At 65.4% G+C, this 51,572-nt stretch carries 47 protein-coding genes, 1 tRNA gene and 1 pseudogene; 27 read left to right on the top strand and 22 right to left on the bottom strand.

Annotated elements, in window-relative coordinates; translation table 11 throughout:
* The 6 genes and pseudogenes from RM190_RS21175 to RM190_RS21200 all read left to right on the top strand — a co-directional run.
* A pseudogene (locus tag RM190_RS21175) lies at window positions 1–121 on the top strand (UTP--glucose-1-phosphate uridylyltransferase); the annotation flags it as partial.
* Window positions 122–123: 2 nt separating this feature from the next.
* Window positions 124–1,122, top strand: a complete 999-nt coding sequence (galE, locus tag RM190_RS21180) for a UDP-glucose 4-epimerase GalE (RefSeq protein WP_311761472.1) — start codon at window positions 124–126, stop codon at window positions 1,120–1,122.
* Window positions 1,112–2,368 carry a glycosyltransferase family 4 protein gene (locus RM190_RS21185; protein WP_311761473.1) on the top strand — a complete coding sequence of 419 codons (1,257 nt, stop codon included), beginning with the start codon at window positions 1,112–1,114 and terminating at the stop codon, window positions 2,366–2,368. Before galE ends, RM190_RS21185 begins: the two co-directional genes overlap by 11 nt.
* Before the next feature lie 14 nt (window positions 2,369–2,382).
* Complete coding sequence (locus tag RM190_RS21190; RefSeq protein WP_390908807.1) at window positions 2,383–3,408, top strand: glycosyltransferase family 2 protein; 1,026 nt, start codon at window positions 2,383–2,385, stop codon at window positions 3,406–3,408.
* The gene (locus RM190_RS21195) at window positions 3,405–5,120 is read left to right on the top strand and encodes a DUF5927 domain-containing protein (RefSeq protein WP_311761474.1); all 1,716 of its coding nucleotides are present in this window, start codon (window positions 3,405–3,407) and stop codon (window positions 5,118–5,120) included. Before RM190_RS21190 ends, RM190_RS21195 begins: the two co-directional genes overlap by 4 nt.
* Window position 5,121: 1 nt before the next feature.
* Window positions 5,122–6,519, top strand: a complete 1,398-nt coding sequence (locus RM190_RS21200) for a sulfotransferase family 2 domain-containing protein (protein ID WP_311761475.1) — start codon at window positions 5,122–5,124, stop codon at window positions 6,517–6,519.
* A gap of 21 nt (window positions 6,520–6,540) precedes the next feature.
* Here the strand turns inward: RM190_RS21200 and RM190_RS21205 are convergent, their stop codons facing one another.
* The 5 genes from RM190_RS21205 to RM190_RS21225 all read right to left on the bottom strand — a co-directional run bounded on the left by RM190_RS21205 (window position 6,541) and on the right by RM190_RS21225 (window position 10,691).
* The gene (locus RM190_RS21205) at window positions 6,541–7,482 is read right to left on the bottom strand and encodes a DMT family transporter (protein ID WP_311761476.1); all 942 of its coding nucleotides are present in this window, start codon (window positions 7,480–7,482) and stop codon (window positions 6,541–6,543) included.
* Window positions 7,479–8,522, bottom strand: coding sequence for a tRNA epoxyqueuosine(34) reductase QueG (queG, locus tag RM190_RS21210; RefSeq protein WP_311761477.1), 1,044 nt, complete (start codon window positions 8,520–8,522; stop codon window positions 7,479–7,481). The genes RM190_RS21205 and queG overlap by 4 nt, the downstream gene beginning before the upstream one ends.
* The gene (fzlA, locus tag RM190_RS21215) at window positions 8,503–9,192 is read right to left on the bottom strand and encodes an FtsZ-binding protein FzlA (RefSeq protein ID WP_311761478.1); all 690 of its coding nucleotides are present in this window, start codon (window positions 9,190–9,192) and stop codon (window positions 8,503–8,505) included. Before fzlA ends, queG begins: the two co-directional genes overlap by 20 nt.
* 76 nt (window positions 9,193–9,268) lie before the next feature.
* On the bottom strand, window positions 9,269–10,042 hold the full coding sequence (gene mtgA, locus RM190_RS21220) for a monofunctional biosynthetic peptidoglycan transglycosylase (RefSeq protein WP_311761479.1): 774 nt from the start codon (window positions 10,040–10,042) through the stop codon (window positions 9,269–9,271).
* 52 nt (window positions 10,043–10,094) lie between these two features.
* Window positions 10,095–10,691 (bottom strand): DUF1269 domain-containing protein, encoded by a 597-nt coding sequence (locus RM190_RS21225; RefSeq protein WP_311761480.1) that lies wholly within the window; start codon window positions 10,689–10,691, stop codon window positions 10,095–10,097.
* 166 nt (window positions 10,692–10,857) lie between these two features.
* Between RM190_RS21225 and RM190_RS21230 the strand changes: the two genes are divergently transcribed.
* Complete coding sequence (locus tag RM190_RS21230) at window positions 10,858–11,217, top strand: antibiotic biosynthesis monooxygenase (protein WP_311761481.1); 360 nt, start codon at window positions 10,858–10,860, stop codon at window positions 11,215–11,217.
* 39 nt (window positions 11,218–11,256) lie between these two features.
* Window positions 11,257–12,309: a glycosyltransferase family 61 protein gene (locus RM190_RS21235; RefSeq protein WP_311761482.1), complete on the top strand. Its 1,053-nt coding sequence runs from the start codon at window positions 11,257–11,259 to the stop codon at window positions 12,307–12,309.
* A 4-nt stretch (window positions 12,310–12,313) separates the two neighbouring features.
* On the opposite strand, the gene betC is transcribed toward RM190_RS21235, so the two are convergent.
* Complete coding sequence (betC, locus tag RM190_RS21240) at window positions 12,314–13,810, bottom strand: choline-sulfatase (RefSeq protein WP_311761483.1); 1,497 nt, start codon at window positions 13,808–13,810, stop codon at window positions 12,314–12,316.
* Window positions 13,811–14,752 carry a choline ABC transporter substrate-binding protein gene (choX, locus tag RM190_RS21245; RefSeq protein ID WP_311761484.1) on the bottom strand — a complete coding sequence of 314 codons (942 nt, stop codon included), beginning with the start codon at window positions 14,750–14,752 and terminating at the stop codon, window positions 13,811–13,813. It lies immediately after the preceding gene.
* Between the two features lie 331 nt (window positions 14,753–15,083).
* On the opposite strand from choX, the gene RM190_RS21250 reads away from it, so the two are divergent.
* The 3 genes from RM190_RS21250 to RM190_RS21260 are packed head-to-tail and all read left to right on the top strand — an operon-like array spanning window position 15,084 to window position 19,925.
* Window positions 15,084–15,851, top strand: coding sequence for an outer membrane protein (locus RM190_RS21250; RefSeq protein WP_311761485.1), 768 nt, complete (start codon window positions 15,084–15,086; stop codon window positions 15,849–15,851).
* The gene (locus RM190_RS21255; RefSeq protein WP_311761486.1) at window positions 15,851–16,996 is read left to right on the top strand and encodes a TIGR03032 family protein; all 1,146 of its coding nucleotides are present in this window, start codon (window positions 15,851–15,853) and stop codon (window positions 16,994–16,996) included. The genes RM190_RS21250 and RM190_RS21255 overlap by 1 nt, the downstream gene beginning before the upstream one ends.
* A gap of 1 nt (window position 16,997) precedes the next feature.
* Entirely contained in the window at window positions 16,998–19,925 is a 2,928-nt protein-coding gene (locus RM190_RS21260) for an FG-GAP-like repeat-containing protein (protein WP_311761487.1), read from the top strand.
* Window positions 19,926–20,144: 219 nt separating this feature from the next.
* Here the strand turns inward: RM190_RS21260 and RM190_RS21265 are convergent.
* Window positions 20,145–20,220, bottom strand: a tRNA-Lys gene (locus tag RM190_RS21265).
* Window positions 20,221–20,317: 97 nt separating this feature from the next.
* On the opposite strand from RM190_RS21265, the gene dapF reads away from it, so the two are divergent.
* The 7 genes from dapF (at window position 20,318) to RM190_RS21300 (ending at window position 27,368) form a co-directional block, all read left to right on the top strand.
* Complete coding sequence (dapF, locus tag RM190_RS21270) at window positions 20,318–21,145, top strand: diaminopimelate epimerase (RefSeq protein WP_311761488.1); 828 nt, start codon at window positions 20,318–20,320, stop codon at window positions 21,143–21,145.
* A gap of 8 nt (window positions 21,146–21,153) precedes the next feature.
* The gene (gene mtaB, locus RM190_RS21275; protein WP_311761518.1) at window positions 21,154–22,407 is read left to right on the top strand and encodes a tRNA (N(6)-L-threonylcarbamoyladenosine(37)-C(2))-methylthiotransferase MtaB; all 1,254 of its coding nucleotides are present in this window, start codon (window positions 21,154–21,156) and stop codon (window positions 22,405–22,407) included.
* Window positions 22,408–22,537: 130 nt separating this feature from the next.
* Window positions 22,538–23,455 carry a histone deacetylase family protein gene (locus tag RM190_RS21280; protein WP_311761489.1) on the top strand — a complete coding sequence of 306 codons (918 nt, stop codon included), beginning with the start codon at window positions 22,538–22,540 and terminating at the stop codon, window positions 23,453–23,455.
* Window positions 23,452–23,688, top strand: coding sequence for an exodeoxyribonuclease VII small subunit (locus tag RM190_RS21285; protein ID WP_311761490.1), 237 nt, complete (start codon window positions 23,452–23,454; stop codon window positions 23,686–23,688). Before RM190_RS21280 ends, RM190_RS21285 begins: the two co-directional genes overlap by 4 nt.
* Window positions 23,688–24,551, top strand: coding sequence for a polyprenyl synthetase family protein (locus RM190_RS21290; protein WP_311761491.1), 864 nt, complete (start codon window positions 23,688–23,690; stop codon window positions 24,549–24,551). Before RM190_RS21285 ends, RM190_RS21290 begins: the two co-directional genes overlap by 1 nt.
* Window positions 24,552–24,596: 45 nt before the next feature.
* A complete protein-coding gene (gene dxs, locus RM190_RS21295; RefSeq protein WP_311761492.1) occupies window positions 24,597–26,522 on the top strand; it encodes a 1-deoxy-D-xylulose-5-phosphate synthase in 1,926 nt (641 codons plus the stop codon).
* A gap of 9 nt (window positions 26,523–26,531) precedes the next feature.
* A complete protein-coding gene (locus tag RM190_RS21300; RefSeq protein WP_311761493.1) occupies window positions 26,532–27,368 on the top strand; it encodes a COG3650 family protein in 837 nt (278 codons plus the stop codon).
* 22 nt (window positions 27,369–27,390) lie between these two features.
* Here RM190_RS21300 and RM190_RS21305 read toward each other — a convergent pair whose 3' ends face one another.
* Together RM190_RS21305 and RM190_RS21310 are read right to left on the bottom strand one after the other, a co-directional pair.
* Window positions 27,391–28,245: an SDR family oxidoreductase gene (locus RM190_RS21305; RefSeq protein WP_311761494.1), complete on the bottom strand. Its 855-nt coding sequence runs from the start codon at window positions 28,243–28,245 to the stop codon at window positions 27,391–27,393.
* Window positions 28,242–29,228, bottom strand: a complete 987-nt coding sequence (locus tag RM190_RS21310) for an LLM class flavin-dependent oxidoreductase (RefSeq protein WP_311761495.1) — start codon at window positions 29,226–29,228, stop codon at window positions 28,242–28,244. The genes RM190_RS21305 and RM190_RS21310 overlap by 4 nt, the downstream gene beginning before the upstream one ends.
* Window positions 29,229–29,327: 99 nt before the next feature.
* Between RM190_RS21310 and RM190_RS21315 the strand changes: the two genes are divergently transcribed.
* From RM190_RS21315 to RM190_RS21325, 3 genes are all read left to right on the top strand, one after another.
* Entirely contained in the window at window positions 29,328–30,809 is a 1,482-nt protein-coding gene (locus RM190_RS21315) for an AMP nucleosidase (RefSeq protein WP_311761496.1), read from the top strand.
* Window positions 30,810–30,960: 151 nt separating this feature from the next.
* Window positions 30,961–31,260 carry an HU family DNA-binding protein gene (locus tag RM190_RS21320; RefSeq protein WP_311761497.1) on the top strand — a complete coding sequence of 100 codons (300 nt, stop codon included), beginning with the start codon at window positions 30,961–30,963 and terminating at the stop codon, window positions 31,258–31,260.
* A 148-nt stretch (window positions 31,261–31,408) separates the two neighbouring features.
* The gene (locus tag RM190_RS21325) at window positions 31,409–32,329 is read left to right on the top strand and encodes a DMT family transporter (protein WP_311761498.1); all 921 of its coding nucleotides are present in this window, start codon (window positions 31,409–31,411) and stop codon (window positions 32,327–32,329) included.
* On the opposite strand, the gene RM190_RS21330 is transcribed toward RM190_RS21325, so the two are convergent.
* A complete protein-coding gene (locus tag RM190_RS21330) occupies window positions 32,284–32,877 on the bottom strand; it encodes a glutathione S-transferase family protein (RefSeq protein ID WP_311761499.1) in 594 nt (197 codons plus the stop codon). The genes RM190_RS21325 and RM190_RS21330 overlap by 46 nt on opposite strands.
* Window positions 32,878–32,937: 60 nt before the next feature.
* Between RM190_RS21330 and RM190_RS21335 the strand changes: the two genes are divergently transcribed.
* On the top strand, window positions 32,938–33,639 hold the full coding sequence (locus RM190_RS21335) for a helix-turn-helix transcriptional regulator (protein ID WP_311761500.1): 702 nt from the start codon (window positions 32,938–32,940) through the stop codon (window positions 33,637–33,639).
* Here RM190_RS21335 and RM190_RS21340 read toward each other — a convergent pair.
* The gene (locus RM190_RS21340) at window positions 33,617–35,020 is read right to left on the bottom strand and encodes an aminotransferase class V-fold PLP-dependent enzyme (RefSeq protein ID WP_311761501.1); all 1,404 of its coding nucleotides are present in this window, start codon (window positions 35,018–35,020) and stop codon (window positions 33,617–33,619) included. The genes RM190_RS21335 and RM190_RS21340 overlap by 23 nt on opposite strands.
* Window positions 35,021–35,110: 90 nt before the next feature.
* Here RM190_RS21340 and RM190_RS21345 point away from each other — a divergent pair, with 90 nt between their 5' ends.
* The 5 genes from RM190_RS21345 to pdeM are packed head-to-tail and all read left to right on the top strand — an operon-like array spanning window position 35,111 to window position 41,239.
* Entirely contained in the window at window positions 35,111–35,587 is a 477-nt protein-coding gene (locus tag RM190_RS21345; protein WP_311761502.1) for an Lrp/AsnC family transcriptional regulator, read from the top strand.
* Window positions 35,588–35,617: 30 nt separating this feature from the next.
* Window positions 35,618–36,610 (top strand): ligase-associated DNA damage response exonuclease, encoded by a 993-nt coding sequence (locus tag RM190_RS21350; RefSeq protein ID WP_311761503.1) that lies wholly within the window; start codon window positions 35,618–35,620, stop codon window positions 36,608–36,610.
* Window positions 36,607–38,154, top strand: a complete 1,548-nt coding sequence (locus RM190_RS21355) for a cisplatin damage response ATP-dependent DNA ligase (protein ID WP_311761504.1) — start codon at window positions 36,607–36,609, stop codon at window positions 38,152–38,154. Before RM190_RS21350 ends, RM190_RS21355 begins: the two co-directional genes overlap by 4 nt.
* Window positions 38,151–40,553 carry a ligase-associated DNA damage response DEXH box helicase gene (locus RM190_RS21360; protein WP_311761505.1) on the top strand — a complete coding sequence of 801 codons (2,403 nt, stop codon included), beginning with the start codon at window positions 38,151–38,153 and terminating at the stop codon, window positions 40,551–40,553. The genes RM190_RS21355 and RM190_RS21360 overlap by 4 nt, the downstream gene beginning before the upstream one ends.
* Complete coding sequence (gene pdeM / locus RM190_RS21365) at window positions 40,550–41,239, top strand: ligase-associated DNA damage response endonuclease PdeM (RefSeq protein WP_311761506.1); 690 nt, start codon at window positions 40,550–40,552, stop codon at window positions 41,237–41,239. Before RM190_RS21360 ends, pdeM begins: the two co-directional genes overlap by 4 nt.
* 50 nt (window positions 41,240–41,289) lie before the next feature.
* Here the strand turns inward: pdeM and RM190_RS21370 are convergent, their stop codons facing one another.
* From RM190_RS21370 to RM190_RS21415, 10 genes are all read right to left on the bottom strand, one after another.
* A complete protein-coding gene (locus RM190_RS21370; RefSeq protein WP_311761507.1) occupies window positions 41,290–41,994 on the bottom strand; it encodes an outer membrane protein in 705 nt (234 codons plus the stop codon).
* 196 nt (window positions 41,995–42,190) lie between these two features.
* The gene (gene gyrB / locus RM190_RS21375; protein WP_311761508.1) at window positions 42,191–44,629 is read right to left on the bottom strand and encodes a DNA topoisomerase (ATP-hydrolyzing) subunit B; all 2,439 of its coding nucleotides are present in this window, start codon (window positions 44,627–44,629) and stop codon (window positions 42,191–42,193) included.
* 93 nt (window positions 44,630–44,722) lie between these two features.
* Window positions 44,723–45,058, bottom strand: a complete 336-nt coding sequence (locus tag RM190_RS21380; RefSeq protein ID WP_311761509.1) for a DUF1491 family protein — start codon at window positions 45,056–45,058, stop codon at window positions 44,723–44,725.
* Window positions 45,051–45,962: a GTPase Era gene (gene era / locus RM190_RS21385; protein WP_311761510.1), complete on the bottom strand. Its 912-nt coding sequence runs from the start codon at window positions 45,960–45,962 to the stop codon at window positions 45,051–45,053. The genes RM190_RS21380 and era overlap by 8 nt, the downstream gene beginning before the upstream one ends.
* Complete coding sequence (gene rnc, locus RM190_RS21390; protein WP_311761511.1) at window positions 45,959–46,648, bottom strand: ribonuclease III; 690 nt, start codon at window positions 46,646–46,648, stop codon at window positions 45,959–45,961. Before rnc ends, era begins: the two co-directional genes overlap by 4 nt.
* Before the next feature lie 42 nt (window positions 46,649–46,690).
* Complete coding sequence (gene lepB / locus RM190_RS21395; protein ID WP_311761512.1) at window positions 46,691–47,482, bottom strand: signal peptidase I; 792 nt, start codon at window positions 47,480–47,482, stop codon at window positions 46,691–46,693.
* A 58-nt stretch (window positions 47,483–47,540) separates the two neighbouring features.
* The gene (gene acpS, locus RM190_RS21400) at window positions 47,541–47,975 is read right to left on the bottom strand and encodes a holo-ACP synthase (RefSeq protein ID WP_311761513.1); all 435 of its coding nucleotides are present in this window, start codon (window positions 47,973–47,975) and stop codon (window positions 47,541–47,543) included.
* Complete coding sequence (locus tag RM190_RS21405; RefSeq protein ID WP_311761514.1) at window positions 47,972–48,706, bottom strand: pyridoxine 5'-phosphate synthase; 735 nt, start codon at window positions 48,704–48,706, stop codon at window positions 47,972–47,974. The genes acpS and RM190_RS21405 overlap by 4 nt, the downstream gene beginning before the upstream one ends.
* A gap of 28 nt (window positions 48,707–48,734) precedes the next feature.
* Complete coding sequence (locus tag RM190_RS21410; protein WP_311761515.1) at window positions 48,735–49,562, bottom strand: 4-(cytidine 5'-diphospho)-2-C-methyl-D-erythritol kinase; 828 nt, start codon at window positions 49,560–49,562, stop codon at window positions 48,735–48,737.
* 1 nt (window position 49,563) lies between these two features.
* Window positions 49,564–51,417, bottom strand: coding sequence for a tetratricopeptide repeat protein (locus RM190_RS21415; RefSeq protein WP_311761516.1), 1,854 nt, complete (start codon window positions 51,415–51,417; stop codon window positions 49,564–49,566).
* Between the last annotated feature and the right edge of the window lie 155 nt (window positions 51,418–51,572).

The raw sequence follows: 51,572 nt of genomic DNA on the forward strand, positions 1-51,572 counted from the left end.
CGGCTCGAAAGCGGGCTTCCTGCAGGCCACCGTCGCATTCGGACTGGCCAGGGACGAGCTGAAGGACGAATTCAGCGACTATCTCGCAGACATCATGTCCATGCGGAAGGCCGCTGAATAACGATGACGGACAAGGTTCTTGTGACGGGCGGCGCGGGCTATATCGGTTCGCACGCCTGCAAGGCGCTGCGTGACGCGGGATTCATCCCGGTCACTTACGACAATCTTTGCACCGGCTGGCGCGATGCCGTGAAATTCGGCCCCTTCGAACAGGGCGACCTGATGGATCGTGCGCGCCTGGACGAGGTGTTCGCGATCCACAAGCCCGTTGCGGTCATGCATTTCGCCGCCCTGAGCCAGGTCGGCGAGGCAATGCGCGAACCGGGGAAATACTGGCGCGGCAATGTCTCGGCATCGCTGAACCTGATCGAGGCGACGCTGGCTGCCGGGGTCGGGAATTTCGTCTTTTCCTCGACCTGCGCGACCTATGGCGATCATGATGGCGTCGTGCTGGACGAGATGACGGCCCAGGCACCGCTGAACGCCTATGGCGCCAGCAAGCGCGCGATCGAGGATATGCTGAAGGATTTCGGCGCCGCCGACGGCCTTCGCTCGGTCATCTTCCGCTATTTCAACGTGGCGGGTGCAGATCCCGATGGCGAGGTGGGCGAGTTCCACCAGCCCGAGACGCACCTGATCCCGCTGATCCTTGACGCGATCGACGGCAAGCGCGACGCCCTGACCATTCACGGTACCGATTATCCCACCCAGGACGGCACCTGCATCCGTGACTATGTCCATGTCATGGATCTTGTGGATGCGCATGTGCTGGGGCTGCGCCACTTGCTGGCGGGCAATGTTCCGCGCGGCGCGCAGGACGTCTTCTGCCTTGGCACCGGCAACGGGTTCTCGGTGCGCGAGGTGATCGACAATTCGCGCCACGTCACCAATCGCCCGATCCCGATGGTCGAAGGACCGCGGCGGGGCGGCGACGCGGTCAAGCTGGTCTCGGGCAGTGGCAAGGCCATGTCAGTGCTGGGCTGGGACCCGGTGCGGTCGACCCTGCCGCAGATGATCGGCGACGCGTGGCGCTGGCACCAGCACGGCGGATATGAGCGCTGATCCGGCGATCCTGCTGGATGTCTCGCGCCTGATCTCACGGCTGGGGAAGGGTCCGGCGACCGGTATCGACCGTGTCGAGGCCGAGTGGCTGGCCCATCTTGGCCAAAGCGCGCCGCCCTGCCTGCTGTTGGCCCGTGTCCGACGCGGGCAGTTGCTTCTGCCGTGCGAGGCCGGGCGCAAGATCCTTGACTGGCTTTCGGGCCGGGTCGAGGATTTGCCCGACCCCGTGCTGATCGACCGGCTTCGCGGACGCCAGGACCTGAGCGCGCGCGCCGAAGCGGCGCTACGGCGGATGGCACTGCATGCGGCAGGGCCGGCGGGGCGAGGCATCGCGGCCCGCGCCGCTGCCTTGCTGGGCGGGGACGCAATCTACCTGAATGTCGGGCACAGCAACCTGTCGGCGCCGCTTCTGGCCGGGCTCGGCGCGCTGCGCCGGGTCGTGCTTGTCCACGACACGATCCCGCTGGACCATCCCGAATTCACCCGCGCCGGACAATCCGCGAAGTTCCGCGAGCGTCTTGCCGCGGTTCTGGGCCATGCCGACCAGATCCTGGCCATTTCGGGCGCGACGCGGGATGCGATTTTGGGCTGGCGCGACCGGATGGGCGTTCCGGCAGGAGCGGATATCTTTGTCGCGCCAATCGGGACGCGGCTTGCCGTCCCCGCGCCCCTGTCTGCGCAGATTGCGCCGGACCGGCCGTATTTCGTCACCCTTGGCACGATCGAGCCGCGCAAGAACCATGCGCTGCTTCTGGATTGCTGGGAGACGATGGCCCGCCGCCTGCCGGCCGAGGCGATGCCCGGCCTTGTCATCATTGGTCGGCGTGGCTGGGAAAATCATGTGACCTTCGCGCGCTTGGACCGCTGTCCGGCGAATGGGGTGGTGCGCGAGTTCTCGAATCTGGACGACGGGGCCGTAGCGGGGCTGCTGGACGGCTGCCATGCCCTGCTGATGCCAAGCCGGGCCGAGGGCTTCGGTCTGCCCTATACCGAGGCCGCGGCGCGCGGCATCCCGGTGCTCAGCGCGCCACTGCCGGTCGCGCGCGAATTGCTGGGCGACTATGCCCGCTATCTTTCCCCCGACGATGCCGGACAATGGGCCGACGCCGTGATCGAGATCGCCGCACGGCCCGTCTTGCGGCACCCGGCGCTGGCCGTGCCGCAATGGGATGCACATTTTGCCGCTGTGGAAGGGCTCATGCGCGAAGGATTGCACCCACGGTCGGCGGCGGCTATGCCGGGCTAAAAGCGAAGATTCCCGTGAAGCGACTGTTCAGGATCACCCGGCGAAAGTTGCGACTCCGTGTCCGTCGGCAATATTTGCTGGGGCGCGCGATCCGGCGGCGGCATCGCCTGCACCCGATTGCGGTGCGGACCCGGCGCATTCGGCGCGGCGATATCCTATTGTTCATGTCGATCCGCAACGAAAAGGTGCGGCTGCCCTATTTCCTGGAATATTACCGGCGCATGGGGGTCCAGCATTTCCTGGTCGTCGATAATGGCTCGGATGATGGCGGGCTGGAATATCTGAGCGAGCAGATGGATGTTTCCGTCTGGCTGACCCATTCCAGTTACAAGGATTCCCGTTTCGGGATGGATTGGATCAACTGGCTGCTGTTCCGCCACGGTGTCGGGCATTGGTGTCTGACCGTCGATCCCGACGAATTCCTGATCTATCCGCATCACGATACCCGGCCGCTGAAGGCCCTGACGGATTGGCTGGACGCCTCTGCGATCAAATCCTTTTCGTCGATGCTGCTGGACATGTATCCCAAGGGTCCGCTTCATGCCCGCACCTATGCGGAGGGTGAGGATCCGTTCCAGATCGCAAGCTGGTTCGATCCGGCGAATTACACGATCCGCAAGAATGGCGAATACGGCAACCTGTGGATCCAGGGCGGGCCGCGCAGCCGCGCATTCTTCCATGACAATCCCGCCCAGGGACCGGCGCTGAACAAGATCCCGCTGGTGCGCTGGGAACGGTCATATGTCTATGTCAGCTCGACCCACATGCTGCTGCCGCGTTCGCTGAACGTGGTCTATGACGAGGATGGTGGCGAAAAGGCCTCGGGCTGCCTGCTTCATGCAAAGTTCCTGTCCACCTTTGCCCAGAAATCCGCTGAAGAGCTTGAGCGGCGGCAGCATTACTCGGACAGCCAGGAATACATGGCCTATCACTCGGGCCTTCAGGACGAGCAGGATTTCTGGTGCGAGGAATCGCGCCGATATGAAGACTGGCGCCAACTGGAGGATCTGGGACTGATCTCCAAGGGGAACTGGGCATGACGGCCCCCGAACATGAACCGCCCGTTCCATTGCGCGGCGGCAAGGTCCGGCTGGGCATCGTCATGCTGTGCCACAACGAATTGCCGTTGGCCGCCCGCATGGCCGAGGTCTGGGCGGCTGGTGGGGCGGTCGTGGCAATCCATATCGACGCCAAGGTTTCGGCCATGGAGGTCGCCACCATGAAGGCCGACCTCGACCGGTTCGAGGACGTGGTGTTTTCCCGTCGCCATCCCTGCGAATGGGGCAGCTTCAGCCTGGTCCGCGCCACCCAGGATGCAGCAGCGCTGTTGCTGGACCGGTTCGAGGACGTGAGCCATGTGATGGTCGTGTCGGGATCGTGCCTGCCGCTCCGGCCGGTTGCGGACCTGATCGCCTTCCTGTCGCGCCATCCCAATCGTGATTTCATCGAAAGCGTGACCGCCGAGGATGTCGGCTGGACCGTCGGCGGGCTGAACGAGGAACGCTTTACCCTGCGCTTCCCCTTTGCCTATCGCCGTCGGCGCAAGCTATTCGACCGCTATGTCGAGCTGCAGCGCCGCCTGAAGTTCAAGCGCCGCATCCCCGAAGGACTGGTCCCGCATCTTGGGTCGCAATGGTGGTGCCTGACGCGGGTGACGCTGCACGCGATTCTTGCCGATCGCCGCCGTCCCGAATTCGACCGATATTTCAACCGCGTCTGGATCCCGGACGAAAGCTATTTCCAGACGCTGGCGCGGCTGCATTCGAACCGGATCGAAAGCCGCTCGCTGACGCTTGCCAAGTTCGACGACCAGGGCAAGCCATATATGTTCTACAACGACCACCGCCAGATTCTCGAGGAATCGCGCTGCTTCGTCGCGCGCAAGATCTGGCCGCGGGCGACGGCGCTTTACACCTATTTCCCGCGCCCGGTGCATGGCGAACCTTCGGCGGCAGAGCCCCAGCCCGAGCGGCTTGACCGCATCATCGGACAGGCCGTCAGCCGGCGCCGCCTGGGCAGGCCGGGACTGTACATGCAGAGCCGCTTTCCCATGAAGGACCGTGAGAACGGCAAGACCTCGGCCCCCTATGCGGTGATGCAGGGGTTTTCGGACCTGTTCCCCGGTTTCGAACCCTGGCTTGCCGAACGGGTCGATGCCGATGTCCACGGCCATCTTCTGTCGCAAGACGGGGTCGAATTTTCCAACCGCTCGCGAATTGGTCCGGGGGGGCTCAGCGACAGCGCGGCGCTGCGCGATCTGGACCCGCGTGGCTTTGTCGCCAACCTGATCCGCATGTCCCAGCGGATGCAGGTGATCCAGTACAGCCCGCGTGACCAGCAGAACCTGAACTGGTTCATGGCGACCGATCCAAATGCACAGTTCTATGTCATCACCGGGGCCTGGGCGGTGCCGCTGCTGCATTCTGGCATGCCCTTCGACGACATCCGGCGCATTGCCGCCGTGCTTCAGCGGATCGAGCTTGAGCAGATGGGTGTGCTGAACTCGGTCTGGCTGAAGGCGCGCACCCGGATCTGGGACCTAGGCGATTTCTGTTCGCGCCCGGCAGGAGTGCTGCGCAGCGTCCTGCGCGAATTGGGGGGTGATCCGGACATGTCCGCGAACCTTCCCGAGATGCGGGAACTGGCCGGAATGGGCCGCTTTCTGCAGCGATTGCGCAATGCGGGTCTGCGTCCGCAACTGATGGGCGAATTCCCCGTCGTCGAACCGGTCCCGAGCAAGGAAAGCATGTGACATGACCCAGACCTTTCAGCGCTTCGTCATCTTCGCCGAAATGCGGACAGGGTCGAACCTGCTTGAGGCGACGCTGAACGCACTGAAGCGCGTCACCTGCTTCGGAGAGGCCTTCAACCCCTACATGATGGGCTGGCCCGACAAGGATGAACTGAAGGGCATCACCAAGGCCGAGCGGGACGAGGATCCGCATCGCCTGCTGGCCGCGATCTTCGACAAGCCGAACCACCTGCCGGGCTTTCGCTATTTCCACGACCACGATCCGCGGGTCTTCGATGCGATCATGGACGACCGGGCCTGCGCCAAGATCATCCTGACCCGCAACCCGGTCGACAGTTACGTCTCGACCGCGCTGGCCCGCGCCACGAACCAGTGGAAGCTGAACGAGACCGAGACCCCGATCCCTGCCGCCGCCCGGTTCGAGCCCGAGGAGTTCCGGCAGGTCGCGTCGGAGGTCGAGGAGTTTCAGCTGCGCATCCAGCATCGCCTGCAGGTGACCGGTCAATCGGCCTTCTGGCTGGGATACGAGGATCTGCGCGATACCGGGGTCATGACCGGACTTTTGCACTGGATGGGGCGGACAGACCTGGAAAAGGTCGCACCCGCCAGCGACCAGGTGCCGCAAAATCCTCGTGAACTGTCCGAAAAGGTTTCGAATTTTCAGGAAATGCAGACCGCGCTGTCGGAGCTGGATCCCTTCATGCTGCGCCGGATTCCGAATTTCGAACCGCGCCGCGGTCCGGCGGTGCCTTCGTTCCTGGCAGCCGAGGCAGGCAAGGGGCTGGTCTTCATGCCGATCAAGGGCGGGCCGGGTGACAGGATCAGCGCATGGTTGCGCCACATCGGCGAAGTGACGGGCGACCTGAACCAGAACAGCCTGCGCCAGTGGAAGCGTGACCATATCGGGCATCGCAGTTTTACCGTCCTGCGCCATCCGCTGCGGCGCGCCTGGTCCGCGTTCGAGGCACTTCTGCAAGGCGGAAATGCCGAGCTGCGCGACCTGATGCGGCAGGTCCATCGCGTGGCCCTGCCGCGAGAAGTGGACCTTCCGGACCTGACCGACAGCCGACGGGCCGAGCTGTTCGAAACCTTCCTGGACTTCCTGCGTCGCAACGTGAACGGCCAGACCTCGTTGCCGACGCATCCGGGCTGGGCGAGCCAGGCCGAGGTTCTGTCGGGCTTTTCGCGATTCGGCGCGCCGGACATGGTGCTGCGCGAATCCGATCTGGAGCGTGAGATTGGATGGCTGGCCAGCAGCGTGGGCATCCGGCAGGCCCCCTCGCTGCCGCAGGCGACCGAGCGCTTCCCGGAATTCCTGAACGACCAGAAGCTGCGCGGCGCGGCAAAGCGCGCCTATCTGCGTGACTACGTCGCCTATGGTTTCGGCGGTCAGCCCTGACGGCGCGCGGCCAAGCGGTGATCAGCCCTGCGGGGTCATTGCCTTGCGTTGGCGGTTGCGTTCCAGCCCAAGGTGACGTTCGCGCCAGATGATCAGGATGCCCGCGGTGATGACCAGCGCCGCGCCCGCCAGCATTACAAGGGTCGGAGCCTCGCCAAAGACGAACCAGCCGATCAGCAGCGCCAGCAGCATCGAGGCATATTCGAACGGTGCAATCAGCGAGGCATCGGCATAGCGATAGGCCGAGGTCAGAAGGATCTGCCCCAGCCCGCCCAGCAATCCGATCGTGATCAGCAGCGCCGCCGTGCGCAGATCCGGCATTACCCAGCCAAAGGGCAATGTCAGCAGGCTGAGCAGCGTCGACGTGACCGAAAACCAGAAGACGATGGCCGAGGTCCGCTCTTCCTGCACCATCTTGCGCACGAAGATCATCGCAAGCGCGGTGCAGGACGCTCCCGCCAGCGTGACGACCGTGCCCAGGCTTTCGCGCAGGTCCATTTCGGCCCCGGTGGTCAGGCGCGGGGACAGCACAATCACCACGCCCAGAAGCCCCATCACCACCATGCTGATGCGGAACAGATGGACCTCTTCGCCCAGAAACATCGCGGCGAAGATGACGGTCAGCAGCGGCGCGGCATAGCCGATCGCGGTGACTTCGGGAAAGGGCAGCAGCGACAGCGCCCAGAACCCCAGTCCCATCGCCATCGTGCCGATCACGCCACGATAGAAATGTCCCATCGGGCGATAGGTCTGCAGCCCGACGCCCAACTCTCCGCGCCAGAGCAGCCAGACGAGAATCACCGGGATTGCGAAAAAGGATCGGAAAAAGACCTGCTGACCGGGCGGCACGCCAAGGCCGCTGGCCGAGGTCGCCTTGATGATCGACGCCATGACGGTGAACACCATCACGCTGACGCATTTGAGCAGGATACCGCGCAGAGGACTTGGAGGCGTAGGAATCATGTCAGTCTTTGGCAGGCCCATTGCGCCGCGTCTGCCACGGCGGGGTCGGGATCATGCGCCAAGGCTTCCGCGACTGGACGCAGATGTGCAAGCCCCGAATTGCCGATTGCGTAAAGCACATTCCTGACCATGCGATTTCTGCCGATCCGCTTGATCGGACTGCCGGAAAATCTTTCGCGGAAGGCGGCGTCATCCAGCGCCGCCAGCTCGGCCAGGGCAGGGGCGCCGTGTGGGCCGTGATAGCGCAGCTCGGTCGCGGCCTGGGCGAACTTGTTCCAGGGGCAGGCGGCAAGGCAGTCGTCGCAACCATAGATCCGGTTGCCCAGCAGCGGGCGCAATTCTGGATCGACCGGTCCCTTGTGTTCGATCGTCAGATAGGAAATGCAGCGCCGCGCATCCAGTTGATAGGGGGCTGGAAAGGCCCCGGTCGGACAGACGTCAAGGCAGGCCCGGCACGATCCGCAATGCGACACCTCTGCGGCATCTTTCGGCAGGTCCAGGGTGGTGAAGATCGAGCCAAGAAAGAACCAGCTTCCCAGCTCACGCGAAAGCAGGTTGGTGTGCTTGCCTTGCCAGCCCAGCCCGGCCGCCTGCGCCAGCGGTTTTTCCATGACCGGGGCAGTGTCGACGAACACCTTGATCTCGCAACCGGTCAGGTTGACCAGCCAACCGCCCAGTCGCTTCAGCCGCTTCTTGACCAGATCGTGGTAATCCTTGCCCTGGGCATAGACGCTGACTGCGCCCCGGTCGGGATGGGCCAGAACCTCGGTCGGGTCGTGTTCAGGGGTGTAAAGCTCGGCCAGCATGATGACCGAGCGCGCCTGTGGCCACAGGGCATCGGGCGCTGCGCGCCAATTGGTGCGTTCGGCCATCCATTCCATCTGGCCGTGGCGTTCGTCGGCAAGGAACTCGGCCAGGCGGTCGGGCAGGCGGGGATCGGCGTCGGGTGCGCAAATGCCAAGGGCCGAGAAACCCTCGGCCCGCGCCTGCTCCTCTAGCCGGGAACGGATATCGACAGGATCAGAAATCCAGGAGCGCATAATGCGGCGCCGGGTGAACGCCCGGCAGATGGTCGGCCAGAAGGCTGCGGAAGGCCGGGCGCGACTTGATCTTGGCATACCATTCCTGCACCTCCGAGGAATGGGTCCAGTCCACGTCCGAAATATAGTCGAGGCAGGACAGATGCGCGGCGGCGGCGAAATCGGCCAGCGTCATCACGTCGCCCGCCAGCCAGCGCCGATGCTCCAGCAGGGATTTCATATAATCCATGTGATAGCGGATCGCAGACAGCCCCGCCTTGACGGTGCGCGAGTCGGGATAGCCAAGCCGCATCACCTTTTTCCAGACCCGTTCGTTCATCACGGGACGGGTGCATTCGGCGCTGAACTTGTCGTCGAACCACGAACACAGGCGGCGCACCTCGAACCGGTCGATCGCCGAATGCGGCATCAGCGCGGGAGAGGGGTATTTTTCGTCGAGATACTCGCAGATCGCCTGGCTTTCGGCCAGAAGCCGCCCGTCCATCCGCAGCACCGGAAGCTTGCCTGCCGGGTTGCGGCGCAGGATTTCGGACCCCGGTTCCCAATATCGGTCCTCGACCAATTCGACCTCGATCCGTTTTTCGGCCAGCACCAGTCGGACCTTGCGGCAGAAGGGCGACAGGGCAATGTGGTAAAGCCGGATCGTGGAATTGCTGGAAGAAGTATTCATCTGGGGAAAGCACCGGGGGAATTTCGCGGACAGCCTGTGATACGCTTCGCCCGTCGCGGTTTCAACAAGGTTGGATTCAGCGCGGCAGGATCAGGCAGGAATCGCGCCCGTCGCTGCGGATCGTGGCCGCGCCATCGGCGATTGCCCGCGCGCGTGCCGACCCTGTCTTGGGCTTGCGCGTCTTCGGCGCCGGCAGGATCGAGGCCAGGGCCGCCGCCTGCCGCGACGACAGCTTGTCGGGCGTGGTTCCGAAGTGATGCTTGGCGGCGGCCGAGATCCCGAAGACGCCCGGTCCAAATTCGGCCAGGTTCAGATAAACCTCGACGATGCGGCGCTTGGACCAGAGTGCCTCGATCATCGGGGTGTAGACCGTCTCAAGCACCTTGCGCGGCCAGCTTCGCCCCTGCCACAGGAAGACGTTCTTCGCCGTCTGCTGGGAAATGGTCGAGGCACCGCGGCTGGATCCCGAATGGATCACGCGTCGGATCTCGATCATGTCGAAGCCCCAATGGTTGCAGAAATTGGCATCCTCGGCCGCGACCACGGCCCGCACCATGTCCGGAGAGATGTCCGACAGCCTTGTCCATTCGCGCGGCGTGCCGGGATACTGCCGGGTTTCGGTCAGGATGGTCCAGCTGGTCGGAGGGTTGATGAACGAGAACAGGAAGACCAGCACGAACATCAGCGCCAGCAGCCTGACCCCGATCCAGCGGATCCAGCCGCCCAGCCACATCAGCCCCCGGCGCAGGAAACGCCAGCGCCCGGCCGGGCGCGGACGTCGCGCCTTGGGCTTGGCCGGTGCTTCAACCGGCTGCGGGGGGTCTGTGATGCTTTCGCGGCGGCGGGGCATGGGCGCGTCCTGTCACGCCAATGCCCATTGCGTCAAGCATTTGGATCGCCGCTCAGGGGGTCTCGGGCGCGGCGGTCGACCCCGGTTGCGCCGCAGGCTGCGTCGCGGGCACGCTGGCGGGCGCATCCGCCTGCGGAATACCCATCGCGGTGCCCAGCTTGCCCCCGGCAAAGGCCTCGCGCAGTTTCTGCTCCTGTTCGTCCGGCAGCGAGGACTGCAAGACGCGTCCGCGCAGCTGGAAGCCCTCAAGCCGCGCCAGCACCTTGTCAGCGGTCATCTTGCGCACAAGGATGAACACGGCCGAGCCATTCGGCGGGATCGAGCGTCCGATCTCGCGCATGAAGTCGTCGTTGATCCCGATATCCGTCAGCCGCCCCGCGATCGCCCCCGAGGCCGCGCCCACGGCCGCGCCGATAAGCGGATTCAGGAACAAAAGCCCGACCAGAGTGCCCCAGAACCCGCCGCCCACGGCCCCGGCCGCGGTCAGGTTCACCGGCTGGTGCAGCTGGATATCGTCTGCCGTCGGACGGGTGACGACCACTGCGTCCTCAAGCTGGATCAGGTATTCCTTTTGCATCTTCACCAGTTCGCTGCGCAGCTCGAACCCGGTGGCTTCGTCGTCGAAGGCAATCACAAGCAGATCGGACATGGACGGGATCCTTGTTGATGGAAGTGCGGGAGTTTCGCGGCCCCGCGGCGGGGGAACGCCCAAAGGCGCCAAGCTGTTCCCCAAGATGCAAGTTGCCGCGTCGGAAAGGGAATTTCGTTCCCCTGGGTGCATCCGGGCTTGTCACCGGCCCGCTCGATGGTGCCAAATGGCACCCGAACCATCCATCCCGTCACTTGGCCCAGAGGTGCAGATGCTGATCCAGCTTGTCCAGATCGAGGTCCATCCGGGCAAGCGCGACGCCTTTGTCGAAGCCTTCCGCCTGAACTGGGAAGGCGCGCGGACCGAACCCGGCTGCATCCGCTTCGACCTGCTTTGCGATCCCGAGGATGAGAACAGCTTTTCCGTCTATGAGTTGTTCGAGGACGAGGCCGCGCTGGACGCGCACCGGGCCACGGACCACTATCGCCGCTGCGTCGCGCTGATCGACCCGCTGATGGCGGGGCGGCGCAGCAAGCGGTTCTTCGCCCCCGTTCTTGTCGAAGGGCGCGCCGCCGACCGCCCCTAGCGTTCCAATCTCTCCTCGCCGCAAGAGAACTGCCCCGACATGCCGAACCCCCTTCGTCCCTATCGCTCTCGCCTGCGCAGGCTGCTTGGCCAGCCCGATCCGGATTTCCTGGCCGGTGCGCTGGAAAGCTGGGAAGAAGCACCGGGAGGCGTCGTGCATATCCGACCCGCCCTGTCCTTGCCGGGTCAGGTCGAGCGGATCAGGTCCAGCGTCTTCGCGACGCTGGCGGATACGGTCAACGCCCTGACGCTGGAAGGCGACGTGCGCGAGGGGCCAACCCTGGGCTGGCGCTTCCGCAATGTCGATCTTGTCGACGGCGTACTTTACCGCGACGGGGCCGAGCTGCACCTGCGCAGCCGCCGCAACCGGCTGGGGCTGGCCTTCCGGCCCCGGCAGACGGCCAGCGGCGCGCTGTATGAAAGCTGGAACACGAATCGCTGGTTCGGAAGCTGGCTGATGGATGCGCTGGTGGCATGGCCGCTGGCCGAACGGACCGGAGAGCCACTGACCACGGCGCCGCCTCCGCCCGTTGGCGGCCATGCCGCGCGCTATGAGGAGCTGTTGGGCGTCGATCCGATGCGTATGCCCGCTGCTGTGCATTTCGACGACCTGATCGTATTTTCGGACCTGGCCAACAACCCCGACAAATGGCGCCGCCAGCATGAGCTGCGGTCGAAGCTGCTGGCCGGTCGCAACCCCGAACCGGTTCCCGGCGTCTTCCTGATCCGCGGCACCGGGGGCGACCTGCGCCTGCTGAAGAACGAGCGCGAACTGGCCGAGCGGCTGGCGACCGAACGGGGCTTCCGTATCCTTGATCCCCTGTCCGCAAGCGTGGACGAGCTGATCGAAGCCTGCGGCGCCGCGCGCGCCATCGTCGGCGTCGAAGGCAGTCAGCTTGTCCACGGGATGATCGTTGCGCCGCCCGATGCAGCGATCCTGCCCATCCAGCCCCCCGACCGGGTCGCCGCCACGCTGAAGCAGCTGAGCGACCGGCTGGGGCAGCGTTACGGCCTGCTGGTGGCCGAGGGCAATGACACCGTCTTCACCCTCGACTGGCGCGATCTGGCCGCGACGCTGGACCTTTTCGACTGAACGGTCACTCCCCGCGCGGGAAGCGCTTGGATTCCTCAAGAACGTTCAGGTCCATGTGATTGCGCATGTAGCGCTCGGCCGCGGGCTGGACGGGCTGATGGTCCCATGACTGATAGCCGCCGTTCCGCAAGGCCTCATAGACGACCCAGCGGCGGGCCTGGCTTTGCCGGACCTCGTCGTCATAGGCGGGCAGATCCCAGCGCTGCGCCGCCATGTCCCGCATCCGCTGAAGCACCAAGGCTGCGGCAGGATCGGTCGCGCGGTTCACGCGCTCACCGGGGTCATCGGCCAGATTGAACAGCAGTTCGGGGTCGGCAAGGCAGGCGATGTATTTCCAGTCACCGTCCCGCAGCGCGACCAGGGGCGTGATCGATCCCTCGGCCGCATATTCCATGGCGACCGGACCCCGTTGTTCCGCGCCATGCGCCAATGAGCTGCCGTCGGTCCAGGGCATGACCTGATCCATAGGAATGCCCGCGAGGTCGCAGATCGTGGGCAGGACATCGATGGTCGAAACCGGAGTCGCGATCCGTCCCGGCGTCATTTCGGTCGAGGCGATCATCAGCGGCACCCGCGCCGACGGTTCGTGGAAGCTCATCTTGAACCACATGCCGCGTTCGCCCAGCATTTCACCGTGATCGGACAGGAACACCACGACGGCCTCCTGCCGGCTGCGCTCCAGCACGTCCAGGATCTCGCCCAGCTTGTCGTCGACATAGCTGATATTCGCGAAATAGCCCTGCCGCGCGTGGCGGATGTGGTCGCGCGTCACGTCTAGCCCGCGCCAGTCGCAGGCGTCCATCAACCGGCGCGAGTGCGGGTCCATGTCGTCATACGGGACGGCTTCGGGCGGCTCCAGTTCGGGGATGCCCTCGTAAAGATCCCAGTATTTCTTCCGCGCCACGAAGGGGTCGTGGGGGTGGGTAAAGCTGACGGTCAGGCACCAGGGCCGCTCGTCCCCCCCGCGAGAGAGATCATAAAGCTTGCGGCAGGCGTGATAGGCGACCTCGTCGTCATATTCATATTGGTTGGTGATCTCGGCCACGCCCGCGCCGGTGACCGAGCCAAGGTTGTGATACCACCAGTCGATCCGCTCGCCCGGCTTGCGGTAATCCGGGGTCCAGCCGAAATCGGCGGGATAGATATCGGTGGTCAGCCGTTCCTCGAAGCCGTGCAGTTGGTCGGGGCCGACGAAATGCATCTTGCCCGACAGACAGGTCTGATATCCCGCGCGGCGCAGGTGATGCGCATAGGTCGGGATGTCCGAGGCGAACTCGGCCGCATTGTCATAGACCCGCGTCCGGCGCGGCAACTGGCCTGACATGAAACTGGCCCGCGCGGGCGAACAAAGTGGGCTTGCCGTATAGGCGTTGGAAAAGCGCGTCGACCTTTCGGCCAGCTTGCGCAGGTTCGGCACGTGCAGGAAGTCTGCCGGGCCGTCGGGGAATAGCACCCCCGACAGCTGGTCGACCATGACGATCAGGATATTCGGTCGCGTCACTTATTTCACCGAGGCCATGACCGCTTCTGCGCCGGGCTTGCCGTCCAGCGTCGTCACGCCGTCCAGCCATTTCGCCACCGCCTCGGGGTTGTCCGCGATCCAGGCCTTGGCCGCATCGGCGGGATCGGCTCCGTCGTCCAGGATCTTGCCCATCAACACGTTTTCCTGGTCGACGGTAAAGGTCAGCTGCTTGAACAGCTTCGCTGCGTTGGGGCAGCCCGACACCCAGTCCTTGCGGGCGACAGTGTGGACGGTTGCGCCACCGTAATCCGGTCCGAATTCCACGTCGCCGCCCGACAGGTAGGTGATCTTCAGGTTCACGTTCATCGGATGGGGCGCCCATGCCAGGAAGACCGAGGGCTTGCCCGCGGCGTCATTGCGCGCGACCTGCGCCAGCATCGCCTGCTCGCCGGATTCGACCAGTTCCCAATCGCCCAGGCCGAACTTGTCATCCTCGATCATCTTGGCGATGGACTGGTTCGCGGGCGCGCCCGGTTCGATCCCATAGATCTTGCCCCCGAAGGCATCCTTTTGCGCGTCGAGATCGGCGAAATCCTTGATGCCCAACGATCCGGCCGCATCGGTCACGGCCAGTGTGAACTTGGCACCGGTCAGGTTCTGGACCAGTTCCTCGGTCTTGCCCGAGGCTTCCAGATCATCGCGGAACTTCTGCTGCGCGGGCATCCAGTTGCCCAGGAAGACATCGGTCTCGGCGTTCTTCAGCGCCTCGTAGCCGATCGGGACCGACAGGGTCTTGATGTCGGGCTTGTAGCCCAACCCCTCAAGCACGGCGCGCGCCACGCCGTTGGTTGCGGTGATGTCGGTCCAGCCGGGATCGGACAGGCGCACGGTGCCGCAGGTTCCGGCATCGTCGGCGATTGCGGGCAGGGCACAGACCAGCGCCAGGACCGCGGCGCCGCTGAAGGGAAGGATTCGGGACATGCTGTCGCCTCTCATCTTGTCAGGGCGGAGGGCCGCCGGGGAATGACAATGAACCCATAGCCGGACCTCATGCGCAAGAACAGAGCGGGGCGTCGGGTGGGAAGGCCCCCTGATTCCGGGTCCTTTCCAGCCGGACGAAACCGGACGTGCGCCCCGCCGGCGGGGTGGTGGCCCGTCACGATTCGTCCCCAGTCGACCGGCCAGGAAGCGGGTTGACGCCTTGATGCATGTTCGGCGCGAAGGGGGTTCAATAATTTCAGCCGAAAGTTGTCCATTTGGATAGCATTTTGGGCGAAGCAGTTAACCATCTACACGCCATAGTTGCGCTAGCTTGCGCCGAAGCGACTGTCCACTTTCGGCGAGGCCTATCCTGCGCAACTTCATTTGTACCGCCCTTGGGGCGACCGCCTTTCTTGCCTGTCTTCTGCCCGCCGCCGCCGCGGACTGGTCGGGTTGTTATGGCGGGGTCAGTCTTGGAGTCGCGCGGGCCAAATCCGACATCACCGACAAGCCGTTCCGCGAGGGGCCGTTTGCCGGGGCAGGCGTGGGTTGGAACGGTGCGCCCCATACCGTCTCTGCGGATGGAACCAGCGCGGCGCTGGGCGGGACACTGGGCTGCGACCGGCAGTTCCAGAACGGCGGCGACGGCGCCTTTATCCTTGGCGCGGCGATGGACCTGAGCGCGCTGAATGCGGGCGGCGATGTGTCGTTTCCGGGGGCCGGGGCCGATACAACCGTCGATTTCAAGGTGAAGAACACCGCAAGCCTGCGCCTGCGCGCCGGCTATGCCCAGGATGACAAGCTGTTCTATGTCACCGGTGGCTATGCGCGCGGGGATATCGATGCCGGCGCGCGGGACCATGCGCCCCCGGCCATGATGGAGGTCTCGGGCGGGGGTGGCAGGTCGGGATGGGTCCTCGGCGCGGGCGTCGAATGGCGCATCGCCGAAAACCGCAGCCTGGATTTCAGCCTGCTGCATTACGACTTCGGCAGCGTGAGCGCGACCGGCGCGGCCGAGGATCCGGCGGGCGCATTCCCGCGCTTCGAGAATGAGGTCACTGCCGACGTGCTGCGCGTCGGCATGAACTGGCATTTCTGATGGCCGTGACCGCGGCATTGCCCGACGCTCCGGCAGGGGGCGTCGATGCGGCAAATCCCGAGCCGCTTGTCACCTGTTCGGCCGACTTCTCGCACTGGCTTGAAACGCAGGACATCGCGCTTGCGCTGACCACCTATCAGGCGGGGCGGCTGTTCTTCGTCGGGCGGAAACCCGATGGCGGCATCCGCGCGCATGAGCGGCTGATCGAAAACTGCCAGGGTCTGTGGACCGACGGGCAAAGCCTTTGGACCAGCAGCGCCTTCATGCTCTGGCGGTTCGAGAATGTCCTGCAGCCGGGCCAAGCGATGCAGGGGGGCGCCGATCGCAGATTCGCCCCGGTCGAGGGACGCGTAACCGGGAAGATCGACCTGCATGACATCGCAATGACCCAGATCGACGGCGCGCCGCGCCCGATCTTCGTCAACACGCTTTGCAATTGCCTTGCCACGATCAGCGACCGCGATTCCTTTCGCCCGCTGTGGATGCCCCGGTTCATCAGTGCGCTGGTGGCCGAGGATCGCTGCCATCTCAACGGGCTGGCGATGGACGGGACGCGCCCTGCCTATGTCACTGCTGTCGGGACCTCTGATGTCGCCGACGGTTGGCGTGACCAGCGGCAGGCAGGGGGCGTGGTGATCGATGTCGCCAGCGGCGAGATTGCGGCGGCGGGTCTGTCCATGCCGCATTCGCCGCGGCTTTATCGTGGCAGGCTTTGGCTGCTGAATTCGGGCACGGGGGAATTCGGGCAGATAGATCTGCGGGATGGCAGTTTTACGCCCCTGTGTTTCTGCCCCGGCTTCGCGCGGGGCCTGGCCTTCAGCGGCAACCATGCAGTGATCGGCCTGTCGCTGCCGCGTCATGGCGGCAGCTTTTCCGGGCTGGAGCTTGACCAGCGACTTGCCCGGAAATCCGCGACGCCACGCTGCGGGCTTCTGGTTGTCGACCTGACCTCGGGCCGGGTCGAGCATTGGCTGCGCTTCGGTCACACCATTACCGAGCTGTACGACACGGCCGTCCTGCCACGGACACGCATGGCCGAGGCCATAGGTTTCCGCAACGACGACATCAGGCGGGAAATCCGCCCCGAGATCCGGTCCGGGACCGACCGGATCATGGCCACCCCACATCCGCGCGAAGGAGTCTGACATGGCCATCTTCCGGACCATGACCACCAATCCGACCGGCACGAACCCGGTCAGCAACGCGGTCGCCGACGTGAATGGTGACGGCAACCTGGACCTGCTCGTCGCGAACTACATCAGCGACAATGTCTCGGTGCTGCTGGGCGATGGAACCGGGGCATTTGCCCAAACCGGCCTCATGCCTGCCACCAATGGCCCGCGATCAGTTGTCACCGGCGATCTGGATGGCGACGGCGATATCGATTTCCTTGCCACGAATCTTCCGGGCAATGGCGTCACTATTGCGATGAACGACGGCACCGGCGGCTTCGTTACGTCTTACACCGCTGTTGGAACGGGTCCCCGCGGCATAGCCGTCGGGGATCTCGACGGTGACGGGGATCTTGATTTCGTCACCGCAAACTATTCGTCGAACAATCTGTCGGTCATGTTGAATGACGGCCATGGCAGCTTTGCGGCGGCACAAGGTTCTCCGCTGACGACGGGCGGTAGCCTCCCGGTCCAGATGGCGTTGGGGGATTTCAACGGGGACGGACGCCTTGATCTGGCGGTCACCAACAATTCCAACAACTCGATCGGGATCCTGTTCAACAACGGCGACGGAACCTTTGCCGCCCCGGTTACGGCGGCGACGGGGGCGGGGCCCAGGGGCATCACCGTGGGCGACGTGGACGGCGATGGCAGGGCGGACCTGATCGCAGTCAACTTCAGCGGCAACTCGGTGTCGGTCCTGCGCAACGATGGCACGGGCGGATTTGCGGCACCTGTCAATTTTGCGACCGGAAACAACCCCTATGACGTCAAGCTTGGCGATCTGGACGGGGACGGCGATCTGGACATGGTGGTGTCCAATTCTGGCTCCTCCTCGATCAGCATTCTTTTCAACGATGGCGCAGGCAACTTCACGCCTGCCAGCGGCCTGCCGCTTCCTGTCGGAATCTCTCCAGGCGGGTTGTCGCTTGCGGACTTCGATGGCGACGGCGACCTTGATATCGCGACATCGAACTTCGGTTCGAATACCAGCACCATTCTGCTGAACACCATGGCGACCTATTCGGTCACCGCGGCCTCGGCAAATGAAGGTACGGCCACCGGTTCGGGCGGTTATCTTGAGTTCACCATCACCCGCACAGCCACCTCGGAAGCCGAGAGCATGTCCTTTTCCCTTGGCGGCAGCGCGGCCGCAGGTTCCGACTATGTCGCGCCGGCAGCGATGGTCAGCTTCGCGGTAGGACAACAATCGGCCATCGTCCGCGTCGCCATTGTTCCAGATTCGCAATTCGAGGCAGATGAAAGCCTGACGCTGACCCTGACCCATGCCGATGGAGAGGGCAGGATCTCGGCCACAGAGGGCGCGGCAACCGCGATCATCGTGAATGATGACGTGGTAAACCGCGCCCCATCAGGTGCCGACCACACACTCTCTTTGAACGAGGACGGCAGCCGCGCGTTGGTGGTTTCGGATTTCGGCTTCAGCGATCCGGACGGACACGCGCTGTCGGCGGTCAGGATCACCGGCCTGCCGGGGGCAGGGCAATTGACGCTGGATGGCGTCGCCGTCACGGCAGGGCAGATGGTCGCCGTCGCCGATATCGCCGCGGGTGATCTGGTGTTTCGGCCCGCGGCGAATGGCAACGGGGCGCCCTATGCCTCGCTGACCTTTCAGGTGCAGGACAATGGCGGCACGGCGGGTGGCGGCGTCGACCTTGATCCGACGCCGAACCGGCTGACCTTCAATGTCGCGGCGGTGAACGATGCCCCTGTCCTGACCGGAGACCTGCACGCGACCGTCCGCGAAGGCGGGCGCTATGTCCTGACCGCTGCCGATATCGGCTTCAGCGATCCCGACGACAGCGGCGCGGGCGTGGTGTTCCGTGTCTCGGCCCCGGTTCATGGCGCGCTGCTGGTGAATGGCGCGGCCGCGGCCAGCTTTACTGCCGCTGATATTGCCGCGGGCCGGGTCAGCTTTCTGCATGACGGGTCCGAGAGCAACTCCGCCTCGTTTCGGGTGCTGGTCGAGGATGGAAACGAGGACGGCTCGGTCCCGATAGCGCGCAGCTTCGGGTTCAACGTGACGCCCGTGAATGACGCGCCGGTGCTGCATGTTTCGCCCCTGGTTGGCAACCTGGCCGAGGATGCGTCGACCGCGGCGGGCATCAGGGTTGCGACGCTGTCCGTCACCGACCCGGATGGCGGGCCGAACCACCTGTCGCTGACCGGAGCGGATGCGGGTCTGTTCGAGATCCGCAATGGCGGGGTCTGGCTGCGTGCCGGGGCCGCACTGGATTTCGAGACCAATCCCGCTTTGGACGTGACGGTCCTGCTGAACGATCCGACCATCGGCACCGGCCCCGAGGGACGCCATGGGCTGCGCATCGCGGTGACGGATGTGGTCGAGGGGCTGACCGGCACCGCCGGGAATGACCGGCTGGTTGGCGGTTCGGGCAACGAGACGCTGTCTGGTCGCGGCGGGAACGATGTCCTGCTGGGGGGCGGGGGCAATGACGTGCTGATCGGCGGAGCGGGCGTCGACACGATGCGCGGCGGCGCGGGCCATGACAGCTTCGTCTTCACCTCGGTCCAGGATTCCGCGCCGGGCTATTCCGGCTACATCAACAACGGCCCGCTGAACCCGCTGTCGGGTACGGGTCATCGTGACCTGATCCTGGATTTCACCCATGGGCAGGACAAAATCGACCTGTCGCGGATCGATGCGAATCCGGCGCTGGCCGGGGACCAGGCCTTTGTCTGGCGCGGCGGTGGCAATTTTTCGGCCACGACGGCAGATGTGGTCTTTCGCCAGTTCGATGTCACGGGCACGGACCATGACCGGACCATCGTCTATGGCGATCTGAACCACGACGGGCGGGCCGATTTCCAGATCGAACTTGCGGGGCTGGTGAACCTGAATCGGGACGATTTCATCCTGTGACGGGTCGGGTTTCGGGGCCGGTTTCCGGCCCCGCCGCGCCAGCTTCGGGACAAGCGACATAAGCGGCGCATTGGTCGCGAATGCCCGAGTGAGATCATCGAAGACGCAAAAGCGTCCAGCGCTGAACGGCTGGCCCGAAGGCCGAATTATAATGTCTGGACAAACGTTTGGCTGACATTATCATCAGCCGTTGTGCCAATCTTCCGGGGGAAGATATAGTGGTGAGCCCAACAGGATTCGAACCTGTGACCCACTGATTAAAAGTCAGTTGCTCTACCAACTGAGCTATGGGCCCACTGCACGGGGGGCTAACTAGTGTTGGGCGCTGGTGGGGTCAAGCGGAAAAATCACGACCTCTGGAAAAAACTTTCCCGCAAGCGTATGTGACCCGCATGGAACAGCAGCAAAACCCCGGCCAAGGCCTGTCCTTGCCCTTCATGAAAATGCATGGGCTGGGCAATGATTTCGTTGTCCTCGACGGTCGCTCGACCGGCGAGCTGCCCGCGCCTGCGGTTGTCGCAGCCATGGCGGACCGACATTTCGGTGTCGGATTCGACCAGTTGGCGGTCATCCTGCCGGGGGAAAATGCCGATGCCAGGCTGGTCTTCTATAACGCCGACGGCTCGGTTTCGGCGGCCTGCGGGAATGCCACGCGCTGCGTCGCGCGCTATCTGCTGGACGAATCGGGGGCCTCGGCGCTGCGGCTGGCGACCGATCACGCGGTGCTTGCGGCCGAGGATGCGGGGAATGGCCTGACCCGCGTGAACATGGGGCCGCCGGTCCTGGACTGGCAGAGCATTCCGCTGGCTGCGGATATAGACACGCTGCATCTGCCGATTGATGGCGATCCGGTCGCGACCGGCATGGGCAACCCGCACATGACCTTCTTTGTCGAGGATGTGGCCACGGTCGATCTTGAACGCTTCGGTCCCGAACACGAACACCACCCGCTTTACCCCCAACGCACGAATGTCGAGGTTGTGCAGGTCGTCTCGCCGGACGAGATCATCCTGCGCATCTGGGAGCGGGGAACAGGTATTACGCTCGCCTCGGGTTCGTGCTCTTGCGCCGCTGTCGTCGCAGCGGCGCGGCGCGGTCTGACCGGCCGTCGCGTCCGGGTGAGCGTGCCCGGCGGGGTTCTGGAAATCGACTGGCGCGAGGATGGGGTCTGGATGACCGGCCCGACCGCCCATGTCTTTGACGGGGTGTGGCGGGGATGAAAGATCAGGTGAACCCTCCGGTCTTTGCGACGCTTGGCTGTCGGCTGAATGCCTATGAGACCGAGGCCATGCGCGAGATGGCCGATGCGGCGGGGCTGACGGGCGCGGTGATCGTGAACACCTGCGCCGTGACGGCCGAGGCCGTGCGCAAGGCCCGGCAAGAGATTCGCCGCCTTGCCCGCGAAAACCCCGGCGCGCCCGTGATCGTCACCGGTTGTGCCGCCCAGACCGAGCCCGAGACCTTCGCCGCCATGGCCGAGGTCACGCGCGTCATCGGCAACCATGAAAAGATGCAGCCCGCGACCTGGGCCGGAATGCGTGCGCCCGACCTGATCGGCGAGACCGAAAAGGTGCAGGTCGACGACATCATGTCGGTCAAGGAAACCGCCGGGCACCTGATCGACGGTTTCGGCCGGCACCGTGCCTATGTGCAGGTCCAGAATGGCTGCGATCATCGCTGCACCTTCTGCATCATCCCTTATGGCCGGGGCAATTCGCGCTCGGTTCCTGCCGGAGTTGTGGTCGACCAGATCAAGCGCCTGCGCGACCGCGGCTTCAACGAGGTCGTTCTGACTGGGGTCGACCTGACCAGCTGGGGTGCGGACCTGCCGGGTCAGCCGAGGCTGGGCGATCTGGTCATGCGCATCCTGCGTCTGGTCCCCGACCTGCCGCGCCTGCGCATCAGCTCGATCGATTCAATCGAGGCGGACGAGAATCTGATGCTGGCGATCGCGACCGAGCCGCGCCTGATGCCGCATCTGCATCTGTCCTTGCAGGCGGGCGATGACATGATCCTGAAGCGGATGAAGCGCCGGCACCTGCGCGATGACGCGATCCGCTTCTGCGAGGATGCCCGCAAGCTGCGTCCCGGCATCGTCTTTGGCGCCGACATCATCGCCGGTTTCCCGACCGAGACCGAGGCGATGTTCGAAAACAGCCTGAAGCTGGTCGATGATTGCGGACTGACCTTCCTGCATGTCTTTCCCTATTCCGCGCGCAAGGGCACGCCCGCCGCACGTATGCCGCGCGTCGCCGGGCCTGCGATCAAGGACCGCGCCGCCCGCTTGCGCGCCAAGGGCGATGCCGCGCTGGAAAGCCATCTGGCCGCGCAGATCGGCCAGACCCGGCTGGTTCTGACCGAAGGCCCTCGCCTTGCCCGGACCGAACATTTCACCGAGGTCGCCTTTGATCGCGACATGCCCGAAGGCTCGCTGATCGAGGTTGCTGTCCTTGGGCACGATGGCCACCGCCTGCTGGCCTGACTTCTGCGGGGCAGGGGCGGGCCGGTTGGTGCGCCCGCGTTAGGCAGTTGACTGTGCCGCGGCCCGTCGATTTCGACAGGTCGCGGAACTATCGCTTGCCGGTGCGGGTGTGCTGCATAATCGTGAAGCCATGACGCTTCTTTACACCCATCCGTCAGGATTTCGGCATGTTACGCCGCCAAGTCACCCCGAGCAGGTGGCGCGGCTTGATGCGGTAATCCGCGCCTTGGCCGATCTGGAGCTGGACCGGCGCGAGGCACCGGACGCCGAGGACGAAGACATCCTGCGCTGCCATCCCCTTGGTTATCTTGCGGCAGTGGCTCGCAAGGTGCCCGAGGAAGGCTGGTCGATGCTGGACGCGGATACCTATCTTTCGCCGGGCAGCCTTGCGGCCGCGCGCCACGCGGTGGGCGGGGTCTGCGCCGCAGTGGATGCGGTACTGGCTGGAGAGGATGCGACGGCCTTCGTCGCAATGCGCCCACCCGGCCACCATGCCGAACGCGCCCGCGCAATGGGCTTCTGCATCTTCAATTCGATCGCGATCGGGGCCGTGCGGGCGCTGGACCACCATGGGCTGGACCGGGTCGCGGTGCTGGATTTCGATGTTCATCACGGCAACGGCACGCAGGATCTGCTGTGGAACGAACCGCGCAGCCTGTTTGCCTCGTCGCATCAGTTTCCGCTTTATCCCGGCACTGGCGCCCCTGCGGAACGTGGCGCACATGGCCAGATCCTGAACCTGCCCTTGCAGGCGGGCTCGGATGGGGGTCCGGCGCGCGCGGCCTGGCGGCAGATTTGCGACCGCGTGGTCGAATGGCAGCCGCAGCTTGTGCTGGTCTCGGCCGGGTTCGATGCCCATGAGGCGGACCCCCTGGCATCGCTGGCCTGGGGAGACGGTGATTTCACGGCAATAACCCGCTTGATCCTCGACGCGGCGGCGACCTGTTCGGCGCCGGTGGTATCGGTCCTCGAAGGCGGTTATGATCTTGCCGCTTTGGGCCGCACCGCGCGCGCCCATGTCGAGGTTCTGAAGGAGACGCCGGCATGACCGAGATCGAAAACCTGTCCTTCGAGGAGGCGATGCGCGAGCTTGAGGCGACGGTCGGCAAGCTTGAACACGGCGACGCCGCGCTTGAAGAATCCATCGCGCTTTACGAACGCGGCGCCCTGCTGCGCAAGCATTGCGAGGAAGTCCTGCGCCGCGCCGAGGAGCGGGTCGAAAAGATCACGCTTGCCGCCAGCGGCCAGCCGACCGGAACGGTTCCCGTCGAGGGGCTGTGATGCAGGACCGTCTTGAGGATGTGAAGGCGCAGGTTCAGGCCGCGCTGGACGAGGCCATGGCCGGTTTCCCGCCGGGCGAACTGACCGACGCAATGCGTTATGCCTGTATCGGCGGCAAGCGGCTGCGCGCCTTTCTGGTGATGGAATCGGCGCGCCTGTTCGGCCTGACCGACAGAGAGGCTCTGCCCGTCGCCGCGGCGGTCGAGGCGCTGCACGCCTATAGCCTGGTCCATGACGACCTGCCCGCGATGGATGACGACGACCTGCGTCGCGGCCTGCCGACCTGCCATGTGCAATGGTCCGAGGCCACGGCGATTCTTGCCGGGGACGCGCTGCAGACTCTGGCCTTCGGTCTGTTGAGCCTGCACCAGATCGGCACGGCCGAGGTCCGGGTGGCGCTGATCCGCGCGTTTTCCGAGGCGGTCGGGGCCCGCGGCATGGTCTGGGGTCAGGCCTTGGACATCGCGGCCGAAACCGCGCTCGAACCCCTCGACATCGTTGCGATCAAGCGCCTGCAAAGTGCCAAGACCGGCGCGCTCATCGTCTTTTCGGCGACCTCGGGCGCGATCATGGCGGGTGAAGATACCGGCCCGCTGACCGAATATGCCCGCAATATCGGCTTGGCCTTCCAGATCCAGGACGACATTCTGGACGTCATCGGCGACGAGGCCGAGACCGGCAAGCGGCTGAACAAGGACGGCGCGGCGAACAAGGCGACCTTCGTGTCGCTTCTGGGGCTGGACGGCGCGCGCGACAAGGCGCGCAAGCTGGTGCGCAACGCCGAATCCGCGCTGGAACCTTATAGCGAGGCCGCAGGAAACCTGCGCGACCTTGCAAGGTTTATCATCGAACGCGATGCCTGAGCGTCAGGCCGAACGACCGAAATTCCCGATCGAAAGGGTCAGCGCATGAGCCAGACCGACCACACCGACCGCCCTGCCACCCCGGTTCTTGACCGCGTGAACCTGCCCTCGGACCTGAAGTCGCTGAGCGACCGCGAGCTGATCCAGCTTGCCTCGGAGCTTCGTGCCGAGACGATCAGCGCGGTTTCGGTCACCGGCGGCCATCTGGGCGCGGGCCTGGGCGTGGTCGAGCTGACAGTGGCGCTGCATGCCGTCTTCGACACCCCGCGCGACAAGATCATCTGGGACGTCGGCCACCAGTGCTATCCCCACAAGATCCTGACCGGCCGGCGTGACCGAATCCGCAGCCTGCGGACCGAAGGCGGGCTGTCCGGCTTTACCAAGCGGTCCGAAAGCCCCTTTGATCCGTTCGGCGCGGGGCACAGCTCGACCTCGATCAGTGCGGCGCTGGGTTTTGCCATGGCGCGTGAACTGGGCGGTGATCCGGGCGACGCGATCGCGGTGATCGGCGACGGCGCGATGACCGCGGGCATGGCGTTCGAGGCGATGAACAATGCGGGCGACCTTGGCAAACGGCTGTTCGTGGTCCTGAACGACAACGAAATGTCGATTGCGCCGCCGACCGGGGCGCTCTCGCGCTATCTGACGCGGCTTTACGCGGAAAACCCGTTCCAGGATCTGAAGGCGGTGGCCAAGGGCGCGGTCGGATTCCTGCCTCCGCCCCTGCAAGAGGGCGCGCGCCGGGCCAAGGAAATGCTGAAGGGTATGACCATCGGGGGCACCCTGTTCGAGGAACTGGGCTTTTCCTATGTCGGCCCCGTCGATGGGCACGATCTTGACCAGTTGCTGCCGCTGTTCCGCACGCTGAAGGCGCGCGCCACTGGTCCGGTCCTGATCCATGCGGTGACGAAGAAGGGCAAGGGCTATGCCCCCGCCGAACGCGCCGCGGACCGCGGCCACGCGACGGCGAAATTCGACGTCGCGACGGGCACGCAGGCCAAGGCCAAGTCGAATGCCCCCAGCTATACCTCGGTCTTTGCGCGGGCGCTGACCGATCAGGCCAGCCGCGACGACAAGATCGTCGCCGTGACCGCCGCGATGCCGGACGGGACCGGGCTGAATCTTTTCGCCGAACGCTTCCCGCGTCGCTGCTTTGACGTGGGGATCGCGGAACAGCATGCCGTGACCTTCAGCGCCGGGCTGGCCGCGGGGGGGATGAAGCCTTTCTGCGCGCTTTACTCGACCTTCCTGCAGCGCGGCTATGACCAGGTCGTGCATGATGTCGCGATCCAGCGCCTTCCGGTCCGCTTCGCCATCGACCGCGCGGGGCTGGTCGGTGCGGACGGCGCGACCCATGCCGGTGCCTATGACATCGCTTTTCTTGCCAACCTGCCCGGCATGGTCGTCATGGCCGCCGCGGACGAGGCCGAGCTGGTCCACATGGTCGCGACCGCCGCTGCCCATGACGAGGGGCCCATCGCCTTCCGCTATCCCCGCGGCGAGGGCATGGGGGTCGAGATGCCGGAACGCGGCGAGCCGCTGGAGATCGGCAAGGGCCGCATCATCGCCGAGGGCAAGCGTGTCGCCATCCTGTCCTTCGGCACCCGCCTGGCCGAGGTCATGCGCGCGCGCGAGGAATTGCTGGCTTCGGGCATCTCGCCCACGGTGATCGACGCGCGCTTTGCCAAGCCTCTGGATCGCGACCTGATCCTGGCGACGGCGCGCTCGCACGAGGCGCTGATCACCATCGAAGAAGGGGCCGTCGGCGGCTTTGGCAGTCTGGTCGCGCAACTTCTTGCCGATGAAGGTATTTTTGACGGAGGGTTGCGCTTCCGTCAGATGGTCTTGCCGGATAGTTTCATCGACCATGCCAGCCCAGAAGCGATGTATCGCGAAGCCCGCATGTCTGCACCGGATATCCGGGCGAAGGTGCTTGAAGTTCTGGGCGTGGCAATGGTGAAACGCGCTTGAGAGGTTCCGATGCTGCGTATCCTTCTGACTGGATTGGTCCTGTCCCTGCCGGTGGCGGCATTGGCGCAGGCACCCGCATCGCAAGAGCCCCCGGCCGCGGATAAGCCAGCCGCGGACAAGCCGGCCGCCGACGCGGCCGAGCCCGCGGCTGCGAAGCCTGCCGCCGCCGCGGAACCCGCGCCTGCCGACCCTGCCGCCGCGGGTCAACCTGCCGCTGCCGATGCGGCGAAACCGGCTGCCGAACCGGCCCCGGCCAAGGCCGAACAGGCACCCGCCAAGCCAAAGGGCTATCTGCCCAACCTTTACGACGTGACCGTGGTCGAGACCTGGGACACGCTGAACGTGCGCGAAACCCCGGACGGCCAGGCCAAGGTCATCGCGACGCTTCCCGCCACCGCCACGGGGGTCGAGCTGATTGCGCGCGATGCCTCGGGGAAATGGGGGCGTGTCAATGTCGGCGAGCAGTCCGGATGGGTGGCGCTGCGCTTCCTTGCCCCGCAGAAGGGGGTGTGGCAGCCCGAATCCCTGCCGCAAAGCCTGGTCTGCAGCGGCACCGAGCCGTTCTGGTCCCTGAAGACCACGAAATCGGGCATGATCTTTTCCGAACCGGACAAGAAGGACCGCGAGCTTGGCCTGCGCAAGGTCATGGATCGCGGTATCGAGAACGAGCCGACGCGCGGGTTGATCGCGGGCGACGATGCGGGTCGGGTCACAGCTTTTGTCCGACCCGACCAGTGCAGCGACGGCATGTCGGATCGGGGCTATGCGCTGGCCGTCTCGGTCATTCTTGACGGGCAGGACATGCCGTCGCGGATGCTGAACGGCTGCTGCTCGATCGGGCGCTAGGCCGGGACGGGGATCGGCGGGGTCAGTCCCCGCCTTCCGCCAGCAGCGCGGCCAACCCGCTGCGGTAATCGGGATATTTCAAAATCACCCCCAACTCTCGCTTGATCCGTTCGTTCGAGACCCGCTTGCTTTCGGCATAGAAGGAGCGCGCCATCGGCGTCATTTCGGCGCTGGCGAAATCCTCGGCCGGTGGCGGCGCCAGGCCCAGAAGCGTTGCGGCATGGGCGATGACGTCTTCTGGCGGGGCAGGGTCGTCGTCGCACAGGTTATAGATCGCGCCGGGACGCGGCGCCTTGATCGAGGCTAGCAGGGCCTGGGCGATGTCCTCGGCATGGATGCGGGAAAAGACCTGGCCGGGCTTCACGATCCGGCGCGCAGTTCCGGCCCGCAGCTTTGCGAATGGGCCACGTCCCGGACCATAGATCCCCGCCAGCCGGAAAATGTGCAGGGGCAGCGCATGGGCGGCCGCAAGCGCCTGCCATGCCTGTTCGGCGGTGACGCGGTCGTGCCCACGCCGCGTCGTGGGTGACAGGGGCGTTTCTTCGTCGATCCAGTCGCCGCCATGGTCGCCATAAACTCCGGTCGTCGACAGATAACCGATCCAGCGCGCGCGCGTGCGCGCAATATCGGGTCCGAAAGCCGCCAGCGCCGGATCATGCCCCTCCTGCGGGCCGGCCGAGACAAGGATCGCGTCGGCGCGTGCGATCTCGTCCCGGACGGCATCTTCATCCCCCGGCCACAGCAGGGGAGTGGCGCCGCTGGCCAGCACCCGTTCGGGCTGGCTGCGGGTGGTACCGGTGATCTGCCAGCCTTCTGCCTTCAGCAAGGCGGCAAGAAAACCAGCGGAATAGCCGTGGCCGAGGACCAGCAGCCTCACGCGCGGCCCCTCATGATCTCGGCCGCGATTGCGAACGAGCGGTGGCGCGCCTGCTGGTCGAAGATGTTCCCGACCAGGATCAGCTCGTCGGGGCGATAGCGGGCGACCAGTTCGTCCAGCCGCGCGGCGACCGTCTGGGGGGAACCCACTGCACTGACCGACAGCGCCTGTTCCACCGAGGGCAGGATGCCCGGCGGTACCGCGTCGCGGATGTCATCGACCGGCGCGGGCAAAAGCCCCGGAGAGCCAAGCCGCAGCCGCGCGAAGCTGATCATCTGGCTGGTCCGCAGCCGCTGCGCCTCGGCATCGGTATCGGCGGCGATCACATTGACCGCCAGCATGAAGCGCGGGGTTTCGCCGAAGGGCGTCTGCTGGAACCGCTCGCGATAGACCGTCACGGCCTCGTCCAGGTCGCCCGGCGCAAAATGGCTGGCAAAGGCATAGGGCAGACCCAGCGCCGCGGCGAGGCTGGCGCCGTAAAGCGACGAACCCAGGATCCAGACCGGGACATTCGTGCCCTGTCCCGGATGCGCCGCGACCGTATTGCCGGGGACCGCAGGGCCGAAATAACGCAGCAGCTCGACCACATCGTTCGGGAAATCCTCGTTGCGGGACATGCCGCGGCGCAAGGCGTGCATGACCGCCCCGTCGCCCCCCGGCGCGCGGCCAAGGCCAAGGTCGATCCGGTCGCCATGGATGGTCGCCAGCGTCCCGAACTGTTCCGCGATTGCCAGCGGCGCATGGTTCGGCAGCATGACCCCGCCCGCGCCGACGCGAATCCGGCGCGTCTGACCGGCGACATGGTTGATCAAAACCGAGGTCGCGGCGCTGGCGATCCCCGGCATGTTGTGATGTTCGGCCAGCCAGAAACGGTGATAGCCCCAGTCCTCGGCGGCCTGCGCCAATGCGACGGAATTGGCGATGGCCTGACGGGCATCGGCGCCCTCGGCGACCACGGCAAGATCAAGTATGGAAAACTGCATGCGGCACTCCTTTGTCTCAGCAGATAGGGTGCCCGGTCGCCGCTTGCCAGTCCGCGGCGGCGCTGGCACAGTCCGCTGAAAAGCAGGAGCGCCTCCCAGATGACCGACAACCGCCAGTTGCCCGTCGAAGCCCCCGAGAAGGCCGAGCGGGTCCATTTCGACGATCCGTCGGCCGCGGTGGACCGCCTGATCGAACTGTACGAGCGGGCGTCGAAATTCCTGCTCGACCGCTTCATCCGTACGCTTGAGGGCCAGCGGCCGACGGCTCGCTATCGTGCTTTCTATCCCGAGCTGCGGATGATCGTGCTCAGCCACACCAAGACGGATTCGCGCCTGTCCTTTGGCCATGTCGCGGTGCCGGGCAGCTATGCGACCACGGTCACGCGGCCGGACCTGTTCCGCGGCTACCTGACCGAGCAGATTGCCCTGCTGATGAAGAACCACGCGATCTCGGTCACGGTCGGCGACAGCGATACCCCGATGCCGGTGCATTTCGCGGTGGCGACGCAAAGCGATCTGAACGTCCCTCAGGAAGGCGTGCTGTCATTCTCGCTGCGCGACGTCTTCGACGTGCCCGACCTGAACACCATGAACGACGACATCGTCAACGGCACCTCGGGACCCAATCCCGACGGCAGCCAGCCGCTTGCGCCCTTTACCGCGCAGCGCGTCGACTACTCGCTGGCGCGGCTGTCGCATTACACCGCGACCCTGCCGGAGCATTTCCAGAACTTCGTCCTGTTCACCAACTACCAGTTCTATGTCGACGAGTTCGAGGCCTTTGCCCGCCGGGCTCTGGGCGACCCCGAGTCGGGCTATACCGAATTCGTCGCCCCGGGAAACCAGATCCTGGAACGACCCGAGGACCTACTGGTCACGGGCGCCAAGACACCGCAGATGCCCGCCTATCACCTGAAGCGCCCGGACGGCGACGGGATCACGCTGGTCAATATCGGTGTCGGGCCCTCGAACGCGAAGACGGCCACCGACCATATCGCGGTGCTGCGCCCCCATGCCTGGCTGATGGTCGGCCATTGCGCGGGTCTGCGGAACTCGCAATCCCTGGGCGATTTCGTGCTGGCCCATGCCTATCTGCGCGAAGATCACGTCCTGGACGACGACCTGCCGGTCTGGGTTCCGATTCCCGCGCTGGCCGAGGTCCAGGTCGCCCTGCAAGAGGCCGTGGCCGAGGTCACGCAGCTGGACGGGTATGAGCTGAAGGGGATCATGCGAACGGGGACGGTCGCCACCATCGACAACCGGAACTGGGAATTGCGCGACCAGTCCGGCCCGGTCCAGCGGCTGTCGCAGTCGCGTGCCGTGGCGCTGGACATGGAAAGCGCGACCATCGCCGCGAACGGTTTCCGCTTCCGGGTGCCCTATGGCACGCTGCTGTGCGTTTCGGACAAGCCGCTGCACGGAGAGTTGAAGCTGCCGGGCATGGCGACGGATTTCTACCGCACGCAGGTGGCAAGCCATCTGCTGATCGGAATCCGCGCGATGGAGAAGCTGCGGGCGACGCCGCTGGAGCGGATCCATTCCCGCAAGTTGAGGTCGTTTAACGAGACGGCCTTCCTTTAGAGCGCGCCGGATGCGCAGGTTTCGCAGCGTTTGCTGGCTGGAAAGGGCAAAAATGGCTTGCACCTTCCTCAAAAAGCTTGTGTAGCGCCCTTCATGCCGCCAAGGTGGCGTCCGAAAATTTCCCGAACGGGAAACAACGAGGAGACAGACTATGGCTATGGCCGCTTCTAAACCGATGACCAAAACCCAGCTGGTGGCCACGCTCGCCGAAGAAATGGGCAGCGACAAGAAAACCGCTGCTGCGGCGCTGGACGCGCTGTCGGCTGTCGTGTCGAAAACCGTCGCTGACGGTGGCGCGCTGACCCTGCCGGGCATCGGCAAAGTTGCTTGCCGCGCGCGCCCCGAGCGTCAGGTCCGCAACCCGCAGACCCAGGAAATGATGACGAAGCCCGCCGACAAGGTGGTCAAGGTCACCATCGCGAAGGCGCTGAAGGACAGCGTGAACGCCTGATCTTCAGGCCGTGACGCAAGCGAAGGACCGCGCAGCAATGCGCGGTCCTTCCTTTTTGTGGCGCCGGTATGGTAGTTCCCCGCTTTTGTCTTGCGCCCGCGCATTCATCTGCTAGCTCATGCGGGCGGTTCGACGGAAAGGCTGGCGCATGGATTTCAAGGCCATCGCGATGGGGTTCGGCTTTGCGCTGATGTGGGCTTCGGCCTTTACCACGACGCGGATGATCGTGACCGCCGCCCCGCCTTTGACCGCGCTGGTCATCCGCTTTGCCCTGTCCGCCGTGGTGGCGCTTCCGTTGGCCATTGCGATGGGGCAGAACCTTCGGCTCAGCCGCGCGGAATGGCGCACGGTCATAATCTTCGGCATCTGCCAGAACACGCTATACCTGGGCCTGAACTGGATCGCGATGCAGCATGTCGAGGCATCGGCGGCGGCCATCATCGCCTCGATGATGCCGCTGATCGTCGCCTTCTTCGGCTGGCTGATCTATGGCGAAAGGCTGCGGCCCGCCGCAGTGGTTGGCCTTGTCGCCGGGGCCGCCGGGGTGACGCTGATCATGGGCGTGCGCCTGCAGCACGGACTGGATATTCCGGGCACGATCCTTTGCCTGCTGGCGGTCGTCGCGTTGACGGTCGCGACCCTTGCCGCGCGCGGTGCGGGCGGCAGCCGCAACATGATGACCATCGTGGCCATGCAGATGGCCGTCGGCGCGCTGACGCTGGCGATCCCCGCCGCGATCCTGGAATGGGGCCGCCCCGTGCAGTGGAGCGGCCAGCTTGTCTGGGCCTTCATCTATACCGTGCTGGCACCGGGCATCGGCGCGACCTGGATCTGGTTCCTGCTGGTCGCCCGCGTGGGTGCGGTGCGGGCGGCCACGTTCCATTTCCTGTCACCGATCTTTGGTGTCGGCATCGCGGCGCTGCTGCTGGGCGAACGGTTCGGCGCCTCGGACGTGATCGGGGCCCTTGTCGTCGCAGCGGGCATCCTGATGGTGCAGCTGGCGCGCCTGCCGACTGCGCCGGCTCAGCCGTCGAAGGCCGCCGCCAGCGCCTGGGACGGGCGCGACTGAATCCGCCCCGCCCATTCGGTGATCGCCGGGGTGCTGGGCATGACGTCCCCGAAGAAGATGAAGGGGCTGGCGACCAGCAGATCCGCGGCCGAGAACTTGTCGCCCAGCAGCCAGGGCTGGCGGGTCAGGGTCTTGTCCAGCTGCTCCAGCGCCGTCGGGTAATTGCGGAACGTCGCCTGCAGGGCAGGGTGCGACAGGCCCGCGAATTGCAGCACCGCAACCGGTTCAAGCACGCCCTGATACCAGAACAGCCAGCTGAGATACTCGCCACGCTTCGGATCGCCTGGCAGCGGCGCCAGACCCGCCTCAGGGAAAAGATCGGTCAGGTATACGATGATCGCCCCGCGTTCGCGCAGGTGATCGTCCCCGTTGACCAGATAGGGGACCTTGCCCTCGGGGTGGGGGTTGGCGGGGTCGCGGCCGCCCGATCCGTCCTGGCGCGGGATCGTCACGGTGCGCACGCGGATCCTGTCCATCACGTCCAGCTCGTACAACAGGCTGATGATGGTGTTCGAGCGGCTTTGCGGGGCGTGATAAAGGGTCAGCATCTTGGCCTCCTGTTCTGACGGGTTCAGGATGCAACTGCCCTGCTGACAAAAGGTGACAGCATGTCCCGCACCGATCGACTGATGCGCCTGATGGATGCGATCCGCCGGTTGCCCGCACCGGTCACGGCCCTGCGTCTGGCCGAGGAAACCGGCGTATCGCAGCGCCAGCTTTACCGCGACATCGCCACGCTGCGCGCGGGCGGCGCGCTGATCGATGGCGAGGCGGGCCTGGGCTATTCCCTGACCGAAGATCCGGCGCTGCCGCCGCAAAGCTTCTCGCGCCTTGAGATCGAGGCGCTGATGCTGGCCGTGTCCGGGTTGTCGTCGCTGGGCGATGAAGCATTGTCGCGGGCGGGTCAGGACGCGCTGGCACGGATCATCGCGACGTTGCCGCAATCGCAGGGCCGTCACGCCATGCACGCGACGATGCGGCTGTTCCGAGAGCCACGCCCTCGGCCCGGTCCCAGCATCGACATGGAAATCCTCAGACAGGCGCTATGGGATGAACAAAGCCTGGTCATCGACTATCTCGACCTGAACGACCTCAGTTCGACGCGCGAGATCTGGCCGCTGGGCCTGTCCTTCAGCGACAATCACATGATGCTGCTGGCGCATTGCCGGCTGCGGGATGACTATCGCGTCTTTCACGTCCCGCGCATTCGCAGGATGGACCGGGGCGGCACCAGTTTCCGCCCCCGCCGGGTCGCGCTGCTGCGCGAATGGGTCGCTGCACGACGGGCTACTCTGCCGCAACCGGGGTGAAGATCGCGGTTGCGGGATCGCAGCGATACAGCGCCAGGTAATCCGTTGCGTGATCGGCGACATTGCAGACCGCGTCCAGGATCGCCGTTACCTCGGCCTCATCCGCTGCCCAGCACAGGTTCAGGCGGACGAATCCCGGCTTCTCGATCTCGTCCCCCGACAGGATTGCGGCGCGCAGGCGGTCGGATTCGGGCTGATCGATCCCCAGAAGCGCGTGGACATAGGGACCGGCGCAGGCGCATCCACCGCGCGCCTGCACTCCGTGCAGGTCCGACAGCATCCGCGTTGCCAGTTGCTGGTGGACATGACCGCCTTGCCCGTCGCGGATGCGGAAGCTGAAGAAGGGCAGGCGCGGGGCGTCCAGATTCCCCAGAAGCTCGATGCGGGCGTGATTGCGAAGCCGGGTCAGTCCGCGCGCCAGCCAGCGGGCATTGCGCTTGGCGATGCGCTGCTGTCCTGCCGCCTGTTTCGTCAGAAAGACCAGCGCGGCACGGATGTCGCCGGTGACGTTCGGGGTCCCGGCTTCTTCCCGCGCCTCGATCGACGACGAATAGTCGTGGCCCTGGGGCGAGACGAAACGGACGGTGCCGCCACCCGGCAGGGTCGGGCGCGTTTCGGCCACCGAATTTCGGCGCAAGATCATGACGCCGGATGCCCCCGGTCCGCCGATGAACTTGTGAGGTGAGGTTACGACCGCGTCCATCCCCAGCGCCATGTCGATGGCGAGATAGGGGCCAGCGCCGGCGTAATCCCATGCCACGCGCGCGCCCGCCTTTTTCAGCAAAGCCGTTACTGCGGCCACGTCGGTCAGCGTTCCGGTGACGTTCGATGCCGCGGAAAAGCTGCCGATCACCGGCCCCTTCGCGCGCGCCAGTTCGTCGCGGAGCGCGTCAAGGTCGGGACCGCCGGTGGGCGCTTCGGGAATGGTGATGACCCTTGCCCCGCTCTCGCGCCAGGGCAGGATGTTCGAATGATGTTCATAGGGGCCAAGCAGGACTGTCGCCTGCGGACCCACCTGCCACAGATGGACAAGCCTGTTGATGCCCTGTGTCGCGCCCGAGCCGGTAAAGATGACTGCGTGATCGTCCGAAGCATTGACGCATTCCGCGATGGCCGTACGTGCCGCCCGGCGCAGGCGGGTCATCGTGCCGCCGCAATGGCTGGCCTCGGTATGGCTGTTCGCATACCAGGGCAGCACGGTTTCGATCATCCACTCTTCCAACGGACGCAGCGCGCGGCCCGAGGCGATGTAATCGGCATAGATCAGTTTGCGCGGTCCGAACGGACCCTGAAAGACGGCATCGCGGCCGATCAGGCCGTCATGGATCGTCTGCAGGGGGTCTTCTCCCAGCCGGGCAAGGTAGCTGTCAAAGGGGGGCATCTGTTCCTCGTATTCCTATGCCCAGAATGACCCGTATCTTGCGATGAAACATCCGCTATAAACGATAGCATCTGCGAGAATGGTGGTCATATGAACGATCAGGCGAAGAATTTCGATGAAATCGACAACAAGCTGCTTGCGCTGCTGCAGCGTGACGCGAGCCTCTCGCAGCGCGAATTGGCCGAGCGGGTCGGCCTGTCCCAGAACGCGTGCTGGCGGCGCCTGACCCGGTTGACCGAGGCAGGGGTTCTTCAGGGCAGCCGCGCCCGCATCGACCCGGTCGCTCTGGGCCTGCAACTGACCGTCTTCATCGTCATCCGCACCCGCCATCACGATGACGCCTGGGCCCGCCGTTTCCGCGCCCGGATCGAGGCTCAGCCCGAAATCGTCGATTTCCACCGCATCGGCGGCGAATGGGACTATCTCGCCAAGGCGGTGACTACGGGGATGGCCGGCTATGACGCGCTGTACAAGCGATTGATCGTGGACATGGATCTTGAGCGCGTGACCGGCGTTTTCTCGATGGAAACCATTTTCGAGGGTCGTCCCCTGGTTTCTACGGGTTGATTTTCACGAAATGTTCTACACCTTGGAGACATGCGCGCTGAAGACCTGCTCTTTCCCACCAAGGCCGGGCTGTACTGCCCCGAAGGTGATTTCCACATCGACCCGCTGCAGCCGGTTCCGCGCGCGCTGATCACCCATGCCCACAGCGACCATGCCCGTATGGGTCACGGCGCGGTCATGGCCACGCGTGAGACGCTGGACATCATGCGCCTGCGCATGGGCGAAGGCTTTGCCGGAACGACCGAGATTGCCGGGGCCGAGACGCGTATCGGCGGTGTCAGCGTGGGTTTTCATCCTGCCGGTCACGTGCTCGGTTCCTCGCAGATCTCGGTCACGGCGGTAAACGGGCCGCGGATCGTGGTTTCGGGCGACTATTCCCGCCATCCGAACCCGACCTGTGCGCCCTTCGTTCCGGTCGCCTGCGATGTCTTCGTGACCGAGGCGACCTTTGGCCTGCCGGTCTTCAACTTCCCCGATCCCGCAACCGAGATCGCCCGGCTTCTTGCCAGCATGGCCGAATTTCCCGATCGTCCGCACCTGATCGGCGCCTATGCCTTGGGAAAGGCGCAACATCTTATCGCTCTGGTGCGCGCTGCGGGCCATGATGCGCCGATTGCCATCCACGGCGCGCTGAAGACGCTTTGCGATTACTATCAGGACTGCGGTGTCCCGCTTGGCGAGTTGATCCCCGCCACTGCGGATCAGGTGCCCGCCCAACTTGTGATCGCGCCGCCCTCGGCCTTTGCTAGCCCCTGGGTGCAGCGATTTCGCGACCCGGTGATCGGCTTTGCCTCGGGCTGGATGGCGGTTCGTGCGCGGGCGCGCCAGCGCGGGGCCGAACTGCCGCTGGTCATCAGCGATCACGTCGACTGGCTGGCGCTGACAGGGACGCTGACCGAACTGTCCCCGTCCGAGGTCTGGGTCACGCACGGGACCGAAGACGGGGTGATCCGCTGGTGCGAGCTGGCCCAGATCGCCGCGCGGCCCCTGCGGCTGGTCGGGTATGAGGACGAGGCGGAATGAAAGCCTTTGCCGCTTTGCTGGAACGCCTGGCCTTTACCCCGGCACGCAATGCCAAGCTGCTGCTTTTGCAGCACTACCTGCAGCGGACACCCGATCCGGACCGGGGTTGGGCCTTGGCCGCCCTGACCGGAGACCTACAATTGCGGACAGTCACGCCGTCGCTTCTGCGTGGCCTTGCGGCCGAGCGGGTCGATGGGCAGCTGCTGGCGCTCAGCTATGATTTTGTGGGCGATCTGGCCGAAACCATCGCGCTGATCTGGCCCGGCGGGGCCGAGGACGACCCCTCGTTGTCTCAGGCGGTGGCGCTGCTTCAGGGAACCGGGAAGGCCGCGTTGCCAGCCGCGATCGCGGCAATGCTGGACCGGCTTGGCCCGTCCGAGCGGCTGGCCTTCCTGAAGCTCGCGACCGGCAACCTGCGGGTCGGATTGTCGGCGCGCATGGCCCGGATGGCGCTGGCCGCGATGGGTGGCCCCACTGTTACCGAGATGGAAGAGGTCTGGCACGGGCTGACGCCGCCCTATGCCGCGCTTTTCGGCTGGATCGGCGGGGGCGCTGTCCCACAGGGCGCCGCGCTGGCCCCCTTCCGGCCCGTGATGCTGTCCACGCCGACCGATCTGGACGAACTGCGCGCCCTGCACCCCGCCGAATATGTCGCGGAATGGAAATGGGACGGCATCCGGGTGCAGGCGGTCAGCGAAGGCGGCGTGCGCAGGCTTTATTCCCGCACTGGCGAGGATATCTCGCACGCTTTTCCCGACGTGATCGCCGAAATGGGGTTTGAGGGCACGGCGGATGGCGAACTGCTGGTGCGACGCGACGATACGGTGGCCCCTTTCGGGGATCTGCAGAAGCGGCTGAACCGGAAGACGGTCGGCAAGTCGCTGCTGGCCAGCCACCCCGCCGGGCTGCGGCTTTACGACCTGCTGACATGGCAGGGCCGGGATCTGCGGAGCGAACCGTTGATGACGCGCCGCGCCCAGCTTGAGGCCGCCGATTTCGGCAGCTCGCGCATCGATGTCTCTCCGCTGCTGGATTTCGCAAGCTGGGACGATCTGGCCGCCCTGCGTGCGGACCCTCCTGCTGCGGTGATCGAAGGAGTGATGATCAAGCGCCGGGACAGTGCCTATCTGTCCGGGCGTCCGCGCGGACCATGGTTCAAGTGGAAGCGCGATCCCATGGTGGTCGATGCGGTGCTGATCTATGCGCAGCGCGGTCATGGCAAGCGGTCGGGCTTTCACTCGGACTTCACCTTTGGATTGTGGCGGGGCGAGGAACTGGTCCCGGTCGGCAAGGCCTATTTCGGCTTCACCGATGCCGAGCTGATCGAACTGGACCGCTTCGTGCGCCAGCACACGGTCGAGCGTTTCGGCCCCGTCCGCGCGCTGGAACCCCGGCTGGTGGTCGAAGTCGCATTCGAGGGGGTGAACCGCTCGACCCGCCACCGCTCGGGCGTCGCCATGCGCTTTCCCCGGATCAGCCGCATCCGCTGGGACAAGCCCGCGCTGGAGGCGGATCACCTGTCCGCGCTGGAGGCGATGCTGTGACCCTCCCGCCCGAATTCCGAAACTGGTTCGCCAGCAAGGGCTGGCAGCCCCATCCCCACCAGCTTGCCCTGCTGGAAACGCCGGGCGACAGCCTGCTGATCGCGCCGACGGGCGGTGGCAAGACCCTTGCCGGCTTCCTGCCTTCGCTGGTCGAGTTGCGGGCGGGCGGCGGGCGCAAGGGGTCGGTCCACACGCTCTACGTCTCGCCATTGAAGGCGCTGACGGCAGATATCGGGCGCAACCTTGCCCGGCCGGTGGCCGAATTGGGCCTGCCGATCCGGGTCGAGGACCGCACCGGAGATACCGGCGCGACCCAGCGCCGCCGCCAGCGCGTCGATCCACCCGAAATCCTGCTGACCACGCCCGAAAGCCTTGCCCTGATGCTGAGCTATCCCGAAGCACCCGCGATTTTCGCCGGTCTTCGCCGCGTCGTGCTGGACGAGTTGCACGCGCTGGCCGAAAGCAAGCGCGGCGACCAGCTGATGCTGGGGTTGGCCCGCCTGCGCAGCCTGTCGCCCGCCATGCGGGTGACGGGCCTTTCCGCGACGGTCGAGGATCCACAGGCGCTGGCCGATTTCATGGCGGGCGCCGGTCCCGTCACCGTTCATCTGGCCGATCCCGGACCCGATCCCGACATCGCCATGCTTGCGACCGAACAGCCCGCCCCCTGGGCAGGCGGCGGGGGCCATTACGCGGTCCCCGAGGTGCTGGAGGCGGTCAGGCAGGCCCGCACCACAATCATCTTCATCAATACCCGCGCGCAGGCCGAATTGTTCTTTCAGGCGCTGTGGGCCGCGAATGTGGACAACCTGCCCATCGGGCTGCATCACGGCAGCCTTGCGCGCGAACAGCGCACCCGCGTCGAGGCGGCGATGGCTGCCGGAGAATTGCGCGCGGTGGTCGCGACGGGCAGCCTTGATCTTGGCATCGACTGGGGCGCGGTTGACCTGGTGATCCAGGTCGGCGCTCCGAAAAACGTCAAACGGCTGGTCCAGCGCATCGGCAGAGCCAACCATCGCTATAACGCGCCGTCGATGGCGCGGATCGTGCCGGCAAACCGGTTCGAACAGATCGAATGCGTCGCCGCGCTTGAGGCGGTGCGCCTGCGCGATCTGGACGGGACGCCGCGCGGTCAGGGGCCGCTTGACGTGCTTTGCCAGCACATCCTGCTGACGGCCTGTGCGGCACCCTTTGACGCGGATGCGCTTTGGGCCGAGGTTCGCACCGCCGGTCCCTATCGCGCCCTATGCCGTGCCGATTTCGACGCCTGCCTGGATTTCGCGGCGACGGGGGGCTATGCGCTTCGCGCCTATGACCGCTGGCAGCGATTGATGCTGCGGGGCGGGCTGTGGCATCTGCGCGATCCGCGTGCCGCGAAGCTGCTGCGCATGAATGTCGGCACCATTGTCGAGGCCGAGATGGTCAAGGTCCGTCTGCGCGGGCGCGGCGGCACCCCCTTGGGCGAGGTCGAGGAGGATTTTGCGGCAAGCCTTGTTCCCGGCGACAGTTTCCTGATCGGCGGCAAGGTCGTCCGCATGGATGCGATGCGCGAAATGGTGATCGAGGTCACGCCGGTCCCGACCCGCCAGCCCAAGATCGCGGTCTACTCAGGGGTCAAGCTTGCCATGTCGACCCAGCTTGCCCATCGCGTTTTGGCGCTGATCGGCGACCCTTCGCGCCATGACGTCCTGCCCCCGGATACCCGTGACTGGCTGCGGCTTCAGGCGCAGGTCTCGCGCCTGCCCGAGCCGGGGGTGCTTCTGTCGGAAAGCTTTCCCCATGCCGGGTTGTGGCATTTCGCGCTTTACGGCTTTGCCGGGCGGAACGCGCTGCAGACCCTTGGCCTGCTGCTGACCCGAGAGATGGAGGGCGAGGGGCTGGGACCCCTGGGCTTCCTGATGACCGATTATGCGCTGCTGATCTGGTCGCTTGACCCCGTGACCGCGCCGGAACGGCTGTTGGACAGCGACCGGCTGCGCGCGGGTCTGGGGGATTGGCTGGGGGAAAATGCGGTCATGAAGCGCACCTTCCGCAATGTCGCAACGGTCGCGGGGCTGATCCATCGCAACATGCCCGGCAATCGCAAGTCGGGACGGCAGGCGACCTTTTCCAGTGACATCCTTTACGACACGCTGCGCAAATACGATCCCGGCCACCTGATGCTGCGCATCACCGCTGGCGAAGCCGGGCGCGGGCTGGTCGATTTCGGCCGGATCGAGGAGATGCTGGCCCGCTCTCCCCGGCGCGAACACCGGATGCTCGACAGGGTCTCGCCCATGGCCGCCCCTTTGCTGCTTGAGATCGGCAAGGTTCCGATCCGGGGCGAGGGGCGCGACCGACTGGCCCAGATCGAGGCCGCGGCCCTGATGCAGGCAGCGGGGCTGGAGGCGCTGGGATGACGGGCTACCGCTTCGCCTTTCACGGGCTGGTGCTGGAGGCCCGCCCCTCTGGCGCGCTGTGGTGGCCCGAGGGGCGCTGGCTGATCGTCTCGGACCTGCATCTGGGCAAGTCCGAGCGGTTGGCGCGGCGCGGCGGTCCCCTGCTTCCACCCTATGAGGGATTGCTAACGCTGGAGCGACTGTCGGCCGAGGTTGCGGCGCTGGACCCCGCGGCGGTGGTCAGCCTGGGTGACGGCTTCGATGATCTGGCCGCCGTGACCGCGCTGGACGCGCAGGTTGTGCGGCGGATCGGGGCGCTGGCCCGTGGCCGGGACTGGGTCTGGATCGGCGGCAATCACGATCCCGGTCCCCCGCAAGGCATGCCGGGCCGGGCGGCCGAGGCTGCGATGATCGGCCGTGTCACCCTGCGCCACGCGGCGCTTTCGGGGCAGGGGCCCGATATCTCTGGCCATTACCACCCGGTCGTACGCCTTGCGGGAGAGCGTCGGCGCAGCTTCCTGCTGGGGGGGCAGCATCTGCTTCTGCCCGCTTTCGGGGCCTATACTGGGGGGCTTGCCTGCGACGATCCGGCTTTGCGCGCGCTGGTTCCCACCGGCTTCGCGATGGCCTGCGGGACGCGCGCCGTCGTCGTCCTGCCAGTGGGCGGTCCCGCGCCTTTGGGTCGGGCGCGTCGCGGACGGATATGAAAAAGGGCCGCCCAAGGCGGCCCTTTCTGCAACTGCTGTGCTGCCGGATCTTAGAACCGGAAGTTCAGGCCCAGCTTGATGTTGCTGTAGTCGACGGTGGCTTCGGTGGTGTAACCTGCGGCTTCCAGCCGTTCCTTGCCAAAGTTCGCGTATTCGTATTCCGCGGTCATCGACATGCGGTCGGTCAGCTGCTTTTCAACGCCAAGACCCACGATGTAGCCGTCGGTGTCATAGCCGACATCTTCACCTGCGACTTCATAGTCGATATCGGCGCGGCCCCAGCCGGCGATACCATAGACCATCGTGTCCGGACGGACGACGTAGCCGGTCTTGAAGCGCAGGGCGAGCATGTTCTTGACCTTGGCATCGGCGCCGAGTTCGGTGCCGCCGATGACGCCCGAGGTGTCACCCTTGATGTCGCCGATTTCATAGCCAAGTTCCGGGCCGAACACCCAGTTGTCGCGTTGCCAGCGGTAACCGGCGCGGACGCCGCCATTGACGCCGTCGAGCTCCATTTCGCCGATATCACCCAGCAGGGTTTCGGTCGCTACGTCAGTGATGCCAACGCGGTCGCTGCCACCGAAGGCATAGCCCAGGGTCACACCGGCATAGCCACCAGCCCAGTTCGCAACCGGTTCGACGGCCACGGGAGCAATGACCGGTTCCGCGACGGGGGGCGTGTAGCCACCGGCACTGGCAGCACCTGCACCGAGTGCAAGCGAGGCTGCCATCATCGTAAGATGCTTCACATTCATGTCTTGTCTCCAGAGGCTAACTGCATCGTTCAACAGGCGCACGCGCTACGGCGAGGCGGCTCGTCGCGCCAGCTGCGATGCAGCAAACATCTCACGCGGACGAAATCCAAGGCCAAAGCGTGAATCCGTAGCTTAATATTCTACGCAAGCGATCGTGAAGTCGAGGGGTAATTCGTCAAAAAACGAAATTATTCCCTCATATATCAAGGTTTTCCACGTTGAGCGCGTTCTGTTGAATGAAATCTCGGCGTGGCTCAACAACATCACCCATGAGCTTGGTGAAGATGTCATCTGCCTCGCTGACGTCCTCAACGCGCACTTGCAGCATGGTTCGTGCGGCCGGGTCCAGAGTCGTTTCCCACAGCTGTTCGGGGTTCATTTCGCCCAGACCCTTATAGCGCTGCAGCGACAGCCCCTTTTCCCCTTCCAGGAAAATCGCCTGCAAAAGCCCCAGAGGGCCGTGAATCGGGATGTCGCGATCCTTGCGGATCAGATGCGCGGTCTGGCCATAGGTTTCCTGAAGGCTTGCCGTCATCGCGCCCAGCCTGCGGCTTTCGCCGCTGCGCAGCATCGGGCCGTCCAGTGTGCGGCTTTCCTCGACCCCGCGCACTTGGCGGGTCAGTCGGATGCCGGCATCCTGGGTCGGGCGACCGGACCAGCCGCGTTCATATTCCTCGGCGATCATGTCCAGGCGGCGGGCCACCGCTTCGGCCACGCCCTGCGCATCGGAATCGACACGGCCCTGCACCAGCGCGCCGGCGATGGCCGCCTGCTCGGTGATGTGGGACGGGTAATGGGTCGGATAGGCGCGCAGGATGCGCCGCGCAATGCGCGCTTCGTCCACGACGCGGGCAAGGTCGGCACCCGAGATGCTTTCGCCGCTGCCAAGCCGCAGGCTCGCGCCGTCAATGCCCTGCTCGATCAGGTAATCCTCAAGCGCGGCTTCGTCCTTCAGATAGACCTCGGACCGGCCGCGGCTGACTTTGTACAGCGGCGGTTGCGCGATATACAGGTGCCCGGCCTCGATCAGTTCCGGCATCTGGCGGAAGAAGAAGGTCAGCAGCAGGGTGCGGATATGCGCGCCGTCGACATCGGCATCGGTCATGATGACGATCTTGTGGTAGCGCAGCTTGTCCAGGTTGAATTCGTCCCGGCCGATGCTGGTCCCCAGCGCGGTGATCAGCGTGCCGACCTGGTCGCTGCTGAGCATCCGGTCAAAGCGCGCGCGCTCGACGTTCAGGATCTTGCCGCGCAGCGGCAGGACCGCCTGGTTCTGGCGCGAGCGGCCCTGTTTCGCCGAACCACCTGCCGAGTCACCCTCGACGATGAACAGTTCGGAAAGCGAGGGATCCTTTTCCTGGCAGTCGGCCAGCTTGCCGGGCAGCGAGGCAACGTCCATCGCCGTCTTGCGGCGGGTCAGTTCGCGCGCCTTGCGGGCGGCTTCGCGGGCCAGGGCAGCCTCGACGATCTTGCCGACGATCTGCTTTGCCTCGGCAGGGTTTTCCTCGAACCATTCGGCCAGCTTCTCGCCCACGAGTCCCTCGACGGCGGGGCGCACCTCGGACGAGACCAGCTTGTCCTTGGTCTGGCTGGAGAATTTGGGATCCGGCACCTTGACGGACAGAACACAGGTCAGCCCTTCACGGGCGTCGTCGCCGGTGAAGTCGACCTTCTCACGCTTGGCGGCGCCGCTGGACTGGGCGTAATTGTTGATGACGCGGGTCAGCGCGCCGCGGAAGCCCGCCAGGTGGGTGCCGCCGTCGCGCTGCGGGATGTTGTTGGTAAAGGGCAGCACCGTTTCGTGGTAGCTGTCGTTCCACCACATCGCGACCTCGATTCCGATGCCGTTCTTTTCGCCCTGGATGAAGATCGGGTCGGACATGACCGGCGTTTTCGAGCGGTCGATGAATTTCACGAATTCCCGCACGCCGCCTTCGTAGTAAAGCTCGGTCCTGAGGGGTTCGGCAGGCCGCTCGTCCTCAAGGATGATGCGCACGCCGGAATTCAGGAAGGCCAGTTCCCGCAGGCGGTTTTCCAGCGTCTTGTAGACGAAGTCGCGGTTCGAGAAGGTGCCTTCGGCGCTGTCTTCGCGTGACGAGGCCAGGAAGCGCACTTCGGTTCCCTTTTCGCCCGGTGCGGCATCGCCGACGACGCGCAGGTGCTCGACCGTGTCTCCATGCTCGAAGCGGGCGAAATGTTCCTTGCCGTTGCGCCAGACGCGCAGCTCCAGCCAGTCTGACAGCGCGTTGACGACGGAAACGCCGACGCCATGCAGGCCGCCCGAAACCTTGTAGCTGTTCTGGTCGAACTTCCCGCCCGCATGCAGCTGGGTCATGATGACTTCGGCCGCGCTGACGCCTTCGGTCGGGTGCATGTCGACCGGGATGCCGCGGCCGTTGTCGCGCACGGAAACGCTGCTGTCGGCATGGATCTTGACGCGCACGAAATCGGCGTGACCGGCCAGCGCCTCGTCGATGCCGTTGTCGACGACCTCGTAGACCATGTGATGCAGACCCGAGCCGTCATCCGTGTCCCCGATATACATGCCGGGACGCTTGCGCACAGCTTCCAGGCCCTTGAGAACCTTGATGGAATCGGCGCCATATTCGGAGGGCTGGGGGGCGGGTTCGGTCATTGTCATCTTATCCTGCCTTGGGCTCCCATCTTATAGGGGGTCACGGCCGGAATGTCACGGGAAAGCCACAAGATTTAGGGCTTTTCCGGGGATTCAGACCAGCCCCGGCTGATCCAGCAGCGTGGCTCCGTCACGGCTTTCGATCTCGATGACCCACAGGTCCGGATCGCGGCCGGAATGGCGGGCAATCTCGGCGTCGATTTCACGCTCGGCGCCCCCGGAGAGGTTGATCCAGGGGCGTTCATCGGTCTCGAAATCCCATTCCCGCACCCACAGGCTGGCACGGCCGTCCAGCGTCGCGCATTTGACCATGACCGCGCCCGCGGTATCGTCGCCGTGGCGCAGGACATAGGCGGGAATGTCGGCCAGCTGCAGCCGGCGAAGATAGGCCGAAACCCAGATCCCCGCCGCCAACCGCGCCTCAGGCATCGCCGTCGCGGAAATCCAGGCCCATTTCGTTATAGCGCTCGGCCTCGTCCAGCCAGTTTTCGCGCACCTTCACTTGCAGGAACAGGTGGACCGGGCGGCCCATGAATTCCGACAGTTCGGCGCGCGCAGCCTGGCCGACGGCCTTGATCGTCTCGCCGCCCTTGCCAAGTACGATGCCCTTGTGGCCGGGACGCGCGACATAGACGATCTGGTCCACCCGCGCCGAGCCGTCCTTCTTCTCCTCCCACTTCTCGGTTTCCACCGTCAGCTGGTAGGGGATTTCCTCGTGCAGGCGCAGGGTCAGCTTCTCGCGCGTGATCTCGGCGGCGATCATGCGCATCGGCAGGTCGGCCACCTGATCCTCGGGATAAAGCCACGGGCTTTCGGGCACCTCGGCCGCCAGCCAATCTGCGAGATCGTTGCAGCCATAGCCCTTTTCGGCCGAGACCATGAAGGTCTTGGCGAATTCGAACTTGCTGTTCAACTCCTGCGACAGCGCCAGCAGCACCTCGGCCTTGACGCGGTCGATCTTGTTGATGACCAGCGCCACGGGGGTCTTGCCCGCGTTTTCGCGCAGGTTGTCGATAATGGATTGCGCTCCGTCCGTCAGGCCGCGATGCGCCTCGATCAGGAGCAGGATCACATCGGCATCGGCAGCCCCGCCCCATGCGGCCTTGACCATGCTGCGGTCCAGACGGCGGCGCGGGCGAAAGATGCCGGGTGTGTCGACGAAGACGATCTGGGCATTCTCGTGCATCGCGATGCCGCGGATGCGGGCGCGCGTCGTCTGCACCTTGTGCGTGACGATCGAGACCTTGGCCCCGACCATCCGGTTCAGCAGGGTGGATTTCCCGGCGTTCGGTTCGCCGATCAGGGCAACGAAGCCTGCGCGCGTGTCGGTCATGTCGTTCCTTCGATCCGGTCCAGCAGGGCCTGTGCGGCCGCCTGCTCGATGCTGCGTTTGGTGCCCTGTCCGCTGGCGATGGCTTCGCGCCCGTCGTCCAGCCTGACGGTGATTTCGAATTCCGGCGCATGGTCCGGCCCCGAGCGGGCGGTCTGGACATAGCGGGGCGGCGTCATGCCATTGGCCTGCGCCCATTCCTGCAGGACGGTCTTGGCATCGCGGCTGTCGGAATCGACATTCTTCAGCCGGTCTGCCCAATGCTTCAGGATGACACCGCGCGCGGCCTCCAGCCCCGCATCAAGGTAGATCGCGGCGATGACCGCCTCAAGCGCGTCGGCGAGCAGGGCTTCCTTGCGGCGACCGCCGGACAGCATTTCCGAGCGGCCAAGCTTCAGGACGTCGCCCAGACCGATTTCGCGCGCGACGGCGGCGCAAGTCTCGCCCTTGACCAGCGCGTTGTAGCGGGGGGCAAGCTGGCCCTCGCTTGCGGCGCGGTCGGCCGAAAACAGCGCTTCGGCCATGGTCAGCCCCAGGACGCGGTCGCCCAGGAACTCCAGGCGCTGGTTGTCGGGGCGGGTCGTGCTGGCGATAGAGCCGTGGGTAAGGGCGCGCTGCAGCAGTTCGGGCCGGGCGAAGTCATGGCCCAGCCGTCCCGAGAAGGCGCGTAGTTCGGCAGAAATCTTCATGTTCCGATCCTGCCACGGCCCCCCTTCCGCGGCAATTCTTCCTTATTCGACGGCCTTGAAGAAACGATCCGGGCGCCAGGTCCAGAAATACAGCAGCGACTTGCCCGCGGACGAGAACATGATCCGGTCGGCACGGCCGATCAGGTATTCCGCCGGAACCATGCCGACGCCGCCCAGCGAGGCAGGCCAGCGCGAGTCGCCAGAATTGTCCCGGTTGTCGCCCATGAAGAAGTAATTCCCCTCAGGCACGGTGAATTCCGGCGTGTTGTCGCCCGGCCCGTTGTCCGTCAGGTTCAGCACGTCATGGCTGACGCCGTTGGGCAGCGTTTCGGTCATGCGCTCTGAGACGCATTGACCGTCGGTCGCGGCGCGGATCTGGCTGGGGCAGGGCAGGCTGCCTTGCGGTCCCTGCGGAGCCTGTTCCTCGGTGAAGGTGCCGTTGGCGACCTGCGGCGCAGCCTCGCCATTGATGTAAAGGACACCGTTGCGCATCTGGATGCGGTCGCCCGGCAGGCCGATCAGCCGCTTGATGAAGTCGTCGCCACGCGTCGGATGGCGGAAGACGACCACGTCACCCCGCTCGGGTTCCGAGCCAAGGATGCGTCCCGAGATCGGACACATCGAGAAGGGGCAGGAATGCTGGGAATAGCCATAGGCCATCTTGTTGACGAACAGGAAGTCGCCGATCAGCAACGTGTCCTTCATGCTGCCCGAGGGGATCCAGAACGGCTGGAAGAACAGCGTGCGGAACACCCCCGCGATCAGCAGGGCCCAGAAGATGGTCTTGACGGTTTCCCAGATGCCGCCATCTTTGCGGGCTTCGCTTTTGGCCATGGATGCCGGTCCCCTCATGCGGAATTCGCGCGTTCATGGGCCGCGCGACAAGACAAAGTCAAGCGGAAGCGCCGGTAAACATGGGGGCGATCACGCCCTCGGGAAGCGCCTCGATCACCACGAAGGCCTGCGCCCAGGGGTGATCGTCGGTCAGGGTGACATGGACGAAGGCCCGGTGGCCCGCAGGCGTCATGCTGCGCAGGCGTTCCGCCGCCCAGCCGGTCAGATGCATGGTGGGCTGGCCGCTGGGCAGGTTGCGCACGGCCATGTCCTTCCAGCTGATGCCCATGGCAAGCCCGGTGCCAAGCGCCTTTGAGCAGGCTTCCTTCGCGGCCCAGCGTTTGGCCAGGGTCGCGGCCTCAAGCTTGCGGCGTGCGGCAAGGGCCAGCTCGGTCTCGGTGAAGACGCGATTGCGAAAGCGGTCGCCATGGCGATCCAGTACCCCCGCGATGCGGTCGATATTGGCAAGATCCGAGCCGATGCCAAGGATCATGCGCGCGCCGCGTCCATCCGGCGGCGCATTTCGCGGATCGCCTGGTCCAGCCCGATGAAGACCGATTCCGCGATCAGGAAATGCCCGATGTTCAATTCCTTGAACTCGGGGATCGCGGCGATCGGCCCGACCGTGTCGAAGGTCAGCCCGTGGCCGGCATGGACCTCAAGCCCAAGGCTTGCCGCCAGCGCCGCGCCCTTGCGCAGCGCCGCCAGTTCGGCGTCGCGTTCCGCCACCCGGCCCTCAGTGTCGAAGTCGCAATAGGCGCCGGTGTGAAGTTCGACGACCGTCGCGCCGATCCGTGCCGCGGCCTCGATCTGGGCGGGTTCATGGCCGATGAACAGCGACACGCGGCACCCTGCGTTGCGCAGGGGCGCGATGAAACCGGCCAGTTGCGCCTCGTTTCCGGCGACATCCAGCCCGCCCTCGGTCGTGCGCTCTTCGCGTTTTTCGGGGACGATGCAGACTGCGTGCGGGCGGTGGCGCAGAGCAATGGCTTGCATTTCCGGCGTCGCGGCCATTTCCAGGTTCAGGGGCAGGCGCAGCTGCGCCATCAGGTTGTCGATATCCGCGTCCGAGATGTGGCGTCGATCCTCGCGCAGATGCGCGGTGATGCCGTCGGCCCCGGCGGCCTCGGCCAGTTCGGCGGCGCGCACCGGGTCGGGCCAGGGCGTGCCGCGCGCATTGCGGATGGTGGCGACATGGTCGATGTTCACGCCAAGGCGTAGCATGGTCTTTCCTCCCGAATTCCGCCCGGTTCTAAAGCGTCCCGCGATCTTGCGCGAGTCCGGATGCGGCCACCCACCAGTCCGGATGATCCGCAGCGATCGCGCGGCGCGCATCCTCGGCTGTCCGTGCATCCGGGAACAGGCCGAAACAGGTGGCGCCCGATCCCGACATGCGGGCCAGCGCGGCGCCCGCGCCCTGCAACGCGGCCAGGCAGTCCGCGATCACGGGCAGCAGCCGGATCGCCGCGGGCTGCAGGTCATTGCGGCAGTCGGTCAGGAACGCGATCAGGGTCGCGGCATCGGGGAAATCAGGAAGAACCTGGGGTATCGGTGGGTTCACGCGGCAGTCCAGCGCCGCAAAGACCGCCGGTGTCGACAGCCCGCAAAGCGGGTTCACCAGCAGCACATGCAGTTGGGGCAGGGGCGGCAGCGGGGTCAGGATCTCTCCCAGCCCCTGCATCCGCATCGGCCGGCCCGCAAGGCATACCGGAACATCCGCGCCCAGTATCTCGGTTCCGGGGGGGCGGGCGTCCAGCGCGCGCAGCACCGCCGCCGCATCGGCCGAGCCGCCCCCGATGCCCGAGGCGACGGGCAGGTTCTTTTCCAGCGTGATGACCGCTTCGCGTCCGGCCAGCCGGGCCGCGCGCAGACACAGGTTCTGGGGATCGTCGGCAAGTGCCCCGGCAAAGGGGCCGGTCAGGCGCAAAGATAGCGGCCCCGGCGCGACCGTCACGACGTCACCCACGTCCAGAAACACCACGAGGGAATCGAGCAGGTGATAGCCATCGTCCCGCCGTCCGGTCACGTGCAGCGTCAGGTTCAGTTTCGCGGGCGCAAGCTCGCGCCGGGGCAGGGTCATGTCAGTTCTTGGTCGAATCGGCCGGGGTCTGGGTGGCGCGGGGGGTGGGAAGCTTGCCACCATTCGCCTTTTCCTCGGCAAGAACCTTGTCCAGCCCGCGATCCAGCTTGGCGTGGATGCGCTGTGCTTCGCTTTCCTGCTCGGGCTTCAGCGACAGGGCGCGCTGCCACTGGATCTCGGCTTCGCGGTGACGGCCTGCCATCCAGTAGATGTCGCCCATGTGGTCATTGACCAGCGAATCCCCGGCCATCGCCGAGACGGCCTTTTCCATCGGGGCGACCGCCTCGTCATAGCGACCCATCCGGTAATAGGCCCAGGCCAGCGAATCGAGGATATAGCCGTCATCCGGACGCAGCTCGACTGCGCGCTTGATCAGGTTCAGCGCCTCGTCCAGCTTCTCGCCACGGTCGACAAGGCTGTAGCCCAGATAATTCAGCACTTGCGCGGAGTCCGGGCGCAGCTTCAGCGCGGCGCGGAAATCCGCCTCGGCCTTGGGGAACTGGCCCGAACGTTCCAGCGCGATGCCACGCGCATAAAGCGGGAACCAGCGCGCCTCGCCCGCCTTGGTGCCGATCAGCGACAGGGCCTTGTCATAGGCGGGGATCGCCTGCGCGAACTTGTCCTGCTGGCGCAGCAGGTCGCCAAGGGCGATCCAGCCCTGCGCCAGTTCGGGATGCGCGGCGGTCAAGGACAGGGCCGCCTTTTCGGCATCGTCCAGACGGTCGGCGCGGGTCAGCGCGTCGATCCGCGACAATTCCGCGATCGGCCGCATGTCGCCCAGTTCGCGCAGCGCGTCGAATTCCTGCTCGGCCAGATCGAACTGCCCGAAGCCCTGCAGAAGCTGGGCGGTGATCAGCCGCGCTTCGCCCAGGTCGGGGGCAAGATACGATGCCAGACGTGCATGAATCAGCGCCAGCGGATCGGGATCGTCGCTGTTGGCAAGGACGCTGGCAAAGGTCAGATAGACCTGCGCCAGCCCGTCCGCCGGGGTGCGCACGCTGTCGAAGGGCAGTGTCTCGCCCTTTTTCAGCCGGTCGCGCAGGGCGACAAGATGCGGCTCCTCCTCGAATCCGGGGGTCTCCTCCAGCATCTTGATGGCATCGGCATTGCGCTCAAGCTGGGACAGGACCTGCGCGCGGGCGATGACGCCCAGGATATGCGCGCCAGCGGACTTGTCCTCCAGAAGCTTATCGGCCCCCTCATAATCGCCGACCGCCGCCTTGGCGAGCGCGAGGTGATAGTTCACCATCGGCCGCGCGCCGCGCACCTTGCCCATTTCCTCAAAGGCGGACAGCGCCTGGCGTGCATTCCCGGCACCCAGCAACGCCCAGGCGCGCATCATCTTGTCGAACAGCTGGTTGCCGCCCGGCGCGACCTCGTCGACATCGTCGCGGGTGCTGGGCGGGGGGGCCTTGTCGATGGCATTGACCAGATCCTGCCAGCGCCCGGCCCGCGCCAGTTCGGTGCGCTGCATCAGACGTGCCAGTTCGGTCGCGCGGCCCTGATCGGTCATGGTGACGGCAAGCGCACCCGCCCGCTCCATCTCTCCGGCCGAGATCAGCGCGACCAGCGCGGAATCCTGCAGGAAGGGGTCGGTGTCATCCTGCGTCATCGCCTGCAGGTAATAATCCGCGGCGCTGCGGTAATCATTGGCGATCGCGGCCTGGCGCGCGGCCAGATAGGGCCCGGCCAGCCCATGCGTCTCGGGGCCGGGCTTGGCGGTTGCCTTGTCCTCGGGCCCGCCCGGCGCCGAAGGCGCCTTCTGGGCGAGCGAGGGGGCGGCAAGGGCTGCGCCGGTAAATCCCGGCGTGGCGGTCAGCGCGATAAGCGCCAGAGAAAGCAGTCTTGTCGTCACGGTTTCGGCCCATTCCTGGCAATACCCGCTGCGACCCTAGCCTTCCCTTTGCCGATGGGCAACGCCGCCCCTTTCTCGGCCGGTTCCCCCCTCGATCACATGTTCGGGTAGTTTGGCCCGTCACCGCCCTGCGGGGTGGTCCAGACGATGTTCTG

This window comes from Paracoccus broussonetiae (assembly GCF_031854425.1).
Classification (GTDB): domain Bacteria; phylum Pseudomonadota; class Alphaproteobacteria; order Rhodobacterales; family Rhodobacteraceae; genus Paracoccus; species Paracoccus broussonetiae.

Coding starts and splice junctions, on each gene's coding strand:
- RM190_RS21410 (WP_311761515.1), bottom strand. CDS start 49,562: ATGACCCTGCCCCGGCGCGAGCTTGCGCCCGCGAAACTGAACCTGACG.
- dxs (WP_311761492.1), top strand. CDS start 24,597: ATGAGCCAGACCGACCACACCGACCGCCCTGCCACCCCGGTTCTTGAC.
- RM190_RS21205 (WP_311761476.1), bottom strand. CDS start 7,482: ATGATTCCTACGCCTCCAAGTCCTCTGCGCGGTATCCTGCTCAAATGC.
- RM190_RS21405 (WP_311761514.1), bottom strand. CDS start 48,706: ATGCTACGCCTTGGCGTGAACATCGACCATGTCGCCACCATCCGCAAT.
- RM190_RS21370 (WP_311761507.1), bottom strand. CDS start 41,994: ATGAATGTGAAGCATCTTACGATGATGGCAGCCTCGCTTGCACTCGGT.
- RM190_RS21255 (WP_311761486.1), top strand. CDS start 15,851: ATGGCCGTGACCGCGGCATTGCCCGACGCTCCGGCAGGGGGCGTCGAT.
- RM190_RS21310 (WP_311761495.1), bottom strand. CDS start 29,228: ATGCAGTTTTCCATACTTGATCTTGCCGTGGTCGCCGAGGGCGCCGAT.
- RM190_RS21325 (WP_311761498.1), top strand. CDS start 31,409: ATGGATTTCAAGGCCATCGCGATGGGGTTCGGCTTTGCGCTGATGTGG.
- galE (WP_311761472.1), top strand. CDS start 124: ATGACGGACAAGGTTCTTGTGACGGGCGGCGCGGGCTATATCGGTTCG.
- RM190_RS21185 (WP_311761473.1), top strand. CDS start 1,112: ATGAGCGCTGATCCGGCGATCCTGCTGGATGTCTCGCGCCTGATCTCA.
- era (WP_311761510.1), bottom strand. CDS start 45,962: ATGACCGACACGCGCGCAGGCTTCGTTGCCCTGATCGGCGAACCGAAC.
- dapF (WP_311761488.1), top strand. CDS start 20,318: ATGGAACAGCAGCAAAACCCCGGCCAAGGCCTGTCCTTGCCCTTCATG.
- RM190_RS21340 (WP_311761501.1), bottom strand. CDS start 35,020: ATGCCCCCCTTTGACAGCTACCTTGCCCGGCTGGGAGAAGACCCCCTG.
- RM190_RS21290 (WP_311761491.1), top strand. CDS start 23,688: ATGCAGGACCGTCTTGAGGATGTGAAGGCGCAGGTTCAGGCCGCGCTG.
- RM190_RS21380 (WP_311761509.1), bottom strand. CDS start 45,058: ATGCCTGAGGCGCGGTTGGCGGCGGGGATCTGGGTTTCGGCCTATCTT.
- RM190_RS21285 (WP_311761490.1), top strand. CDS start 23,452: ATGACCGAGATCGAAAACCTGTCCTTCGAGGAGGCGATGCGCGAGCTT.
- RM190_RS21280 (WP_311761489.1), top strand. CDS start 22,538: ATGACGCTTCTTTACACCCATCCGTCAGGATTTCGGCATGTTACGCCG.
- RM190_RS21335 (WP_311761500.1), top strand. CDS start 32,938: ATGTCCCGCACCGATCGACTGATGCGCCTGATGGATGCGATCCGCCGG.
- RM190_RS21320 (WP_311761497.1), top strand. CDS start 30,961: ATGGCTATGGCCGCTTCTAAACCGATGACCAAAACCCAGCTGGTGGCC.
- RM190_RS21200 (WP_311761475.1), top strand. CDS start 5,122: ATGACCCAGACCTTTCAGCGCTTCGTCATCTTCGCCGAAATGCGGACA.
- pdeM (WP_311761506.1), top strand. CDS start 40,550: ATGACGGGCTACCGCTTCGCCTTTCACGGGCTGGTGCTGGAGGCCCGC.
- RM190_RS21230 (WP_311761481.1), top strand. CDS start 10,858: ATGGCACCCGAACCATCCATCCCGTCACTTGGCCCAGAGGTGCAGATG.
- gyrB (WP_311761508.1), bottom strand. CDS start 44,629: ATGACCGAACCCGCCCCCCAGCCCTCCGAATATGGCGCCGATTCCATC.
- RM190_RS21315 (WP_311761496.1), top strand. CDS start 29,328: ATGACCGACAACCGCCAGTTGCCCGTCGAAGCCCCCGAGAAGGCCGAG.
- RM190_RS21195 (WP_311761474.1), top strand. CDS start 3,405: ATGACGGCCCCCGAACATGAACCGCCCGTTCCATTGCGCGGCGGCAAG.
- RM190_RS21350 (WP_311761503.1), top strand. CDS start 35,618: ATGCGCGCTGAAGACCTGCTCTTTCCCACCAAGGCCGGGCTGTACTGC.
- RM190_RS21355 (WP_311761504.1), top strand. CDS start 36,607: ATGAAAGCCTTTGCCGCTTTGCTGGAACGCCTGGCCTTTACCCCGGCA.
- RM190_RS21300 (WP_311761493.1), top strand. CDS start 26,532: ATGCTGCGTATCCTTCTGACTGGATTGGTCCTGTCCCTGCCGGTGGCG.
- RM190_RS21225 (WP_311761480.1), bottom strand. CDS start 10,691: ATGTCCGATCTGCTTGTGATTGCCTTCGACGACGAAGCCACCGGGTTC.
- acpS (WP_311761513.1), bottom strand. CDS start 47,975: ATGATCCTTGGCATCGGCTCGGATCTTGCCAATATCGACCGCATCGCG.
- fzlA (WP_311761478.1), bottom strand. CDS start 9,192: ATGAATACTTCTTCCAGCAATTCCACGATCCGGCTTTACCACATTGCC.
- lepB (WP_311761512.1), bottom strand. CDS start 47,482: ATGGCCAAAAGCGAAGCCCGCAAAGATGGCGGCATCTGGGAAACCGTC.
- RM190_RS21235 (WP_311761482.1), top strand. CDS start 11,257: ATGCCGAACCCCCTTCGTCCCTATCGCTCTCGCCTGCGCAGGCTGCTT.
- mtgA (WP_311761479.1), bottom strand. CDS start 10,042: ATGCCCCGCCGCCGCGAAAGCATCACAGACCCCCCGCAGCCGGTTGAA.
- RM190_RS21330 (WP_311761499.1), bottom strand. CDS start 32,877: ATGCTGACCCTTTATCACGCCCCGCAAAGCCGCTCGAACACCATCATC.
- queG (WP_311761477.1), bottom strand. CDS start 8,522: ATGCGCTCCTGGATTTCTGATCCTGTCGATATCCGTTCCCGGCTAGAG.
- RM190_RS21345 (WP_311761502.1), top strand. CDS start 35,111: ATGAACGATCAGGCGAAGAATTTCGATGAAATCGACAACAAGCTGCTT.
- RM190_RS21260 (WP_311761487.1), top strand. CDS start 16,998: ATGGCCATCTTCCGGACCATGACCACCAATCCGACCGGCACGAACCCG.
- choX (WP_311761484.1), bottom strand. CDS start 14,752: ATGTCCCGAATCCTTCCCTTCAGCGGCGCCGCGGTCCTGGCGCTGGTC.
- rnc (WP_311761511.1), bottom strand. CDS start 46,648: ATGAAGATTTCTGCCGAACTACGCGCCTTCTCGGGACGGCTGGGCCAT.